At 57.1% G+C, this 57,010-nt stretch carries 52 protein-coding genes, 3 tRNA genes, 2 rRNA genes and 1 riboswitch (2 of these 58 running past the window's edge); of the genes, 36 read left to right on the forward strand and 21 right to left on the reverse strand.

The window, feature by feature from the left end; translation table 11 throughout:
- Positions 1–43, forward strand: partial view of a flagellar hook-length control protein FliK gene (locus DHN10_RS04185; protein WP_159086909.1) — the final stretch only. It extends 1,274 nt beyond the left edge of the window; the window shows 43 of its 1,317 coding nt (coding positions 1,275–1,317); its start codon lies beyond the left edge, outside the window; it ends in the stop codon at positions 41–43.
- A gap of 8 nt (positions 44–51) precedes the next feature.
- Positions 52–714 carry a flagellar hook capping FlgD N-terminal domain-containing protein gene (locus DHN10_RS04190; protein WP_108814009.1) on the forward strand — a complete coding sequence of 221 codons (663 nt, stop codon included), beginning with the start codon at positions 52–54 and terminating at the stop codon, positions 712–714.
- A 7-nt stretch (positions 715–721) separates the two neighbouring features.
- Here DHN10_RS04190 and ubiB read toward each other — a convergent pair whose 3' ends face one another.
- Together ubiB and ubiE are read right to left on the reverse strand one after the other, a co-directional pair.
- Positions 722–2,251, reverse strand: a complete 1,530-nt coding sequence (gene ubiB / locus DHN10_RS04195) for a 2-polyprenylphenol 6-hydroxylase (protein ID WP_108814010.1) — start codon at positions 2,249–2,251, stop codon at positions 722–724.
- Between the two features lies 1 nt (position 2,252).
- Positions 2,253–3,005, reverse strand: coding sequence for a bifunctional demethylmenaquinone methyltransferase/2-methoxy-6-polyprenyl-1,4-benzoquinol methylase UbiE (gene ubiE, locus DHN10_RS04200; RefSeq protein WP_108814011.1), 753 nt, complete (start codon positions 3,003–3,005; stop codon positions 2,253–2,255).
- Positions 3,006–3,232: 227 nt separating this feature from the next.
- Between ubiE and mutM the strand changes: the two genes are divergently transcribed.
- From mutM to gyrB, 10 genes are all read left to right on the forward strand, one after another.
- Positions 3,233–4,084, forward strand: coding sequence for a bifunctional DNA-formamidopyrimidine glycosylase/DNA-(apurinic or apyrimidinic site) lyase (gene mutM / locus DHN10_RS04205; RefSeq protein ID WP_108814012.1), 852 nt, complete (start codon positions 3,233–3,235; stop codon positions 4,082–4,084).
- Between the two features lie 63 nt (positions 4,085–4,147).
- The gene (locus DHN10_RS04210) at positions 4,148–4,924 is read left to right on the forward strand and encodes an enoyl-CoA hydratase (protein WP_108814013.1); all 777 of its coding nucleotides are present in this window, start codon (positions 4,148–4,150) and stop codon (positions 4,922–4,924) included.
- A gap of 159 nt (positions 4,925–5,083) precedes the next feature.
- Positions 5,084–5,347: a 30S ribosomal protein S20 gene (rpsT, locus tag DHN10_RS04215; protein WP_108814014.1), complete on the forward strand. Its 264-nt coding sequence runs from the start codon at positions 5,084–5,086 to the stop codon at positions 5,345–5,347.
- 604 nt (positions 5,348–5,951) lie between these two features.
- Positions 5,952–7,295: a chromosomal replication initiator protein DnaA gene (gene dnaA, locus DHN10_RS04220; protein ID WP_108814015.1), complete on the forward strand. Its 1,344-nt coding sequence runs from the start codon at positions 5,952–5,954 to the stop codon at positions 7,293–7,295.
- 129 nt (positions 7,296–7,424) lie between these two features.
- Positions 7,425–8,543, forward strand: a complete 1,119-nt coding sequence (dnaN, locus tag DHN10_RS04225; RefSeq protein WP_108814016.1) for a DNA polymerase III subunit beta — start codon at positions 7,425–7,427, stop codon at positions 8,541–8,543.
- A gap of 61 nt (positions 8,544–8,604) precedes the next feature.
- Positions 8,605–9,705, forward strand: coding sequence for a DNA replication/repair protein RecF (recF, locus tag DHN10_RS04230; protein ID WP_108814017.1), 1,101 nt, complete (start codon positions 8,605–8,607; stop codon positions 9,703–9,705).
- The gene (locus DHN10_RS04235) at positions 9,702–10,136 is read left to right on the forward strand and encodes a VOC family protein (RefSeq protein WP_108814018.1); all 435 of its coding nucleotides are present in this window, start codon (positions 9,702–9,704) and stop codon (positions 10,134–10,136) included. The genes recF and DHN10_RS04235 overlap by 4 nt, the downstream gene beginning before the upstream one ends.
- Positions 10,126–10,665 carry a GNAT family N-acetyltransferase gene (locus DHN10_RS04240; protein WP_108814019.1) on the forward strand — a complete coding sequence of 180 codons (540 nt, stop codon included), beginning with the start codon at positions 10,126–10,128 and terminating at the stop codon, positions 10,663–10,665. Before DHN10_RS04235 ends, DHN10_RS04240 begins: the two co-directional genes overlap by 11 nt.
- 1 nt (position 10,666) lies before the next feature.
- Positions 10,667–11,287 carry a LysE family translocator gene (locus DHN10_RS04245; RefSeq protein WP_108814020.1) on the forward strand — a complete coding sequence of 207 codons (621 nt, stop codon included), beginning with the start codon at positions 10,667–10,669 and terminating at the stop codon, positions 11,285–11,287.
- A gap of 105 nt (positions 11,288–11,392) precedes the next feature.
- The gene (gyrB, locus tag DHN10_RS04250) at positions 11,393–13,807 is read left to right on the forward strand and encodes a DNA topoisomerase (ATP-hydrolyzing) subunit B (RefSeq protein WP_108814021.1); all 2,415 of its coding nucleotides are present in this window, start codon (positions 11,393–11,395) and stop codon (positions 13,805–13,807) included.
- On the opposite strand, the gene DHN10_RS04255 is transcribed toward gyrB, so the two are convergent.
- The 3 genes from DHN10_RS04255 to DHN10_RS04265 are packed head-to-tail and all read right to left on the reverse strand — an operon-like array spanning position 13,804 to position 17,034.
- On the reverse strand, positions 13,804–14,847 hold the full coding sequence (locus DHN10_RS04255; protein ID WP_234417006.1) for an AbrB family transcriptional regulator: 1,044 nt from the start codon (positions 14,845–14,847) through the stop codon (positions 13,804–13,806). The two genes, gyrB and DHN10_RS04255, sit on opposite strands and share 4 nt — an antisense overlap.
- Positions 14,848–14,857: 10 nt before the next feature.
- Entirely contained in the window at positions 14,858–15,763 is a 906-nt protein-coding gene (gene trhO, locus DHN10_RS04260; RefSeq protein ID WP_108814023.1) for an oxygen-dependent tRNA uridine(34) hydroxylase TrhO, read from the reverse strand.
- A 23-nt stretch (positions 15,764–15,786) separates the two neighbouring features.
- Positions 15,787–17,034, reverse strand: a complete 1,248-nt coding sequence (locus tag DHN10_RS04265; protein ID WP_108814024.1) for an Hsp70 family protein — start codon at positions 17,032–17,034, stop codon at positions 15,787–15,789.
- 115 nt (positions 17,035–17,149) lie between these two features.
- On the opposite strand from DHN10_RS04265, the gene pncA reads away from it, so the two are divergent.
- Positions 17,150–17,743: a bifunctional nicotinamidase/pyrazinamidase gene (pncA, locus tag DHN10_RS04270; protein ID WP_108814501.1), complete on the forward strand. Its 594-nt coding sequence runs from the start codon at positions 17,150–17,152 to the stop codon at positions 17,741–17,743.
- Positions 17,744–17,804: 61 nt separating this feature from the next.
- Here pncA and DHN10_RS04275 read toward each other — a convergent pair whose 3' ends face one another.
- Positions 17,805–18,338 carry a hypothetical protein gene (locus DHN10_RS04275; RefSeq protein WP_108814025.1) on the reverse strand — a complete coding sequence of 178 codons (534 nt, stop codon included), beginning with the start codon at positions 18,336–18,338 and terminating at the stop codon, positions 17,805–17,807.
- 70 nt (positions 18,339–18,408) lie between these two features.
- Here DHN10_RS04275 and pncB point away from each other — a divergent pair, with 70 nt between their 5' ends.
- On the forward strand, positions 18,409–19,701 hold the full coding sequence (gene pncB / locus DHN10_RS04280; protein ID WP_108814026.1) for a nicotinate phosphoribosyltransferase: 1,293 nt from the start codon (positions 18,409–18,411) through the stop codon (positions 19,699–19,701).
- A gap of 35 nt (positions 19,702–19,736) precedes the next feature.
- On the opposite strand, the gene DHN10_RS04285 is transcribed toward pncB, so the two are convergent.
- The 7 genes from DHN10_RS04285 to DHN10_RS04315 form a co-directional block, all read right to left on the reverse strand.
- Complete coding sequence (locus DHN10_RS04285) at positions 19,737–20,792, reverse strand: GGDEF domain-containing protein (protein WP_159086910.1); 1,056 nt, start codon at positions 20,790–20,792, stop codon at positions 19,737–19,739.
- 137 nt (positions 20,793–20,929) lie between these two features.
- Entirely contained in the window at positions 20,930–21,343 is a 414-nt protein-coding gene (arfB, locus tag DHN10_RS04290; protein WP_108814028.1) for an alternative ribosome rescue aminoacyl-tRNA hydrolase ArfB, read from the reverse strand.
- Positions 21,344–21,643: 300 nt separating this feature from the next.
- The gene (locus DHN10_RS04295) at positions 21,644–22,285 is read right to left on the reverse strand and encodes a queuosine precursor transporter (RefSeq protein WP_108814029.1); all 642 of its coding nucleotides are present in this window, start codon (positions 22,283–22,285) and stop codon (positions 21,644–21,646) included.
- A gap of 74 nt (positions 22,286–22,359) precedes the next feature.
- On the reverse strand, positions 22,360–23,217 hold the full coding sequence (locus DHN10_RS04300) for an esterase-like activity of phytase family protein (RefSeq protein WP_108814030.1): 858 nt from the start codon (positions 23,215–23,217) through the stop codon (positions 22,360–22,362).
- On the reverse strand, positions 23,218–24,120 hold the full coding sequence (gene mepA, locus DHN10_RS04305; RefSeq protein ID WP_108814031.1) for a penicillin-insensitive murein endopeptidase: 903 nt from the start codon (positions 24,118–24,120) through the stop codon (positions 23,218–23,220).
- On the reverse strand, positions 24,105–25,481 hold the full coding sequence (locus DHN10_RS04310) for an MFS transporter (protein ID WP_108814032.1): 1,377 nt from the start codon (positions 25,479–25,481) through the stop codon (positions 24,105–24,107). Before DHN10_RS04310 ends, mepA begins: the two co-directional genes overlap by 16 nt.
- 70 nt (positions 25,482–25,551) lie before the next feature.
- Positions 25,552–26,094 carry an acyl-CoA thioesterase gene (locus DHN10_RS04315; protein WP_108814033.1) on the reverse strand — a complete coding sequence of 181 codons (543 nt, stop codon included), beginning with the start codon at positions 26,092–26,094 and terminating at the stop codon, positions 25,552–25,554.
- Positions 26,095–26,232: 138 nt separating this feature from the next.
- Between DHN10_RS04315 and DHN10_RS04320 the strand changes: the two genes are divergently transcribed.
- From DHN10_RS04320 to DHN10_RS04340, 5 genes are all read left to right on the forward strand, one after another.
- Positions 26,233–26,520, forward strand: coding sequence for a YggT family protein (locus DHN10_RS04320; protein WP_108814502.1), 288 nt, complete (start codon positions 26,233–26,235; stop codon positions 26,518–26,520).
- Positions 26,521–26,651: 131 nt separating this feature from the next.
- Positions 26,652–27,053: a PA2779 family protein gene (locus DHN10_RS04325; RefSeq protein WP_108814034.1), complete on the forward strand. Its 402-nt coding sequence runs from the start codon at positions 26,652–26,654 to the stop codon at positions 27,051–27,053.
- A gap of 5 nt (positions 27,054–27,058) precedes the next feature.
- Entirely contained in the window at positions 27,059–27,880 is an 822-nt protein-coding gene (locus DHN10_RS04330; protein ID WP_108814035.1) for a PA2778 family cysteine peptidase, read from the forward strand.
- Between the two features lie 133 nt (positions 27,881–28,013).
- Positions 28,014–30,782, forward strand: a complete 2,769-nt coding sequence (gene fdhF, locus DHN10_RS04335; protein ID WP_108814036.1) for a formate dehydrogenase subunit alpha — start codon at positions 28,014–28,016, stop codon at positions 30,780–30,782.
- 103 nt (positions 30,783–30,885) lie between these two features.
- Positions 30,886–32,355, forward strand: a complete 1,470-nt coding sequence (locus DHN10_RS04340) for a peptidoglycan-binding domain-containing protein (RefSeq protein ID WP_108814037.1) — start codon at positions 30,886–30,888, stop codon at positions 32,353–32,355.
- A 93-nt stretch (positions 32,356–32,448) separates the two neighbouring features.
- On the opposite strand, the gene DHN10_RS04345 is transcribed toward DHN10_RS04340, so the two are convergent.
- From DHN10_RS04345 to DHN10_RS04355, 3 genes are all read right to left on the reverse strand, one after another.
- Positions 32,449–33,651: a DVUA0089 family protein gene (locus tag DHN10_RS04345; RefSeq protein WP_108814038.1), complete on the reverse strand. Its 1,203-nt coding sequence runs from the start codon at positions 33,649–33,651 to the stop codon at positions 32,449–32,451.
- Between the two features lie 182 nt (positions 33,652–33,833).
- Positions 33,834–33,959 (reverse strand): type B 50S ribosomal protein L36, encoded by a 126-nt coding sequence (gene ykgO / locus DHN10_RS04350; protein ID WP_008231708.1) that lies wholly within the window; start codon positions 33,957–33,959, stop codon positions 33,834–33,836.
- A gap of 78 nt (positions 33,960–34,037) precedes the next feature.
- Positions 34,038–34,112 (reverse strand) — tRNA-Val (locus tag DHN10_RS04355).
- Between the two features lie 152 nt (positions 34,113–34,264).
- On the opposite strand from DHN10_RS04355, the gene DHN10_RS04360 reads away from it, so the two are divergent.
- Positions 34,265–35,128 (forward strand): N-formylglutamate amidohydrolase, encoded by an 864-nt coding sequence (locus DHN10_RS04360; RefSeq protein WP_108814039.1) that lies wholly within the window; start codon positions 34,265–34,267, stop codon positions 35,126–35,128.
- 38 nt (positions 35,129–35,166) lie between these two features.
- On the opposite strand, the gene DHN10_RS04365 is transcribed toward DHN10_RS04360, so the two are convergent.
- Complete coding sequence (locus tag DHN10_RS04365; RefSeq protein ID WP_108814503.1) at positions 35,167–36,348, reverse strand: phytanoyl-CoA dioxygenase family protein; 1,182 nt, start codon at positions 36,346–36,348, stop codon at positions 35,167–35,169.
- Between the two features lie 80 nt (positions 36,349–36,428).
- Here DHN10_RS04365 and DHN10_RS04370 point away from each other — a divergent pair, with 80 nt between their 5' ends.
- Positions 36,429–37,463 carry a LacI family DNA-binding transcriptional regulator gene (locus DHN10_RS04370; protein ID WP_108814040.1) on the forward strand — a complete coding sequence of 345 codons (1,035 nt, stop codon included), beginning with the start codon at positions 36,429–36,431 and terminating at the stop codon, positions 37,461–37,463.
- On the opposite strand, the gene DHN10_RS04375 is transcribed toward DHN10_RS04370, so the two are convergent.
- Both DHN10_RS04375 and DHN10_RS04380 read right to left on the reverse strand, forming a co-directional pair.
- The gene (locus DHN10_RS04375) at positions 37,460–38,974 is read right to left on the reverse strand and encodes an ABC-F family ATP-binding cassette domain-containing protein (RefSeq protein ID WP_108814041.1); all 1,515 of its coding nucleotides are present in this window, start codon (positions 38,972–38,974) and stop codon (positions 37,460–37,462) included. The genes DHN10_RS04370 and DHN10_RS04375 overlap by 4 nt on opposite strands.
- 215 nt (positions 38,975–39,189) lie before the next feature.
- Positions 39,190–40,443, reverse strand: coding sequence for a DNA polymerase IV (locus DHN10_RS04380; RefSeq protein WP_108814042.1), 1,254 nt, complete (start codon positions 40,441–40,443; stop codon positions 39,190–39,192).
- 117 nt (positions 40,444–40,560) lie between these two features.
- Between DHN10_RS04380 and DHN10_RS04385 the strand changes: the two genes are divergently transcribed.
- The 4 genes from DHN10_RS04385 to DHN10_RS04400 all read left to right on the forward strand — a co-directional run bounded on the left by DHN10_RS04385 (position 40,561) and on the right by DHN10_RS04400 (position 43,734).
- Positions 40,561–40,992, forward strand: a complete 432-nt coding sequence (locus tag DHN10_RS04385) for an NUDIX hydrolase (RefSeq protein WP_108814043.1) — start codon at positions 40,561–40,563, stop codon at positions 40,990–40,992.
- Positions 40,993–41,087: 95 nt separating this feature from the next.
- A riboswitch (glycine riboswitch) is annotated at positions 41,088–41,175 on the forward strand.
- A gap of 109 nt (positions 41,176–41,284) precedes the next feature.
- On the forward strand, positions 41,285–42,505 hold the full coding sequence (locus DHN10_RS04390) for a D-amino acid dehydrogenase (protein WP_108814044.1): 1,221 nt from the start codon (positions 41,285–41,287) through the stop codon (positions 42,503–42,505).
- Between the two features lie 63 nt (positions 42,506–42,568).
- Complete coding sequence (locus tag DHN10_RS04395; RefSeq protein ID WP_108814045.1) at positions 42,569–43,462, forward strand: SPFH domain-containing protein; 894 nt, start codon at positions 42,569–42,571, stop codon at positions 43,460–43,462.
- Positions 43,462–43,734 (forward strand): NfeD family protein, encoded by a 273-nt coding sequence (locus DHN10_RS04400; protein WP_108814046.1) that lies wholly within the window; start codon positions 43,462–43,464, stop codon positions 43,732–43,734. Before DHN10_RS04395 ends, DHN10_RS04400 begins: the two co-directional genes overlap by 1 nt.
- Positions 43,735–43,771: 37 nt before the next feature.
- Here the strand turns inward: DHN10_RS04400 and pyrF are convergent, their stop codons facing one another.
- Positions 43,772–44,488 (reverse strand): orotidine-5'-phosphate decarboxylase, encoded by a 717-nt coding sequence (pyrF, locus tag DHN10_RS04405; RefSeq protein ID WP_108814047.1) that lies wholly within the window; start codon positions 44,486–44,488, stop codon positions 43,772–43,774.
- A 75-nt stretch (positions 44,489–44,563) separates the two neighbouring features.
- Between pyrF and DHN10_RS04410 the strand changes: the two genes are divergently transcribed.
- The 4 genes from DHN10_RS04410 to DHN10_RS04430 all read left to right on the forward strand — a co-directional run bounded on the left by DHN10_RS04410 (position 44,564) and on the right by DHN10_RS04430 (position 50,094).
- Positions 44,564–45,016, forward strand: a complete 453-nt coding sequence (locus DHN10_RS04410; protein ID WP_108814048.1) for a HEAT repeat domain-containing protein — start codon at positions 44,564–44,566, stop codon at positions 45,014–45,016.
- 298 nt (positions 45,017–45,314) lie between these two features.
- Positions 45,315–47,930, forward strand: coding sequence for an ATP-dependent chaperone ClpB (gene clpB / locus DHN10_RS04420; protein WP_108814050.1), 2,616 nt, complete (start codon positions 45,315–45,317; stop codon positions 47,928–47,930).
- 128 nt (positions 47,931–48,058) lie between these two features.
- Complete coding sequence (locus DHN10_RS04425; protein ID WP_108814504.1) at positions 48,059–49,675, forward strand: glutamate synthase-related protein; 1,617 nt, start codon at positions 48,059–48,061, stop codon at positions 49,673–49,675.
- Positions 49,676–49,767: 92 nt separating this feature from the next.
- The gene (locus tag DHN10_RS04430; RefSeq protein ID WP_108814051.1) at positions 49,768–50,094 is read left to right on the forward strand and encodes a DUF2834 domain-containing protein; all 327 of its coding nucleotides are present in this window, start codon (positions 49,768–49,770) and stop codon (positions 50,092–50,094) included.
- A gap of 67 nt (positions 50,095–50,161) precedes the next feature.
- On the opposite strand, the gene DHN10_RS04435 is transcribed toward DHN10_RS04430, so the two are convergent.
- Positions 50,162–50,638: a fasciclin domain-containing protein gene (locus tag DHN10_RS04435; protein WP_108814052.1), complete on the reverse strand. Its 477-nt coding sequence runs from the start codon at positions 50,636–50,638 to the stop codon at positions 50,162–50,164.
- A 281-nt stretch (positions 50,639–50,919) separates the two neighbouring features.
- On the opposite strand from DHN10_RS04435, the gene msrP reads away from it, so the two are divergent.
- From msrP to DHN10_RS04470, 7 genes are all read left to right on the forward strand, one after another.
- Complete coding sequence (gene msrP, locus DHN10_RS04440; RefSeq protein ID WP_108814053.1) at positions 50,920–51,816, forward strand: protein-methionine-sulfoxide reductase catalytic subunit MsrP; 897 nt, start codon at positions 50,920–50,922, stop codon at positions 51,814–51,816.
- A 1-nt stretch (position 51,817) separates the two neighbouring features.
- Positions 51,818–52,432: a protein-methionine-sulfoxide reductase heme-binding subunit MsrQ gene (msrQ, locus tag DHN10_RS04445; protein ID WP_108814054.1), complete on the forward strand. Its 615-nt coding sequence runs from the start codon at positions 51,818–51,820 to the stop codon at positions 52,430–52,432.
- Positions 52,433–52,468: 36 nt separating this feature from the next.
- Positions 52,469–53,605, forward strand: coding sequence for an MFS transporter (locus DHN10_RS04450; protein WP_108814055.1), 1,137 nt, complete (start codon positions 52,469–52,471; stop codon positions 53,603–53,605).
- 720 nt (positions 53,606–54,325) lie between these two features.
- Positions 54,326–55,789 (forward strand): 16S ribosomal RNA (locus DHN10_RS04455).
- Positions 55,790–55,961: 172 nt separating this feature from the next.
- A tRNA-Ala gene (locus DHN10_RS04460) sits at positions 55,962–56,037 on the forward strand.
- Positions 56,038–56,040: 3 nt separating this feature from the next.
- Positions 56,041–56,117: transfer RNA gene (locus tag DHN10_RS04465), tRNA-Ile, on the forward strand.
- Between the two features lie 329 nt (positions 56,118–56,446).
- A 23S ribosomal RNA gene (locus DHN10_RS04470) occupies positions 56,447–57,010 on the forward strand; it runs 2,267 nt beyond the window's last position.
- The 16S and 23S rRNA genes sit together here with 2 tRNA genes alongside, the layout of an rRNA operon.

Below are 57,010 nucleotides of genomic sequence, written 5' to 3' on the forward strand. Positions count from 1 at the left end.
GCATTCACCGCTGGCCAGCGCTGGCCTTGATCTACGCCTATAGGAGGCACCATGGACATTCCAACGACAACGACGGCATCGTCGGCGCCTACTTCGCCAGCATCTGCTACGGCTACGCAGATCAGTTCCGATTTTGAGATGTTCCTGCAGATGCTGACCGCACAAATGCAGTATCAAGATCCGCTCAATCCGATCGACTCGACCGACTATGCCACACAACTGGCGACATTCTCTGGTGTCGAACAGGCGGTGCAGACGAACGATCTGTTGCGCGCGCTGACCGAACAAATGGGTGTTTCGGGGCTTGCGGAAATGGCCGGGCTTGTGGGCAAGCAAGCGCGCACATCAGCGCCGACCTATTTTGACGGTCAACCACTCACGCTGCATCCGCAACCTTCAACCATTGGTGACAGCCAAGAGATTGTCGTCACCGACGATGCAGGAAACGAAGTGCAGCGATTGCCGGTAAATGCGGGCGAAGACACGATTACATGGGCCGGTGTCGGCCCCGGAGGAGAGCCGATGGCGGCTGGATCCTACACATTCGAGATCGTTACGCTGTCACAAGGGCAAGTGATAGCAGAGGATCCGGTCGAAACCTATGGCCAGATCACCGAAGTGCGCGTTGAAGACGGTGCAAACGTGTTGGTGCTGCAAGGTGGCGCCACAGTGCCCAGCAGTGTGGTGACGGCCGTGCGTGACGGAGCGGTTTAGCCGGGCCCTAGATTAATGTGCTGATCCAGACGGCACCGCCAACCAAGACGCCACCCAGCGCCATCCAGGACAGACGCGCAATGTGGCGCTGCGGTTTGGACGGCGGCGGCGGATTGTTGAGGCGGATCAGCGCGTCTTCGGCCAGACGCGGCAGTTGCGGACCAAAGCGCGCGAGGATCATGGCAGTCTTGCTCAGGTCACGCAGCAAGGCCTTTGGCCCGATGCTCTGCTTGATGTAATCCTCGACCACGGGGCGGGCCACCTGCCAGATGTTCATATGCGGATCAAGCGACCGCGCGACACCTTCGACCACAACCATGGTACGTTGCAGCAGGATCAACTCGGTCCGGGTTTCCATGCCAAAACGTTCGGTCACCTCGAACAGATAGCTGAGCAACCGAGCCATCGAAATGCGGCTGGCGTCCATGCCGAAAATCGGCTCGCCCACGGCACGCAGCGCGCGCGCGAATTCATCGACATCGCGGTCAGCAGGGACATAACCAGCCTCAAAATGCACTTCGGCCACACGCTGGTAATCTTTGCGGATAAACCCAAAGAGGATCTCGGCGTAGACGCGGCGGGTGTATTCATCGATCCGGCCCATGATCCCGAAATCATAGGCAATGATATCGCCATTTGCGGCCACTTTTAGGTTGCCCTGATGCATATCGCCATGGAAATACCCATCGCGCAGCGCGTGGTTAAGGAACAGCTCCATCACCCGCGTGGCCAAGGCGCGCCGATCCTGCCCGGCTGCATCCAAGGCGTCGTTCAGGCCGATATTCGTGCCTTCGGCCCAATCCAATGTCATGACCCGCCGACCGGACAGATGCCAGCGCACCTGCGGGACCTGAAACCCCAAGTCTTTGTCGGTGTTGGCTGCAAATTCCGCGGCGGCCGAGCTTTCCAATCTCAGGTCCAGCTCGCCCATCACTATGCCTTCGAAATGGGTGATCACATCCATCGGGCGCAGGCGGCGCGATGCAGGTGACAGCAACTCAATCGCGCGGGCGGCGAAATAGAAGGCGTCAATGTCCTTGTGAAAGGCTTTTTCGATGCCGGGTCGAAGGATTTTGACGGCGACGGCCTCGCCATCTTCTGCCAGATGGGCCCTGTGAACCTGCGCCAAAGATGCGGCAGCAACGGGTTCTGAGAAAGAGGAAAACAGCGTGTCGAATGACTGGCCCAATTCAGTTTGAATGGCGTCCTTTGCTTCGCGCATTGAAAACGGTGGCAGTTTGTCCTGCAACACCCGCAGTTGCACGGCCAACTCGTCGCCCACCACGTCAGGGCGGGTTGACAGGACTTGTCCGAATTTGATGTATGCCGGGCCCAACGCTGTAAGCGCGCGCACCGCCGGTGGCATCGTCACATCGCCTTTGAAGCCCAGCCATTGGAACGGCCAGACCAGCGTGCGGAAGGTCACGCGCAACAAAGGGCCTGCGTCAAAGGCATCAAGCACCACGTTCATCGCACCCGTGCGTTCCAACGTCGCACCTGTGCGGATCAGGCGGATAATATTGTGTGGGCCCCGCATGTCAGAGCTTCCAACCTGAGTGCAGTGCTGCCACACCCAATGTTAGGTTGCGGTATTTGGCGTTGCCGAAACCGGCATCCTGCACCATGCCAAGGAACGTATCCTGATCGGGGAAATTGCGGATCGATTCCACTAGATATTGATAGCTGTCCCTGTCGCCCGCAATCATCTGGCCCATGCGCGGGATCACGTTGAAGGAATAGGCGTCATAGGCGGCTTGCATCATCGGGTTGGGCAATTGGCTGAATTCCAGCACCATCAGACGGCCGCCGGGACGTAGGACACGGTAGGCCTCAGTCAGCGCATCCTGCGGGCGGGTTACATTTCGGATGCCAAAGCTGATGGTGTAGACGTCAAATGTATTGGCCTCGAACGGCAGGGCCATCGCATCGCCAACCACCCAATCAAGGCTGTCTGACATGCGTTCTGCCTCGGCTCTTTTGCGGCCTTCGACCAGCATCGGCTCGGTCAGATCAAGCACAGTGGCATGGCCATGCCCCGCACGTTTGAGAAAACGAAACGAGATGTCGCCCGTCCCACCGGCCACATCCAGCAGGCGCTGGTTGGGACGCGGGGCCAGCCAATCCATCATGGCGTCTTTCCATACCCGGTGAATGCCGCCGGACATCACGTCGTTCATGATGTCATATTTACTCGCCACGGACGAAAACACGCCCTGCACCCTGCCAGCTTTTTCATCCTCGCGGACGGTTTCAAACCCGAAATGGGTGGTGGTCTCTGGCTTGTCGGTCATGTCATGCTTTCGCCCGAATACTGTCCCGCATCGGGTTATACCCAAGCGGACGGATAGACAAACTGTCAATGTGACACGGGGTGAACCTGGTAGCTCTGGGCATCACCGTCTTTCGATGCTCTGCGCTCCGAGCGCGGGAAAAGAGTTGAACGCAAAAAATATTTGGTGGGTATTTCAGCCTTTCTCGCCTATGCAAAAGACCGAATTGCCCCAGCAACCAGATGTAGATGCCTGAACTGCCCGAAGTCGAAACCGTTAAATCTGGCATCGCCCCCGTCATGGAGGGGCGTGTGATTGCACAGGCCGATGTCAACCGGCCAGATCTACGCTGGCCGTTTCCAGACCGCATGGCTGAACGGCTGACGGGCAAGCGCGTGTTGGGGCTGCGCCGCCGTTCCAAATACATTCTCGTTGATCTGGACAGTGCAGAGACGCTGTTGATCCATCTGGGGATGTCAGGCCGGATGTTGATTTCGGGCCATACTGTGGGTGAATTCCATCACCCGCATCCGGCGCCCGCCAAACATGACCATGTCGTGCTTCACATGGATGATGGTGCGCGGATTACCTTCAATGATGCCCGCCGTTTTGGTGCGATGGACCTGATGGAAACGGCGACGCAGGAGGATCACTGGCTGATCCGCGATCTGGGGCCGGAGCCTTTGGGCAATGCTTTCAACGAAGCCTATCTGATCGCGCGCCTGAAGGGGCGCAATACACCGATCAAATCGGCATTACTGGACCAGCGCATCGTGTCGGGGCTGGGTAATATATATGTCTGTGAAGTGCTGTTTCGTGCGGGCATTCATCCGGCGTGCAAGGCCGGGCAGATCAGTGCGTCACGTATTGCCACGCTGGTGCCGCTGATCCGGGATGTTCTGTCAGAGGCCATCGCCGCAGGCGGGTCATCCTTGCGTGATTATCGCCAAACAGATGGCGAGCTGGGCTATTTTCAGCATGTTTTTCAGGTCTACGATCGCGAAGGTGAACCCTGCGTAACCTCTGGATGTGACAGAACAATTACCCGAATCGTGCAATCGGGACGCTCAAGTTTCTTTTGTCCGCAATGCCAAAGATAGCTTGATCCGCGTGAACGCTTTGCTAAGCACTAGGGCCTGACCAGCGGCAACAGGGACGGCAGCATGGCCTTTGACAACATCATTGTAGATATCAGCGACCACGTCGCGACGATCACACTCAACCGACCGGACGCGATGAATGCGCTCAATAGCGCGCTTCTCAAAGAGCTTTGCACCGCACTAGAGGATGCCGATGCAAGCGACAAAGTGCGCTGCATCATCGTCACCGGGTCCGAAAAGGCATTTGCCGCCGGTGCGGATATCTCTGAGATGGCGGACAAGTCATTCGTCGAGATGTACACCCAGCGGTTCTTTGAAAACGAAACTGACCGTTTCAACCGCACCCGCAAGCCGATCATCGCTGCTGTGGCCGGCTATGCGCTGGGCGGTGGCTGCGAACTGGCGATGATGTGCGATTTCATCATTGCAGCTGAGAACGCCAAATTCGGCCAACCCGAGATAAACCTTGGCGTCATCGCAGGTCTTGGTGGCACCCAGCGTCTGACCCGTTTTGTTGGCAAATCAAAATCAATGGATATGCATCTGACCGGGCGCTTCATGGACGCCGCAGAGGCCGAGCGCAGCGGGCTTGTCAGCCGCGTCGTGCCTGCCAAGAAACTGCTGAGCGAAGCGAAAGTTGCCGCCGACAAAATCACCGAAAAATCACAGATTGCGGCGATTGCCGCCAAAGATGCCGTTGATCGCGCTTATGAAACGACGCTGGCCGAAGGTATCAACTACGAACGCCGCCTGTTTCATTCGCTCTTTGCAACGGATGATCAGGCCGAAGGCATGGCCGCCTTTACCGAAAAGCGCGAGGCGCAGTTCCGCGACAAGTAGGGCTTTCCTTTCGAGGCGGTTTGTCCTATAGGCCCCGTCATACATGCGCGTGAGGCCCGCTTTGGCCAGAATCACCGGTTCGAAAACCCGGGGCTTGGGCTGACTGCGCTAACGAATTTTGATTAGGCTCACCACCGGCCCAGCTTAGGAAACGAACACATGGCAAATTCACCACAGGCAAAAAAACGCGCCCGTCAGAACGAAGCACGTTTTGCGGTCAACAAGATGCGCCGTTCGCGCATCCGCACATATCTGCGCGCTGTTGAAGAGGCGATTGCCTCTGGCGATCAAAAAGCAGCAGCCGAAGCGCTGAAGTCCGCACAGCCAGAACTGATGCGCGGTGTGACCAAAGGTGTGATGCACAAGAACACAGCAGCGCGCAAAATGTCGCGTCTGACATCGCGAGTCAAAGCGATCGGCTAAGCTCCGATTCTACTGCCGCAGGTAGAATTGAAAGAGTGCAAGCGCGTCCTGAACGGGCGCGCTTTTTTCTTTCCGGTGTGACCGTGTTGTGTAGAAGTTGTATCATTTCAACGGACCGATAGATTCTTTTTGACCAATCATTGAGTCAAGTCCGTTGTTGTATTGATACGTCCGCAAACCCCTTGCTACGTTGGCCCTGCGATTCACATCGTTCCGGGGGGACGTGAGGGGGTTTGCAGGTAACTTGACGGGGCGACACTGCGCTGATGCGCGGGTCTGTGGCGTCAAACTGACTGTAGGCATCACGCAATATGGGCGGGAAATGAAGCGGCAAAAGCCGCGCGACCCGAACCATTTGTGTCTGTGAGAAAACCAGAGACTGCTCTCTGGGTTTGTTGCTGTTTCATGACCCCTTTTGCTGCCGTTTGGCGTCTAACTGCATCCGTTTGAGGTGCCGATCTGATGCTAGGCCTTATGTAATGGTGAAGGGCAAGCCACGCGAGAGGGGCATCTCGTGTGTACATGCTTTTTGTGCCGGATGATGGTATTGTGGGCGCCTTTTGGCGCTCGAATGTGGGCACATTGAAATGGGACAAAGGTCAAAATGAGTAAGGCAATTTGGGCAGATGTATTGGCGACACTTAAAGGGGCACTTGGCGCCAACAACTTTTCAAATTGGATTGAACCACTCGAATTGACCCGCCTGTCTGATGGCGTCGCTGTCTTTGACGTGCCGACAAACTTTATTGGCAACTACGTGTCGCAGAATTTTGGTGACCATATCATTCATCAGCTCAACAAGAAGGGCGGTGACGTTCAGCGCCTGCAATTCCGTGTCCCTTCCCAATCCGCCGCCGCCCCCAAGCCCAAAGTCGCAGCCGCTCGCAAAACCAATGGTGTCGATGCCGCCTCCGGCTCTCCGCTGGATGCCCGCTTCACCTTTGACACGTTTGTAGTCGGTAAACCGAATGAGCTGGCCCATGCCGCCGCGCGCCGTGTCGCCGAGGGTGGCCCTGTCACCTTTAACCCGCTGTTTCTTTACGGTGGCGTTGGCCTGGGCAAAACCCACCTGATGCATGCCATCGCCCATGAGCTGAAAGAACGCTCGCCAGAGCTGAACGTGCTGTTCCTCTCGGCTGAACAATTTATGTACCGCTTCATCACTGCACTGCGCGAACGCAAGATGATGGATTTCAAACAGCTGTTCCGCTCGGTAGACGTGCTGATGGTGGATGACGTCCAGTTTATCGGTGGCAAGGACAGTACGCAGGAAGAATTCTTTCACACCTTCAACGCATTGGTTGATGGGCAGAAACAGATCATCATCTCTGCCGACCGCGCACCGGGCGAGATCAAGGACCTTGAAGAGCGGATCAAATCCCGCCTGCAATGCGGTCTGGTCGTAGATCTGCACCCAACCGACTATGAACTGCGCCTTGGCATCCTGCAGTCCAAGGTCGACGTCTATGCCGCACAATACCCAGAACTTGAGATATCTGACGGCGTGCTGGAATTCCTCGCCCATCGGATTTCGACAAACGTACGTGTCCTCGAAGGCGCACTGACCCGTCTGTTTGCCTTCGCGTCGCTTGTTGGCCGCGAAATTACGCTGGAACTGACGCAGGATTGCCTGTCTGACGTCCTCAAAGCCTCGGACCGCAAGGTCACTGTCGAGGAAATTCAGCGCAAAGTGTCCGACCACTACAACATCCGCCTGTCCGACATGATCGGGCCCAAGCGCGTACGTAACTACGCACGCCCCCGTCAGATCGCCATGTATCTGGCTAAGCAAATGACCAGCCGGTCGTTGCCTGAAATCGGGCGTCGCTTTGGTGGTCGTGACCACACCACTGTCATGCACGGGGTCAAGCGGATTGAGGAACTCAAAGCGCTTGATAGCCAGATCGCGGATGATCTGGAACTGTTGCGCCGCGCCTTGCAGGAATAAACCAGCCCCGGCGCTTGACGCGGCCAAACCCATCGTCAACAGTCCAACAAAACGCTTGAGAGTGGCGTGGAATAGGGTACATTCCGCGTCCCGGCCAAGACCGGCAACAAGATATGCGGAGATTGGGATATGAAATTCAGCATTGAACGCGCAGTGCTTCTTAAGGCGGTCGCACAGGCCCAATCCGTGGTTGAACGGCGCAACACGATCCCGATTTTGGCCAATGTTCTGATTGAAGCCGAAGGCGATGATGTGCACTTCCGCGCTACCGATCTGGATATCGAAGTCGTGGACAAGGCTCCTGCCAAAGTGGAACGCGCCGGCGCTACAACTGTGGCCGCCGTGACACTGAACGAGATTGTGCGCAAACTGCCTGACGGTGCGTTGGTCACCCTGACCGAAGAAGGCGCATCGGGCCGGTTGAGCATTGAGGCGGGGCGTTCCAACTTCTCGCTCGCCACATTGCCAAAAGAGGATTTCCCAGTGATGGCGTCCTCTGAATATGCCGCCAATTTCTCGGCCCCAGCACCGGTACTGCGTCGCTTGTTCGACAAGTCCAAATTTGCAATCTCGACCGAGGAAACGCGCTATTACCTGAATGGCGTTTACATGCATGTCTCTGACAGTGATGGCGGCAAAGTGCTGCGTTGTGTGGCCACTGACGGGCACCGCTTGGCCCGTATCGACGCCGACCTGCCCGAAGGCGCCGCTGACATGGCAGGCGTGATCGTGCCCCGCAAGACCGTGGGCGAGCTCCGTAAACTGCTGGACGACGACGACATGCAAATCGCCGTCTCTGTCTCGGAAACCAAGATCCGCTTTGCGACGCCTGACATCACTCTGACCTCGAAGGTCATCGACGGCACCTTCCCCGACTACACCCGCGTGATCCCGCAAGGAAACACCCGCAAATTGGAAGTAGACGCCAGCGAATTCGCCAAAGCCGTGGATCGGGTTGCGACGGTGTCGTCCGAACGATCACGGGCCGTGAAGCTGTCGTTGGACGAGGACAAGCTGGTTCTGTCGGTGAATGCGCCGGATAGCGGTGCGGCCGAAGAAGAGCTGGCCGTAGCTTATGGTGATGAGCGCTTGGAGATTGGTTTTAACGCCAAATACCTGTTGGAAATCGCAAGCCAGGTGGATCGCGAAAACGCGGTCTTTATGTTCAACTCATCGGGCGATCCGACACTGATGCGTGAAGGCAATGACACCTCGGCGGTTTATGTCGTCATGCCGATGCGCGTGTGACGGGACCCAAAGTTCTCGAAGATTTTGAAGGCAGGATTTTTCCGAATCCTGATAGCCGCCCGTGAAAACGCTCGCGCTTAAAGAGCTGACGCTTTCGCATTTCCGCTCGCACAAACGCGTGGCGCTCACGCTTGACGCACGGCCTATGGTGCTCTTTGGGCCGAACGGCGCGGGGAAGACCAACATCGTTGAGGCAATATCCCTGCTGTCCCCCGGCCGCGGCTTGCGTCGTGCTGGCGCTGATGATCTGACGCGTAGGCCAGAGGCGCTGGGTTGGAAGATCACCGCCATCCTGCAATCGCTGCACCAAACGCATGAGCTGGAAACATGGGCCGAGGTGGGTAGCCCGCGTCAGTTACGCATTGATGGGAAAACTGCCCCGCAGGTGGCCCTCGGCCGTGTCGCCCGCATTCTCTGGTTGGTGCCCTCGATGGACAGGCTATGGATCGAAGGGGCAGAGGGGCGCCGGCGTTTTCTCGACCGCGCCACGCTGAGCTTTGAACCCACCCATGCAGAGGCTGTGCTGACCTATGAAAAGGCGATGCGCGAACGGAACCGGCTGCTCAAAGACATGGTCCGCGACCCGCATTGGTACACCGCGATTGAGGCGCAAATGGCTGATTCCGCCACCGCCATTCAACGCAACAGACGACACGCGATCGACGAACTGACGGCGGCGCAAAAGGTTGCCCAAACGGCGTTCCCAACGGCAGCTCTTGCGCTGACTTCAGCCGAACCCATTCCCGATGACCTGCAAACCGCTCTTGCCGACAATCGCTCGCGCGACATGGCCGCCGGGCGCACGCTGATTGGACCGCACCGCGCAGATCTGGATGCGGTGTTTGCCGACAAGGGCGTGCCAGCCAAAGACTGTTCAACTGGCGAACAAAAGGCGCTGCTGATCAGTCTGATCCTTGCCAATGGCCGCGCGCTCGCCAACGATTTCGGCGCGCCACCCCTTCTGCTGCTGGATGAGGTCGCAGCCCACCTTGACGCCACCCGCCGTGCGGCGCTTTATGATGAGATCTGTGCGCTTGGCGCACAGGCCTTTATGACTGGCACCGGGCCGGAACTGTTCACAGAACTTGGCCCGCGCGCCCAATACGCCGAAGTCACCGAAACCGACGGACAATCCGCAGTCACCCAAAAGGACAAGCCATGACCCCGCAGCGCGTTACATTGATCACACTGGGTGTTGCTGACCTTGCGCGCTCAAAAGCGTTTTATGGTGCGATGGGCTGGACCCCGACAGCGGACGAAGGCGAAGTTGTCTTTTACCAGATCAACGGCATGGTGCTGGGGTTCTTCGGGCGAGGGCCGCTCGCCAAGGATCAGGGCCGCCCTGATGCGAAACTTGGTACCGGGGCGATGACGCTGGCGCAGAATTTCACGACAGAGGCAGAGGTTGACGCTGCCTATGCACTGGCCCTCAAATCTGGCGCGACGGCGCTAAAGGTTCCTGAAAAGGTGTTCTGGGGAGGATACTCTGGTTACTACGCCGACCCCGACGGACATGTCTGGGAGGTCGCCCACAACCCGTTTTGGGAACTGAACGCAGATGGTAGCCTGACCTTACCCGCCCATGCAGATTAAAACGATCCATGAAATCCAACTGACAAAAGATGACGATGCCGCCATTGGCGCTTTGCTGTCCCGCGCATTTGGTCAGATCGGTGACGATGATTTTGAAGGGCGGTCGTATTACAAGCAACGCCACCATCTCCGGGTTCTGGGTTGGGAAGGTGACCACCTTATCGGGCATATCGCGCTGAATTTTCGCATGGTCACGCTAGGCGATGAAACCCTGCCCATCATCGGATTGGCCGAGGTTGCCACACATCCCGATCACGGCGGTAAAGGTGTTGCGAGCGCGCTGCTGGAGGAAACGATCAAGCTGGCCTTGGACGCGCAGGCCACGTTTATCCTGCTTTTTGGCGATCACCCGATCTATACGCGGCGTGGTTTCCTGCCCGCACAAAACGAGCTGCGCTATGTTGGCATCGAAGACGGGCATATCAACACTGTGATCACGCAGGTGACAAAACACCTCAAGGTCATGGCGCTGCGCGACCAGTCGTGGGATGACACGGCCAAACTTGACCTTTTGGGGCATATTTTTTGACATGACCATCACCGCCTATGACATGCTGCTGTACGCAGGTGCGCTTGTCATCCTGTTCATGACGCCCGGCCCGGTCTGGGTGGCCTTGCTGGCACGATCGCTTTCTGGAGGGTTTCAGGCGGCGTGGCCGCTTGCCTTGGGGGTGGCCATCGGTGACATCCTGTGGCCGCTTGTGGCCGTTCTAGGGGTCGCTTGGCTGGTGTCTGAATTCGCGGGCTTCATGGAGGTCCTGAAATACGTTGCTGTGCTGGTATTCATGCTGATGGGGGCGGCGCTGATACGCAACGCCGACCATGCGCTGGACGCCAACAGCCGTCTAACGCGCCCGGGCATGTGGGCGGGTTTCCTTGCGGGTGTAGCCGTGATCATCGGCAACCCGAAAGCCGTGCTATTTTACATGGGTGTTCTGCCGGGCTTCTTTGACCTGAGTGCGGTCACAGCACTCGACATGGTCGCCATCTGCACGCTGAGCTTTGTCGTTCCGATGGGCGGCAACCTGATTTTGGCAGCATCCGTAGATCGGGTGCGCGGGGTGCTGAAATCGCCAAAAACAATCCGCCGGATCAACCTCATTTCGGGCTGTCTTTTGATCGGCGTGGGCGTTGTAATCGGACTGACGTAGGCAGCTTTTCGCAGACCGCCAAAAACCACAAAATCTTGTGTCATTTGCGTGACATTACCCCCTAAAACACGTATATTTTGGGCATAAGAATACAGGATTTCCCCGATGGCTGACGAGCAGCAAAAACCCGAAGACTACGGCGCAGATTCCATCAAAGTTCTCAAAGGCTTAGAGGCGGTTAGAAAACGCCCCGGTATGTATATCGGCGACACTGATGACGGGTCCGGTCTGCACCACATGGTGTATGAGGTCGTGGACAACGGCATTGATGAAGCTCTGGCCGGGCACGCTGACCATGTTTACGTGAAAATCAACGGCGACGGGTCGGTCACCGTGGGTGACAATGGGCGTGGGATTCCGGTGGGCATTCACGAGGAAGAAGGCGTTTCCGCGGCCGAGGTCATCATGACCCAGCTGCATGCGGGCGGGAAATTCGACAGCAACTCATACAAGGTCTCTGGCGGTTTGCACGGCGTGGGTGTGTCGGTCGTGAACGCCCTTTCTGATTTCTTGGAACTGCGCATCTGGCGCGATGGCAAAGAACACTATGCCCGGTTCGAGGGCGGGTTCACGACAGAACACTTGCGTGTCGAAGGCGATGCAAACGGTCGTAAAGGGACCGAGGTCACGTTCCTTGCCTCGACAGACACGTTCAGCAACCGTGACTATGAATTCACCACGCTGGAAAAGCGCCTGCGCGAATTGGCGTTCCTGAATTCTGGCGTCAAAATCATCCTCGAAGACCTGCGGCCCGCAGAGCCACTGAAAACCGAGCTTTTCTACGAAGGCGGCGTGAAGGAGTTCGTCAAATACCTCGACCGCTCTAAGACCCCACTGATGGATGCGCCGATTTACGTGCAGGGCGAACGCGACGAGATCGGCGTCGAGGTCGCGATGTGGTGGAACGATAGCTATAACGAGATGGTGCTCCCCTTCACCAATAACATCCCGCAGCGCGATGGCGGCACGCATATGGCGGGCTTTCGTGGCGCGCTGACCCGTGCGATTGCGAAATATGCGACAGAAACCGGGATCACGAAAAAGGAAAAAGTATCGCTTACTGGCGATGACGCGCGCGAAGGGTTGACCTGTGTGCTGTCCGTTAAGGTGCCCGATCCGAAATTCTCCAGCCAGACCAAGGATAAATTGGTCAGCTCTGAGGTGCGTCCGGCGGTCGAAAACCTCATGGGTGAAAAACTGAACGAATGGTTCGAGGAAAACCCGAACGAGGCCAAGATGATCATCACCAAGATCGTCGAAGCTGCCGCCGCCCGCGAGGCTGCGCGCAAGGCCCGTGAAATTCGCCGTAAATCCGCGATGGATGTGAATTTCAACGCCTCCAAGCTGAAAGACTGTTCCGAAAAAGACCCTTCTAAGACCGAAGTCTTCTTGGTGGAGGGTGACTCTGCCGGTGGTTCCGCCCAGACAGGCCGTGACCGTGGTACGCAGGCGATCCTGCCGCTGAAGGGTAAGATCCTGAACGTGGAACGCGCCCGGTTTGACCGGATGCTGTCGTCACAGGAAATCGGTAACCTCGTCATGGCGCTGGGCACCGGGATTGGCCGGGATGAATTCAACATCGACAAGCTGCGTTATCACAAGGTCATTATCATGACCGACGCGGATGTTGACGGCGCGCACATCCGTACCTTGCTGCTGACCTTCTTTTTCCGTCAGATGCCGGAGCTTATCGAAGGCGGTTACCTCTACATCGCGCAGCCACCACTTTACAAAGTGTCGCGCGGCAAATCCGAGGTTTACCTCAAGGATCAGGCCGCGATGGATGAATACCTGATCGAACAGGGCATCGACGGGGCGATGCTGCGGCAGGGCAACGGCGAGGAAATCACCGGTAATGATTTGCGCCGCGTGGTGGATGAAGCGCGCCAGCTCAAGCGCGTGCTTGAAGCTTTCCCAACGCATTATCCACGGCACATTCTGGAACAAGCCGCCATTGCCGGTGCCTTTGTGCCCGGCGTTGTCGACAATGACCTGCAAGGCACGGCTGATCGGGTTGCCCAGCGGCTTGACCTGATTGCACTGGAATGGGAACGCGGCTGGCAAGGCCGGATTACGCAAGACAAAGGTATGCGTTTGGCGCGCATCCTACGCGGTGTCGAAGAAGTGCGCACGTTGGACGGTCCGATGTTGCGCGGTGGCGAGGCCCGACGCACGGGATCGTTCACCCAAGGCTTGCAAGATGTCTACAACCTTCCAGCAACGCTGGTCCGCAAGGATCGCAGCCAGATGATCCATGGTCCACTTGATCTGCTCAAGGCCATCCTCGAAGAAGGCGAAAAAGGGCTGTCACTGCAACGCTACAAGGGCTTGGGCGAAATGAACCCTGATCAGCTGTGGGAAACCACGCTGGATCCGGACGCGCGTACCTTGTTGCAGGTAAAGGTTGAAGATGTGGCAGACGCCGACGACCTTTTCACCAAGCTGATGGGTGATGTCGTCGAACCACGGCGCGAGTTCATCCAAAACAATGCGCTGAACGTCGAGAACCTCGACTTTTAGACGCGGGCCATGCGGAACACAAAAGGCGCAATCGCGATCACCAGCGTGATGCGGATAATATGCATGACCGACACATAGGTCGGGTCCTGATCCATCGCGAGCGCCAGCAATGCCATTTCGGCCAAACCGCCCGGAGAGTAAGCCAGAAAGGCCTGCGTTAAGGGCACATCGCTGACCAGAAAGATCGCTTGGGCAAAGCCAACGGCTGCCAATAGCATCAGCACAGACGCAATTGCCGAAAGGCCCAGATCGCGCCTGATCTCGGTCAGCGTGGCCCCAACAAACCGTGTCCCAATGATGGTGCCCATGGTGATCTGGGCGGCCACGACAAAGAATGTGGGCGGTGCGACAGTGACCCATCCTGCAACATGGGCAATGCCACTCAGAATCATTGGGCCGAATATTGGTGCGGCTGGCAAGCCAAGCCGTTTGCCCAAAACCGCCCCCAACAGCGCACAAAGCCCCAAGACTGCGTAATCCCAAACGGTGATCTCAACCAAGGCAATCCATCGAGCGGCCCCCGCGCCGCCGCTGGACACACCCATCACCAAGCCAAAAATCACGGCAACAAAGACAATGATAATCATCACACGGGCCGCATGGGCCAAAGCAATCCGGCGCTCATTCCCACCTGCTTCGATCCCAAGGATCAGCATTTCGTTCAGCCCGCCGGGCATGGCCGCATAGAAGGCCGTCACCGGGTCATACTGCCCGATCTTGCGGTAAACGGCATAAGAAATGCCGGCGGCACAGGCCAAAAAGAACGGCAGCACCAACAGCGTAAACGCCCACGTCCCAAGTAAACCGAACACCTCTGCTGTGATGCCGGACCCAAGCATCACGCCAAGAACGGGGATCACAAGGGGACGCAGGCGCATCGGGCCCATTATCGGCAAGCGGAGCAGGGCCGCGATGGTATTGGCAATCATTGGCCCCAACATCCAGGGCAGGGGCATGCCCGCCTGAAAGGCCGCAACCCCGCCCGCGATCCCAATCGCAAGCGCCAGCAGTTGCGGCGCGAGGGCGGTGGGTGTGATCAATGCGCCAGCCCTAAATCCCGCCGATGTGATGGGTGCCGCGTTCTTTGGCCAGTACCATCTGCTTTTGGCGTTCTCGGAACCGGGCCTTGTCGGCGTCGTTCGTCTCATCAATGCATTGATGGCAAGACACGCCCTGCTCAAAGGCGGGATGATCACGGTCTTGGGGCAGCAGCGGACGGCGACAGGCGTGACATAGGATATGCGGACCTTCCGCCAGCCCATGTCCGACGCTCACGCGGGCATCAAAAACAAAACAGTCACCGTCCCATTTGCTTTCATCCTGCGGCACCTCTTCGAGGTACTTCAGAATGCCACCCTTGAGATGGTATACGTCCTCCACCCCTTGGCCCATCAGGTAATTCGTTGACTTCTCGCAGCGAATCCCACCGGTGCAGAACATTGCGACGCGCTTGTTGAGAAAGCGGTGCTTGTTCTTTTCCCACCATTCGGGGAATTCGCCAAAGCTCTTGGTTTCGGGATCAACGGCCCCTTCGAAGGTACCAATCGCCACTTCATAATCATTGCGCGTATCAATCACGGCGACATCGGGCGCGCTGATCAGGTCGTTCCAATCGGCAGGGTCAACATACTGACCGACCTTTGCCACCGGATCCACATCCGGCTGTCCCATGGTGACGATTTCCTTTTTCAACCGTACCTTCATACGGTGAAAGGGCGGCGTTGTTGCGGTGCTTTCCTTCCACATCAGATCTGCGCAACCGGGCAGGGCGCGAACATGGGCGAGGACGGCGTCGATCCCCCCGCGATCCCCGGCAATCGTGCCGTTGATGCCTTCTCCTGCCAAAAGCAACGTGCCAGTGATCCCGCGTGATTTGCACAGGTCTAGCAGTGGCCCTTGTAGGGCGGCGGGTTCGTCAAACCGGGTGAAGTGATAAAGTGCTGCAACGGTAAACATATGGGTCAAATACGCCTCTGTGCTCAGCGGGGCAAGCCACGCGCGGCAGCAATTGCCAATCCATCTGCGACGGCAGTGAATGCCTCGGCCCGTTCCAATGCGGCATGCGGGAACATGGCGACCATGACGTCCTCGACAACGTGCAACAGGCTTGAGCCGCCTACGAAGACGATCTTGGTGATCCGCTCTACCGTGACATCCGCCATCGCCAAAGTATCCTCCGCACAGGCTGCAATCTGCGCAGCATGATCTGCCAACACTGCGCGCATCGCTTCCTTGGTGATGTCTGCCGTCAATCGTGTTTCGATCACGTCCAGATCAATCGCCGCAGTCTGCGCATCAGGTTGGTTAATCCTGATCTTGCCCGCCTCTACCGCAAAGGCAATGTCATGGCCCAATTCCATCTCTAGCACCGTCTTGAGCCGCGCAAACAAGGCCGGATCAATCCCCAGTTTGGCAAAATCGGTGGCCATGCGCCGGTTCTCGGGTGTGTAAACAAAAGGGATTTTCTGCCAGGTCGCGAGATCATTGAAGATCGCATTTGGTGCCACATGACGACCAGCGCCCAAGGCGTTACGCACCTCAGCACCGCGGCCTAGCAGTGGCATGACCTCTGCTATGCTGATCGCGCGGTCAAAATCCGTACCACCGACGCGGACACCGTGGCTCGCGATGATCCGGGTTGCATCCCCATCGCGGGCAAAGACCGAGAAATCGGAGGTGCCACCGCCGATATCCACGATCAACCCAAGCTCGTCCTTGGCAAGCGGTCCACTGGCCAAAGCTGCCGCCTCTGGCTCAAACATAAAGGCAACATCGTCGTATCCGGCAATCATATAAGCCTCGCGCAGATCGCGTTCGGCCTGCGCATTGCGCGCCTCATCTGAGGAATGAAACCGTACAGGCCGCCCTGACAGCGCGGTATCAAACCGTGTGCCAGTTTCCGCCTCTGCCCGCTCGCGCAGCATCGCAAGAAACCGGGCGACCACCTCGATCAATGTCAATCGCTCATAAGCGATTTGGCGTTTTTCCCGCATCAACGGCGTGCCCAGAACCGATTTCAACGCCCGCATGAACCGCCCCTCGCGGCCATCAATCAGTGCGGCATTCGCCACCGACCCATAGGTCGTTTCCTTGCGGTCATAGTCAAAGAAAACCGATGTGGGCAGCGTTGTACGTCCCGGCTCCACCGAGATCAGATGTGGCCGGCCATCTTTCATGATGCCCGCTGCCGTGTTGGAGGTGCCAAAGTCGATACCCAGAGTCGCCATTTCGGCCTCCATTTCATGTGTGAAAGACGCGGCCGATATGAAATCTCTGGACGACTTGCAACCCCTTCTGCGTCCCGGCAAACTGCGCGCAACTCAGCCCCGGAAAGAAAATGCCATGACACACGCCTTGCTCGTGATTGACGTCCAGAATGACTTTTGCCCTGGTGGCGCTTTGGCCGTGACAGGCGGGGATGAAATTGTGGAAGGGGTCAACGCCGCAATGGCCGGTTTTGATGCGGTGATCCTGACGCAGGACTGGCATCCGGCGGGGCACTCTTCCTTCGCGTCAACACATGACGCTGCACCGATGAGCATGGTCGACATGCCCTATGGCCCGCAGGTTCTGTGGCCGGATCACTGTATTCAAGCCAGCCAGGGTGCCGCGTTTCACACCGATCTGGCAACGGACCGGGCCGATCTAGTCATCCGCAAAGGCTATAACCCGGCCATCGACAGCTATTCGGCATTCTTCGAGAATGACAAAACGACGCCCACCGGGTTGGAAGGATATCTGCGCACCCGTGGTATCGACAAGTTGACGCTTGTGGGGTTGGCCACGGATTTCTGCGTGAATTACTCGGCTGTGGATGCAACAAATTTGGGGTTCGACGTGTCTGTCAGGATGGATCTGTGCCGGGCAATTGATTTTGACGGATCACTGGCTGCCGCCGCCGAGGGTATGCGCGCAGCAGGGGTCAAATTGATCTAACGCCCGCGTCGGACAAACCACACCGACGACACGCCAGCAGCCATGATGATGGTCAAACCCGTCAGAGCAGCTGACCGGCCACATAAAGCAGCAAGATCAGCCCTAGCAACAACCCCCCAAAGGCCATCATTCGCCGCCCTTGTTTCTGGCGCGAAGCGATGCGCGCGGCGGCCCGTTCCGTGTTCAGGCCAGTGTCGCGCTGTGTTGGTGCCAGCAACTGCTCTTCAATCGGTTTCGCGGCTGAGAGGGACTGCATGAAGGCCGGGAAATCAAAGCCACCCCAGTTCGCCCCCTTGAGGTTATGTGTACCGAGATTCTGTGACAGGCGATCTACCAGCGCCACCCGGTCGCCTTCGTCGCGCATTGGGAATGTGCCGGGTGGGGCGCCACTGTCATGGGTTTTCAGCACGAACCCACTATCGGTGAAAAAGGTTCGTACGGCCTCGTCGGCCTGCCCCAATGCGCCGATCGTCTGTGGATCGCGGAACATAGCTACCTTTTCGGCGCTGACACCGGTCAGATCCAGATCACCGAATTGGCCCGGCAGGCCCTCGGGTGTGATCGCGACCATGTCAAAATCGTAACGCAATGCCATCGCTTTGGCCCCCTTGCCACCCCTGCGCCCACTTGATCTAACACGTAAGCGCCAAGAGGGGGAACTGAATATGGTCGACATCGCCACGCGGGTCTGGAACCACAAATGGAAGATCGATCCGATTGTGCGGTCGCTGATTGATACCGACTTTTATAAACTGCTGATGTGCCAGTCGGTGTTTCGCAATCATCCCGACACCCATGTGCAGTTTTCGCTGATCAACCGAACCAAAAAGATCCGCCTGGCAGAACTGGTGGACGAAGGCGAGCTGCGCGAGCAGCTTGACCATATCCGCTCATTGCGGCTGACGCGGGGCGAAAGCACCTGGCTGCGTGGTAATACGTTTTATGGCAAACGGCAGATGTTCACCTCGGCCTTTATGGAGTGGTTCGAGAACTTGCAGTTACCGCCCTATCATCTGGAAAAGAAAGACGGTCAGTACGAGCTGACTTTTGAGGGGACATGGCCCGAGGTCATGCTGTGGGAAATTCCTGCCCTTGCTGTGATCATGGAACTACGCAGCCGCGCTGTCCTGCGCGATATGGGAAAGTTCGAGCTGCAAGTGCTTTACGCCCGTGCGATGACAAAACTCTGGGGCAAGATCGAGGAGTTGAAACCCATCGATAACCTGCGCGTCGCCGATTTTGGGACGCGGCGGCGGCACAGCTATCTCTGGCAGGATTGGTGTGTGCAAGCGATGATGGAAGGGCTGGGGGCCAACTTTACCGGCACATCAAACTGCCGAATTGCCATGATGCGCGAGATTGAGGCGATCGGCACCAACGCGCATGAGTTGCCGATGGTTTATGCTGCACTGGCGCAGACGGATACTGCGCTGCGCCAATCCCCTTACGATGTGCTTGCCGATTGGCACGAAGAACATGACGGTAATCTGCGGATAATCTTGCCCGATACCTTTGGGACGAAAGGATTTCTGGAGGGCGCGCCAGACTGGCTGGCCGGATGGACGGGGATTCGCGTGGATAGCGGCGACCCGGCGACAGGCGCAGAAACGGCAATAAATTGGTGGATATCGCGGGGGGAAGACCCACGCGAGAAACTGGTCATTTTTTCCGATGGTCTTGATGTGGATAAGATCACAGAACTGCATCAACAGTTCGAGGGGCGTTGCCGGGTCAGTTTTGGGTGGGGCACCATGTTGACCAATGACTTCAAAGGGCTGGTCGCTGATGATGCGCTCGCGCCCTTTTCGCTGGTGTGCAAGGCGATCGCGGCAAACGGACAACCGACAGTCAAATTGAGCGACAACCCAAAGAAGGCAATGGGCCCTGATGATGAAATTGCACGCTACAAGCGTGTTTTTGATGTTGGTGCCCAAGAGGCAGTCGAAGTGCTGGTCTGACCCCACGCAATTGCAGTCAGCAAAGTTGCGCGCTGCTATGCGGCAAGCGCATTGACCCCTTCGGCACTATAGGTAACTTGTGCGCGGTTCTTTCCTTTGTTCTTGGCCATCATCAGTTGAGTATCGGCCTGATTGATCATCTCTTGGAGCGGGCAATGCACGCGCGACCAAAAGACGCCCATGCTGATCGACACGTCAAAAGACGTGCCGCCGCGTTCCACTGGTTTGTCAGACACGAGACCGCACAGCCGTTCTGCAATCCCCTCAACATCAGCGGCATTCACACTTGGGAGGTAGATAGAGAACTCGTCCCCGCCGTGACGGGCAAAGATCGCCTCTTCACGCAGGCTGTTTCTTAGCCGTGCTGCAATGATGGCCAATGTGGCATCGCCAGCATCATGACCATAGCTGTCATTAATGCGTATGAAGTTGTCGATGTCGAAGAAAAAAAACGCATGCCCATTCTGCGCGTCAAAACGACTCTCCCCAACATGGGCGTCAAGCCCACGTCGGTTCAGCAAGTTGGTCAACGGATCCCGACGCGCGTGTTCTTCGAGTGCTTTTGTCGCTTCGAAATAGCGTTTCTCTCGGCGGAAAACCATGCCGATGACAGCTATACCAACCACGTTGCAGATCAACAGCACCGGAGCAATTTCCAGAAATAGACCCAATGCGATGTCAAAAGGGATTAGGAAAATTGCACCAATAGAAAGTGTGATAACCGCGCCCAGTGCTACATCACCAACGGCCGGGTAGGAGATTTTGCTCCGCAAGTATCGCTCAAACGCCAGGGCGAGGCCAAATGCCGTCAACAACCCGACCACCCCTGATGTGACCCCCGCGCCCCCCAGAACCAGCCTGCAAATGACACCAAAGACGAGGGCGACGACGCCTGCAACCGGGCCCGCAAAGGTGGTCGCAGCACCAAGCAACAACGTGCGGGTATCGAAGATTAGCCCTTCCCCAAGAGAGAGCGGATTGATCATCCCCACCACAATGGCGATCCCGAACAGCGTGCCAAAGGCTGGGGCCTCATAGCGCGTGCCGTGAAAGCGGCGTAAGACGACATTGAACAAGAATGCCAAACTCATCAATGCGATGCTTGGTGTGAGTAGGATTTGAAAATGCGACATGGGTAACTAACTCCGCAACGGCCCAGTTGGATGATGTCAGATATCCGTTAAGAACGCGTAATCACCGCTGAAATCATTCTCGATGACGCAGATTGCTATTCATCAACTTTGCCGCGCAGTGCTTTGACTTCACCACGTTCTTTTTTTGCCTGCAATCGCCGCCGGACTGACCCCTTGGTTGGTCGGGTCGCAACCCTCCGTTTTGGTTTTTCGCAGGCTTTTTGGATCAGCTCGGTCAGCCGTTCCCTTGCGATATCGCGGTTGCGCGCCTGACTGCGGGTTTCCTGCACAAAAATCACGATGGCGCCGTCTTGGGTCCAGCGACGCCCAGAAAGCCGCTTTAGCCGGGCCTTGACCGCTGGGGGCAAGTTGGGCGAGCGTTCCGCCTCGAACCGCAACTCGACCGCTGTGGACACTTTGTTGACGTTTTGCCCACCGGGGCCGGACGCGCGTGTGAAACTCTCTGTCAGCTCCCAATCGGCGATTTCGATCTGATCATTGATCCGCATGGCTTGCCCGATGTGTGTACAATCTTTGTGCGCAGAACATACGGCAGTTCTGCCAAAGAAAAAGGGCCAGCCCGACGATGGACTGGCCCTTTCCTGAATTACGGAGGTGGGTCGGTTAGGATCTCCACCTTGGGTTTTCTTCAGCCAAGGGCTGCCCTAGCTGCGATTCCCCCAAGTTGTCCCGACACACTTCTCCAATACCTCATGATGCACTGGATCACCTCCTTTCAAATGTTTCGCCTGAAAAGAGATTCGCACAGATTTAGTATATTTCAAGTAAAAAGATACTTGATGTCGTGTTTATCGCGCACGGAGCAAAAGACGTGTCACAATGATGCGGAATGGGACCAATGCGATCAGGGCAACCGACAGTTTGACCGCCCAATCCGCGACCGCCAACGACACCCAAAGCGGGGCCAATGGGCCGCTGTTCAGGAACGGCACCATGTCCTGCGCCCAGATGACTTCTTCTGCGGCAGGTGCGCTGAAGCCGTTGAAAACGCTGGCAAAAGCGATCGAGAAAAAGATGGCTGTGTCCACGGTTGAACCAACAAGTGTGCTGGCAAGCGGCGCTTTCCACCACGATCCTTGGCGCAGGCGATCAAAGATAGCAATGTCAAGGAGTTGTGCGATCAGGAACGCCGTCGCCGACCCAATGGCGATCCGCAGTGCCACTGCGGGGTATTCGAAACCATCGCCCTGCAGCATGATTTGGCTGCCGATCAGCGAACAGATGATGCCCACGACCAAACCTGCGAACACAACCTTGCGCGCTGCCGCTGTGCCGTAGACACGGTTCATCACGTCTGTCACCAGAAACGCAAACGGGTAGGTGAACGCCCCCCAGGTCAGCAGCCCATCAAGGATGAGGAATTGCACAAGAATATTGGACGCCACAACGATTGTGGCCATGGCGAGAACGCCGGGAAGGATACGTGTCATTTGATTAATCCGTTTTGACAAGGGTGCGGCACTTGGCCCCCGATCATCGGGGACGGAGGCGATCTAACGCCGGGCTACTGGCCCGTCAATCTGTATTCGACAACCTCTGTGCGCTGGAAAGCGCGAAAATTGTCGTCTGACACCATCGTCACGCGCAGCCCTTCGTCGTCTTGCCAGACGCTGATCCCTTCCAGATTGTCATGGGTGCGCAGTCCGGTTTCCAGCATTGTCGCCTCACCGCTGCCATCCAGATCAAAGCGGCGCACCCGATTGCGGAAGCCGATCCCGACAAAATCCCGTTCAAGAATATAGAGCCGCCCGTCTGGCCCAATATCGGCGCCAGCAACAAGGTAGGCGCCACGTCGGGGGATCGCAAAAGGTTGATCCCATTCGCCATCCAAAAGGCGAAAGACGGGAAACGGTCGCGTCGCAAGGCCGGAGCGTTCGGGGATGGTATAAAGCGCCCCATCAGGGCCAATTGCCAATGCTTCAAGCGATGAATTGTCTTGCAGTGCGGTAAATTTATCCGATGCCCACAGCGGCCCGCCTGGTTGATCAATGGCCGCAAAGCTGCGGAGGCCATGGGTCCATTCAAAGGACACGTGCACAGTGCCATCAGGGCCAATCGCCATGCCTTCGCTATCGCTTTGGGCGTGGGGCAAAGGCACGCGACCCGGCCCCCGCAGGCGCAACGGGGCATATGTGTCTAGATGGGTGATCACACCGTTCTCGCGGATCACCTCGGCAAAGAAGAAATGCCCCCGATCGCTCAGCGCGGTCAGTGTTGTGCCATCGTCCGACACCTCAATCCCGGAGAGCCCGCCAAAGCGATCATCATGTGATGTCCAGTGATAGCTGCCGACAAACTGGGCCTCGGCCAGCAGCGGTCCGGCCCAAAGCAGGGCCAACAAGGAAAGTAGGAAATGCTGCACCTAGTTGGCGTTCAATACGTTCAGGCACTGACCTGGAAGGTTCGCCATCGTCAACTCGCGGCGCGGTGTGGGCGGTGGCGCGTCCGGGTCAGGGGGGGGTGGGTTCAGGATACGGTCGACCCAGCCCTGCGCGTCGGCGCAGCCATCGCCCGGTGGTGGCGGTGCCTGATTGGTGCAGCCAGCGGTGCCGGGCGGGCAGCTAAGCCGCACATGGAAATGGTAGTGGTGCCCCCACCAAGGGCGCACTTTGTTCAGCCAGCTACGATCGCCTGTTGCTGAATTACACATGGCAACCTTTGCGCCGGGAAAGACAAAGATTCGGGCCGTGCGCGGATCGGAAGCAGCTGCGCGGATGATCGCCTCATGCTGAGGTGTCCAACGGTCATTGGTAAACGCACCCGCACTGCGGCGCATCGAAATCGACGAGAGGTTCTCGCGCTCTTGCGATGTCAGGTTGAGCCGGTCCGGGGGCAGCATCCAGATATCAACATCAAGCCCGGTTTGGTGGCTGCGGTGCCCGGTCAGCATTGGGCCACCGCGTGGTTGGCTCATATCGCCGATATAAAGCCCCTCCCACCCCGGTTGGGTTGCGGCGAATCGGCTGAGATCACGTACATATTCGATCGTTGTCGGCTGTGCCCAGTTGCGGTTGCGCGACAGGCGCATCGCCTGCCAGGTCGGGCCGGTTTCGGGCAGTTGCTGCGCGCCTGCCTGACAGCCTCGGGCGTATCCGCCAAATGATTGAGGAGGCTGTTCGGAACTGACGGGTTCGGCACCGAACAGGGTTTTGGCAATGCGTGTGTCGCCTGAGTTCTGCGTCGCAAGGCTGACGACGGGTGGGTCGTCAGCCTGACAGGCGGCAAATCCAAAGGCGAGTATTACTGCGGCTAAGAAGCGGACCATTCTGCGCGATCTCCGTCTTTATTGACCCAGCGTAACAAGAAAAGCCCGATCAGGAAAAGGAAGATTACGGGCAAAAACCCTAATTGATTGTTACCGGTCATCAAAGTGAACAGCGTAATCAGGGCGGGGGCCAAAAAGGCGGTCGCTTTGCCGGTCAGCGCAAACAGGCCAAAGGCCTCTGCCGGACGCTCTGGATGCGCGTGGCGCACCATCATCGAACGGGACGAGGCATAGACAGCACCACCCGCACCACCGATGCACACACCGCAAATGTAGAAGATAATATCAGGCAGGCCGGACCCTTCGGCGAGGGGGATGCCAAAGATTGCTTCGCGCGACATGCCAACGATAATGACAGACACAAGGATCAGCACCCAGACGGCAACACGGATCACTGGCTTGGGCCCAAGGCGGGCATCCGCCAGCCCAGACAACCACGTCGTAATTGCCGCCGCGATGGCCGCGATGATGCCGAAGACACCGATCTGAATAATGGTCCAATCCAGCACAAGCGCCGCATAGACGCCGCCAAACGCATAAAGCGCATTCAGCGCGTCACGATAAAACATGGACCCTACCAGAAAGTTCAGCAGGCTTTTGCGATGAAGCACGGACCGTAGCGTCTCTACCAACTCGCACCAGACGGCGCTCAGCTTCGTCGATTTTTTTTCGGCCTTCGGATCGTCACGGACATAAAGGAAAAACGGAATGATAAAGACAATGTACCAGATCGCGATGAACGGCCCCACTGACCGCGTGCCTTCGCGTAGGTCTGGGTCCAGTCCAAACAATGGCGCGTTGCCCAACAGGGTTACGCCCGCATCGTTTTCGGCCAAGAGCAGCAGCATGATAAATAGCGATACAACGCCACCCCAATACCCAAAGGCCGCGCCAGAGCCAGAAATGCGCCCGACCTCTTCATCATTGCCCAAGGATGGCAAGATCGCGTTGACGAAGTTCAGACCGCTTTCGGCGGCAAAGAACCCGACATAAAAGATCACCAACATCAGGATGAGCGCCGACCCGTCCGGTGTCAGCCCCCAAAGCGCGAAGGTCGCGCCGACATAGATGACTGAAAAGAAGAAGATCCACGGCATTTTGCGCCCTGAGTTGTCCGCAAACGCACCCAGAAATGGTGCCGTGAATGCGATCAGAAGACCGGCAACCGTTTGGCCCGCCGACCAGATGCCTTGTGCGCTTGCCTTTGCGGCGGCGCTGTCTTGCCCGCCTGACATGAAATATTCGGTGGCGACGGCCGCAAAATAGGGGCCAAAAATGAAGGTCAGGCCAAGGGTGTAGAACGGTTGGGATGCCCAATCAAAGGCCATCCATCCCCAGATGCGTTTCTTACTCACTGCCATGTCGCTGATCCTGCTCTGCTCTTTCCGGGGATAAGACACAGATAACGTTCGGGCTGGCAAGAAATCTTTCTTAGGACGTTCCGTCGTCTTCTGGTGGCCAGGGGCGGATGTTGTCCGCGTCAATCCAGGCCTGCACCCAGGCAGGCTTCTCTGGTGAGGGGTGATCGACGCCGACGGCGGCAAAAACTTTGGCTGGGTCAACGATACCGTTCTTGTCAGTCACTGCCGAACGGAACAGAGCTTGCACAGCGCATTCATCACCGATCCAAAGCGTATGCTCAATGTAAAAGAAACGATCGCTCCAGCCCACGGCCTTGCTGACAATGCGGAATTTCACAAAAGGGCGGATACGCTTGCGATAGCGGATCGAGGCACCAGCCATTGTCATGCCCCAGCCGTTCTGGCGCAACGCCCGCAAAAGGCCAACGCGCTGGGCGAGCCCGGTGCGCCCCAAATCAAGGATCGACAGAATGCGTCCGTTGTTCATTTCCATGAACTGGTCGATGTCTTGCGGCCAGCACCGATGATAGGACACATGGCTGTCCAAGGGAGGCAGCGGGGGCATGCGGCTGCTTTTGAAGACTTCTTTGAGAAGGCGCACTATCGGGTACATGGGTTTGATCCTTTGCGTTGCTCAAAAGATGTGTTCCCTTGACGTAAACGTCAACTTTGACCTTACGGCAACCAAAGACTTGTCGTGCGGACGGGGAAGGCTTAGGTGCTTGCTGACCAAATGAAAGGCCCTGATCTGATGCTCACAATTCTGCAAGCGCTCCTTTTGATCCTCAGTGTGATTCGGTTTTTTGTGATCGCCCATTTCATCATGAGCTGGCTGATCCGATTTGAGGTGCTCAATATCCGGCAAGAGTTTGTAGGGCAGGTCTGGTATGGCCTCGGACGTATACTAGATCCGATCTACAGCCGTGTGCGTCGTTTCATGCCCGACCTCGGCGGGATCGATCTATCGCCTATCGTCGTTTTGGTTGGGATCGAGATTCTGCGCATCTTCCTGATCAACAACCTTACGGCTTTTGTCTGATCCGTTTCTTGCCGTTGTGATTGGCAAAGCGGCACAAGCGGTTGCGTCGCGCACCAAATTCCTAAAAACTGTCCATGAACAGGGGCTGCGCGGCGCGCTTTGCACGTGCTCGCAAACAAAGGAATTTTAGTATGGGACTTCTCAACATCAGCAAGAAAAGCATGGCAATTGCGCTTTCCGCGCAATTGGTGCTGGCCACGCAAGCGGTGACACTCGCACAAGCCGAGATGCTGGGCACCGATGCCGCGATCAGCAAATACACTGCTTTGGACAACCGCACAGCCTTGATGGATGAACTGCACCGCGGTGACGTGCAGGCCGAGATGGTCGCCATGGGCGTCGATCTCGCAGAGGCAGAGGCGCGTCTGGCCGCCCTATCTGATGCAGAGGTCGCAACGATCCTGACACAGATGGAAAACGACAGCGCCGGTGCTGATATCGTTGGCACGTTGTTCACGGTTTTCGTGATCCTGCTAGTGACCGATCTTTTGTGCTTTACCAGCGTCTTTAGCTGGGTGCGTTGCGTCCGCTAGGGCGGATGTTTGGCCGCATCGCCGCCACGCTGGCACTGTGCTGGCTGGCGGCCTGTGCCGCACCTTTTGACCCTGACACGCAACTTTCGACCGATGTGCCCACGCGGGCGCAGGTTGCAGATGTGCCCCTGATCCAGCAGGCCGACTTTTATTGCGGTCCCACATCCATCGCGATGGTGATGCAATGGGCTGGCGCTGACATTTCGCAAGATGATGTTGCGGGATTGGCCTTTAATCCCGGTGCGGGCGGAACCTATCTGGCTGATATGGTTGGCAGCAGTCGGCGCTTAGGGCAAATAGCCGTCGAAGTGTCGACATTTGATCAACTGCTAAGCGAAGTCTCTGCCGGTCATCCTGTGATCGTATTTCAGAACCTCGGGTTGGGGATCGCGCCTGTGTGGCATTACGGCGTCGTCACCGGGTATGATTTTGCCAAGGATGAGGTGTACCTCAATTCAGGGCAATTGGATCAGATGATCATGCCCTTTGCGGTCTTTGAACGCACATGGCGTAGGGGTGATTTCTGGGGGTTGGTTGTACTGCCCCCGGATCAACTGGCCGTCAGCGTGCCCGAAGCCGAGGTCCTCGCCGCCGGTGCCGCGCTTGAGCGGGTAGAGCAGTTCGATGCTGCTGAGACCCTTTATGAAACGGGGGGGCGACGCTGGCCGGAAAACTGGCTCTGGCAGTTTGGTTTGGGCAATGCCCGATATGCCAAAGGTGACTTGCGCGGAGCGCGGCAAGCGTTGCGGCGCGCTCGCTCGCTTGGGCCAGATATTCCCGAAGTTCGTGCCAATTTAGCTTTTGTTGAGGCCGAACTAGCAGGCTAAAGGCGCAGGCCCGAAACCCAAGTTACTTTCTGGCAAGACGCTATGGCGCAAATGCGCCGCTGGCAGTCGCGCATGGCGTTTCGAAATTGCGGTGTAGATGGTGTAGTCTGCCCAAGAACACTGGAGAATCCCGATGGCAGACCGCATTACCTTCACGCTCGACGGCGAAACCGTGACCGCCGCATCCGGCGAGACGATTTGGGAAGTTGCCAATGGGCGCGGCCTTGTGATCCCGCACCTGTGCCATAAGCCCGCACCGGGCTATCGCTCTGACGGTAACTGCCGCGCATGCATGGTCGCGATTGACGGCGAACGCACCTTGGCCGCCAGCTGTATCCGTGAACCTGCTGAAGGGATGGTTGTGACCACCGATCAGCCGCGCGAGAAACAGGCGCGTCGCATGGTGATGGAGCTGCTGGTTGCGGACCAGCCTGCCCAGGATATGGCCCACGACAAATCCTCCCACCTCTGGGATATGGCCGCCAAGCAAGACGTGAGCGAAAGCCGGTTCTCGCAGAAAGAACCTGACCACATCCCACTGCTTGATGACAGCCACGTTGCGATGTCGGTGAACCTTGATGCTTGCATCCAATGCGGATTATGCGTGCGTGCCTGCCGCGAAGTGCAGGTCAATGATGTGATCGGCATGGCCGGACGCGGTGGCAATGCCTACCCGGTTTTTGACATGGATGACCCGATGGGCGCCTCATCCTGTGTCGCTTGCGGCGAATGTGTGCAGGCTTGTCCAACAGGGGCGCTGCTGCCTGCGTCTGTCACTGATGAAAACCAGATGGGTGACACCCAGGACTACGACAAAGAAGTCGAAAGCGTCTGCCCGTTCTGCGGTGTCGGCTGTCAGATCAGCCTCAAGATCAAGGACAACAAGGTCAAGTTTGTCGAAGGCATCAATGGCCCGGCCAACGAAGGACGGCTTTGCGTCAAGGGGCGCTTTGGCTTTGACTATATCCACCACGATCACCGCGTCACAAAACCGCTGATCCGTCGTGATGATGCCCCCGCCAAGGGCCTGAACGTCGATCCCGGCAATTGGCAAACGCACTTCCGCGAAGCATCTTGGGAAGAGGCGCTGGATGTGGCGGCCAAGGGCCTCAAGGACATTGGCGGCAAGGGCGTGGCTGGTTTCGGTTCTGCCAAATGCACCAATGAAGAGGCGTATTTGTTCCAGAAACTGATCCGTCAGGGATTTGGCCACAACAACGTCGACCACTGCACGCGCCTGTGCCACGCATCATCCGTTGCGGCGTTAATGGAGAACGTAGGCTCCGGCGCTGTAACCGCGACCTTCAACGAAATTGAAAATGCGGATGTCGCCATCGTCATCGGTGCCAATCCGGTTGAAAACCACCCTGTTGCGGCCACCTATTTCAAGCAATTCACCAAACGCGGCGGCAAGCTGATCGTGATGGACCCGCGCGGCGTCGGCCTGCGCCGGTTTGCATCCCACATGCTGCAGTTCCGCCCCGGTGCAGACGTGTCGATGTTGAACGCGATCATGCACACGATCGTCGAGGAAAAGCTCTACGATCAGCAATACATCGAGGCCTACACAGAAAACTGGGAAGCCGAGAAGGCACATCTGGCCGATTTCAGCCCAGAGAAAATGCAGGACATCTGCGGGATTGATGCCGAGACGCTGCGCGATGTTGCCCGCACCTTTGCGGGTGCCAAGGCTGGAATGATCTTCTGGGGCATGGGTATCAGCCAGCACATCCATGGCACCGACAATTCTCGCTGTCTGATCAGCCTCGCGCTGATGACGGGTCAGGTGGGTCGCCCCGGCGCGGGCTTGCATCCGCTGCGGGGACAAAACAACGTGCAGGGTGCGTCTGATGCAGGTTTGATTCCGATGTTCCTGCCCGATTATCAGCCTGTGGGCGATGATGGCGTGCGGTCGGCGTTTCAGGAAATCTGGAAAGAGGGGTCAATTGATTCCAACAAGGGCCTGACCGTGACCGAGATTCTGGATGCGGTCCACGCTGGTGATATTCACGGCATGTATATTCTGGGCGAAAACCCGGCAATGTCGGACCCCGATGTCGAACATGCACGCGACGCTCTGGCCAAGCTCGATCATTTGGTCGTGCAGGACATTTTCATCACCGAGACGGCAAACTATGCCGATGTGATCCTGCCCGCCTCTGCTTTTGCAGAGAAGTCAGGCACTGTGACAAACACCAACCGTCAGGTCCAGATGGGTCGCCCGGCTGTACCGCCGCCAGGTGATGCGAAAGAGGATTGGTGGATCACTGTTGAACTGGCCAAGCGCCTTGGGCTGTCGTGGACCTATACGCATCCATCAGAGGTCTTCGCGGAAATGGCGTTGTCGATGAAGTCGCTGTCCAACATCACGTGGGACCGTCTGGAAGATCAAAACGCAGTGACGTACCCGTCGCTATCCCCCGAAGATCCCGGTCAGCCGATTGTGTTCGGCGATGGTTTCCCACGCGAAAACGGGCGGGCAAAATTTACCCCCGCCAGTGTGATTGCACCGGATGAGGCGCCCGATGATGACTACCCAATGATCATGACGACAGGACGGCAGTTAGAGCACTGGCACACCGGGTCCATGACGCGGCGGTCCAAGGTTCTGGACGCGGTCGAGCCTGAGGCGAACTGTTCCTTGCACCCGTCCACCTTGCGCAAGCTCGGCGTCGAACCGGGCGGGATGGTCACTGTGTCCAGCCGTCGTGGCAGCATCACGATCATGGCACGGGCAGATCGGGCGGTGTCGCCGGATATGGTCTTTGTGCCCTTTGCCTATGTCGAAGCGGCGGCCAACGTCCTGACCAACCCGGCGGTTGATCCCTACGGCAAAATCCCGGAGTTTAAATTCTCTGCGGTGAAGGTCGAAAAGGCGCAATCCAGCGTAGCAGCCGAGTAATCAGCATCGCTATTGAATAGCAACGGCCCGCTGGCCTAGCTTCCTTGGTGGAAACCGTGCGTTATGCCGGGCGGTTTGCGGTGAACAACCAAGGAGATGCGCAATGCGCAAACTGACCCTGATTGCGGCTCTGTCCGCGCTTGCCATGCCAGCCATGGCCGACGATGCCGCCCTGTTGATGGGGGTGTCGCGTTATGATGAATTTCGCCGGGTCAGCAATGGTCTTGATGTGCTCAACTCTGCCGAAAGCCTGCGTGACGCAGGCTATACCGTTGGCACGCTGGCCAATGGGTCAGCCGACGCGATGGAGCGCCTGCTGGCTCGCTTTGCAAATCAGGCGGCGGGTGCCGAACGTCTGGTGGTGGGTCTGGCGGGGCGCTTTGTAACCGACGGCACGCGCAGTTGGCTGCTGGCCGAAGATGCAGATCGCCCGACGCCCTTTGGGCTGGATGACGCCGTGTCGGTCGAGATGATCATGAACGTTATGGCTCAGGCGCCGGGACAATCGGTGCTGATCCTTGGCTATAATCAGGGTGATGACGATGCGATTGGTAGCTACTTGCGTCAGGGCATCGGCGCGTTGGACGTCCCGCAGGGTGTGACGGTCTTGCTGGCTGATCCGTCTTCGACCGATGGGGTGGTGATGGACGCACTGACCGAACCGGGCGGCGATGTGATGGCGTTTGTGCGGGATAGTCGGCGTGTGCGTGCGGTCGGCTATGTGCCCCGCACGCTGGTGATGGAGCCTGAATTTACTGAAACCGCACGCCCGCTGCCTACCATAGACCCCAGCCTGCGCGCTTGGAATGACGCGCAAGAGGCAAACGCCGCGGATGCCTATCGGGAATTCATCTTTGACCACCCGCGCAGCGAATATGCGGCCGAGGCGCGCCGCCGTCTGGACGAGATCGAGAGCGATCCAATCCGCATGGCCGAGATCGAGGAAGACGGGCTGAACCTGACCCGAAACGAACGCCGGGCGATTCAGCGCAATCTGACCTTGCTTGAGTTCAGCACGCGCGGTGTTGATGGCATCTTTGGCCCAGGCAGCCGGGGCGCGATCCGCAACTGGCAGCAAAGCAACGGTTTTGCCCAGACGTCCTATCTGACAACCGAACAGATCAACCGGATTGACGCGCAGGCCAGCCGCCGCGCTGCTGAAATTGAAGCTGAAGAAGAACGCGCCCGCGAAGAGGCCTTGCGTCTGGACCGTGACTATTGGGAAGAAACCGGCGCGCGCGGTTCCGAGGCCGGGTACCGCGCTTATCTGGACCGTTACCCCGAGGGTATTTTTGCCAATGAGGCGCGTCAGAAGTTGGGTGCTCTTGACACCAGCAACAACGAAGAAGCCCGCGAACGCGAACGCGCGCTGGGCGTAAACCCGGTGCTGCGGCGTTTGATCGAAAGCCGTCTGGCGCAACTGGGCTACAACCCCGGTCAGGTCGATGGACGGTTTGACCGCGATACACGCGGTGCGATTGGCCGCTATCAGTCACGCTATAACCTGCCTGCGACGGGTTATCTTGATCAGGGCACACTGGCGCGGTTGCTGGCGGATACCATCGGGCGGTAACGGCTGCTGCGCCCACATGGGCAGGCACGTGACATGAAAAAAGGGGCGCGCCTGACAGCAGGCACGCCCCTTTCGCAATTCTTAGCGGATATCTTATTGGGCGCGCACGTAGCGTTCCAACAGCAGACGGATCAGACCTTGGCCGCTGTCATACTGGCGCACCCCGATGACATAGATCCCCGGCTGCAAGCGCGCCATCACGAGGCTGTCCAGCCCATCGCCATAGTCGTCGTTCTGGCCAACTTGACGGCCAAAATCGTCAAAGACGACCAACCACGGATCACTGCCGCCGCCGCCAATTGCCTCGGTGACCAAAAGGCCGGGCTCTGTCAGTTCGACACTGAACCACTGCACATCAGACGTGGCCTGCACATCCTGACGCAGCCGCGATTGTAACACGCCCAAGTCAGTCACCGGTACTGTGCCGTCCAATGGTGGGGCCGCTTCACCACGCGCATAGAGCGAGCGCAGGGCCTCTTCGGCATCATAAGCGCTTATGCTGACCGTAATCGGCGCGCCTTCATCGCTAAGAGCCTCCATCGCAAGGCAGTAAGTGCCCGGTGCAAGCTGGTCGGTCACATCGATACGAGAATTGAGCCCGTCATAGTCGTCGTTGTCGTTGATATAGACTTCACCTGGTCCATAAAGCGTGATCACGGGATCTGCCGTCTCATTCTCGGCGGTGATGGTAACGGCGGTTGGGGCATCAAGGGTGAAGCTCCAATAAGGGGTTTCGCTGACTGATGCTGTGGCGAGGCCGCCGATATCACCAAAGGGTGTCGCTGTATCACAGCTGCCAAAGGCATTTTCGCTGCCGCCGCCGGCATCGATGCCTGCGGTCAGGGGGTCCTGCTCTTGACGGCCTACGCGTACAAAGGCGGTCATCGGGCTGCCGTCATAGCTGCGCATGGACATGCAATAGGTGCCCGCATCAAGGTTTGTTTCCGCGCGTGATGCACCGTTGCCACCGCTGTCATCATCCGACAGGATCACACCGCCGTTGGCGTCCAGCAAATCAATGATCGGATCACCGGCGCCACGGCCTGCGGCCTCGACCCGGACATCAGTGGGTGCGGACAGGGTGAAAAGCGAAACATATTCGTTGCCCCCCAGAACCAGCGCCATCTGTTCCTGATAGGTGTCGGCTGTGGTGATGTCTGATGTGGCCTCGTCCCCGCCGATCCAGATGCCACTATCACCAAAGCCCCCGCAGATATTGGCCTGCGCTAGCGCAGGCGACGCGGCACCAAGCAAAAGCGCTGCCAGAGTTGTTGATTTCAAATTGAGTGAGGTCATAAAAAGGTATCCTTTGCCTTTGCGGATCAAGATCTGGCGTAAGCGTAACGCGGCGGTGGCCTGGTTGGCTAGCCCAGATGCGTCAAACTACTGAAAACCTGACCTGATCCTAACGCGCACCGAAACGAAAAAGGCCGCGCCCAATGCTGGGTCGCGGCCTTTTCAAATTGCTGTCGCTTGGTTTAGCCTTGGCGGGCTTTGAACCGGCGTTGCGTCTTGTTGATCACATAGACGCGGCCCTTACGGCGCACGATGCGGCAATCGCGGTGGCGCTGCTTGAGCGAGCGGAGGGAGTTACGTACCTTCATGGGTTCGTTTCCTATCTGTCGCGGCGCGCGAATTGCGCCTTGGGGTTGCTGTTCAGGCCCGAAAGCCCGGTGAATTCATGGTGGACGATACTGGGATCGAACCAGTGACCCCTTCGATGTCAACGAAGTGCTCTACCGCTGAGCTAATCATCCATGTCGTCTGCGCCCGCCTGCATCCCATAACGAAATAGGACGCGGGGCGAACCGCGTCAGTCGTGCGGTCTATAAAAGGAGTCGGGAGAGGGATCAAGGGCTTTTGGTAATTTCACAAAACACGCTATCTAGGGGATAGAAAGGACGTCATTTTGCACTCCAGCGCCTATCATCTGACACGCCCGACAGAGCGCACGACAAGCGTTGTCTTTGCCTCACCCCACAGCGGGCGGCACTATCCAGAGGCGTTCTTACGCAAGGCCGTGCTCAATGCAAGTCAGATCCGTTCATCCGAGGATGCCTATGTTGACCAGCTCTTTTCTGCCGTGCCAGAGCATGGCGCGCCGCTTTTGACGGCCCGCGCACCGCGCGCCTATCTTGACTTGAACCGCGGCCCGGATGAGTTGGATTCAGCCCTGATCGAGGGCGTGCGCCGCAGTGCTCACAACCCGCGCATTGCCAGTGGTCTGGGTGTGATCCCCCGCGTCGTGGCCAATGGCCGCCAGATTTATCGAGGCAAGTTGAGCCTGACCGAGGCGCACCAGCGCATCGCGCGATATTGGCGCCCCTATCATGACCAACTGCAAACACTGCTGGATGAAAGCAACAACGCCTTTGGTGAGGCGATCCTGATTGACTGTCATTCAATGCCCCATGAAGCGCTTGAGAATGTCGGCCCACCCGGTGCGGCCCGCCCTGACGTTGTCTTGGGTGATCGTTTCGGGGCAACGGCAGCGGGATCAATCGTCGAACAGGTCGAGGCTGCTTTTGCCAGTGCCGGGCTGCGGGTCGCCCGCAACATGCCCTTCGCCGGTGCCTTTATCACGCAACATTATGGGCGGCCCTCGCGCGGTCAGCACGCCATTCAGGTCGAGATTGACCGCGCACTTTATATGAACGAACGGACCCTTGAACTGAGCAGTGACTTTGATGCCTTCAAATCTGCCCTCACAAGCGTGATTGCCGAAATCGCCCAAATCGGTGCTGCAAGCGATCAAAAGATGGCAGCGGAATAGCGACCGTCGGCTGGGGTTCTTCCCGGCGCTCGCGCGCCTCAGGACAAGCGTCGTCCCTTCATCTGGTCAAGCTGTTCCCCAAAGCCGTCTGCATCCATTCCTTCAGACAACGCGCGCCGGAACAATGCAGCAGGCGTTTCCGGTGCAAGCCCATTTGTTGGCGGGTCACGATCCAGATTGGTCGGGAAGGAATACCCCTCTGCGGTGGCCGCAATCGCGGCGGAAAGCTCGGCTGTGCTCAATCTGCCTGCCTTTTTGGCACTCATAGCGTGGGGCAGCAGCAGTTTGCACATTTTGTCCCGGTCAATCGTTTCCATGGCGCGGCCGAATGCCGACGACACCTGTAGCAGATTGGCAAATCGGTGAATGTCCGTGCTCGTGTTTGCACCTGCGGCATGAAACAGGGCTGGATTGAAAAATACGGTGTCGCCTTTGGCGAGGGGCAGTTGCACATAGCGGTCCTCGAATACCGCGCGGAAGTCATCCCTGCGCCATGCGGCATAGCCGGGGCGATAGGCCTGCGAGAATGGCAGCAATTTTGTCGGCCCACTGTCCAAAGGCATGTCGCAATGCGCAACCGCACCCTGCAACGTCAGAATAGGTGACACATCATGCACATGGGCCGGATAGGACGCGCTGATGGCAGCCGTTTGAAAGCCCAGATGGTAGTCGCGATGCGCCTGTTGGGCCGCCCCGCCGGGATGCACAAGGTTTACCTGCGCTGTCATCTGGTAGTTCGGGCCAAGCCATGCTTCGCAGATCGCCGCGATGGCGGTGTTGGCGAAGTAGTTCAGAAACACCTCGGGCGATGCTTCACAAAGTTTTTGCAACGCGTTCCAGACCCGATCATTGGCCCCGGACGCCGCAAAATGATCTGCTCCGCCTGCTGCACCTGCCTTTTCATCTGCAATAATGTCTTCATAAACACGCGTCGCAGCATCCAACACGGTCGTGTCAGTGTAGGTATTCTTGAGCGCCAGAACCCCGGCGCCGCTATGCAGCACACGCGTCCATTCCGCCATGATCTCGCGGCGGGTCCCGTCCTCTTCCAGCGCAGGGCGCAGTGTGGACATGTCGTAGACCGGGATGTTTTGCTCGATTGCTGCTGCGTATGGCACCTGTTCGGCACCCGTGGTCTGGTCGATCAATGCTGTGAACGCCTGCAGGTCGCAGCTGTCCGGGTCATAGTAGCCGTGAGTGCTTTCAGCGCTGTCTTTCATATCCATTCCTCCTGTTCTGAAAACCAGCATAGCGGAGCCAAGATTGCATTGTGGTATGAAACCCATCAAAAACACATCAAATGACACATCGCTTTCCAATCAAAGAGATTGCCCGGCAAGCGGGATTGGGCACGGCCACAGTTGATCGAGTTCTCAATGGTCGGGCTCATGTGAGCCCGCAAACAAAGTTACGTGTGACGGCCGCGATTGAGGAACTGACCGCACAAGAGGCCCAGCTTGCGGCACGCGGCAGGCGTTTGTTCTTTGATTTTGTGGTGGAAGCGCCAAACCGTTTCAGCCGCGAAGTCAAAGCAGCGGCTGAGGCCGTTTTGCCTCAGATAGGAAAGGCCGTCTGTCGCCCGCGATTTGTACAGCAGGAGATCATGCATGACGACGAGGTTGTGAGCACCCTCGCGCGGATCATGAAGCGCGGCAGTCATGGAGTGTGCCTGAAAGCGCGCGACACGTCCAAAATCAGAGAGGCCGTGAACACGCTGACCGCAGCCAAAATACCCGTCGTGACGCTTGTCACAGATATCGGTGGAACTGATCACCTAACCTATGTGGGCATGGACAACGCCAGTGCAGGGCGCACGGCGGCCTACCTGATCAGCAAAACGGTCAGCAACACCCCCGGAGCGGTCTTGGCGACGCGCAGCCAAGAAGGCTTTCTGGGCGAAAAAGAGCGCGAGACCGCTTTTGTTTCAGCATTGCGAAGCCAATGCCCACAGCTGCATGTCGTGGCCGTACAGGGTGGCGGGGGAATTGATCATGATACATCGCGCCTATTGTCACATGCGTTGAAGGGCATAAGTGATCTGTGCGCTGTCTATTCGATGGGCGGCGGCAATCGGTCGATCCTGAATGCGCTTGCGGATCAGGGCCTGAAACCAGAAATATTTGTGGCCCATGATCTGGATTGGGAAAACCGACAACTGATCCTTGAAGGACGGCTGGATTTCATTCTGCATCATGATTTGCAGATGAACATCCGCAATGCCTTTGGCGCGTTCCTATCGTACCACGGGCTGTCAAACGATCAGGCCGAAACGCCACTCTCCACAGCGCAGGTGCTGACGCCGGAGAATGTTCCGGCGTTCAGACGGCACGTCTAACTTGTCATCTCAGAGGCCAGGAACGCCTCGGGATCATCCACTTCAACCAGCCGTTTGCGTTCGATATGCCAGAACCGGTTGCCCACGTTGCGCAGGAAGCTCCGGTCGTGGCTGACCAGCAGGCAGGTAGCGCCGTGGTTGATCAACTCATCCTCTAGCGCTTCCTGGCCTTCGATATCCAAATGGTTCGTCGGTTCGTCCAACAGGTAGAAATTTGGCTGTTGCAGTCGCAGGATCAGCATCGCCAGCCGGGCCTTCTGCCCGCCCGACAGCGCCCCGATCCGGGTGTCCTGCATCTGGATATTGACGCCAGCGCCCGCCAGCAACCCACGCGCGCGTTGATCGCCCATGTCATGCTGGCCTGCAACAGCCGTCATAGGCGTATCTGCATCATCCAATTGACTGAGGTGTTGATCGGAATAGCCCATTGCGACCGTCGGTGCGGTCTTGATCCCGATGGCCTCACTGGTGACAGCCCGGTGGATCATCTTGACCAAACGGGTTTTGCCAGTGCCATTGGTGCCCAGCAAAACAACCCGATCCCCCTGACCGATCCATTTTTTGCCGGTGGTATACAGCAACCGACCGTCCGGTGTTTCAACCCCCACATCATCCAGCGCGATCAGTGCCTTGGCATGGGTGCCGCTGTTGGTCAGCCTGATGTCGCCTGCGCCGCGTTCACTATGGGCCGGCTTGGCCGCGGCCTCGATCTTGGCGGCGCGTTCGCTTAGCTGTTTGGTTTTGTTGATCAACAGATCAGAGCCAGAGTTGATCCCGATGTTCTTGAGCTTTGCAGCTTGTTTGCGCAACTGTTGCGCTTTGTTGAGGTCATTGGCGAAACGGCGTTCGTCGGCGGCGTCTGCTTCCGCCAATGACGCGCGGGCCTTGGTAAAGGGCAGTTGGAACACGCGTGATCGTTCTGCGCGCAGGAAAAGCGTGCGATTGGTGGTGGCGTCCAGAAATGCACGGTCATGGCTGGTGATGATCACAGGTGTGTCGCGGGGCAGGGCGCCTAGCCAATCTTGCAATAGCCCTATGCGGTGCAGATCAAGGTGGTTGGTTGGCTCATCCAGCAGAAGGATGTCGGGTTCGTTGATCCACGCCGCTGCCAGAAGTGCTGTGCGTTGCCAGCCGCCGCTCAGTTCATTCAACGGCTTTTGTTGCAATTCATATGGTACCTTAAGGTCGTCCAGCACGACATCGACCCGCCAGCTTTCATAGTCGACCTGTTCTTGCGGGAGGGCGGCAAGCACCATGTCATAAAGGGTTTGGCCCAGCGCTGTGTCCGTCACATATTGTTCCACATATCCAACGCGCAAACCCCGCGCGCGGGTGATGTCGCCGGTGGTATGTTCAAACGTGTCGGCGATGCAGCCCATCAACGTGGATTTGCCCCGCCCGTTGGCAGCGACAAGCCCGATGCGGTCGCCCTTGGAAATGGTGAGATTGAGGTCGGTAAAAAGCGGATCGCCCAGCGTCACGCCAAGGGCATTAATATTGATGATGGTCATAAGAGGTCTCAGTCAAACAGAGATGGTGCCGCAAAGGCGGCGTTTGGGCAGATCGTGGACTGATCAGCCCTGCAAACGGATTTACAGGGCGGAACGGGGACCATGCTGAAGGCGACGGGTGATGCGCATGCTCAGCACTGTCCTCCTATTGTTGTGTGTGACCATGAATGAACCGTAAGGGCCGCATGTAAGGTGGGTCAAGACCCACCTTACCCTTATCGCAGGGCCCGCCCTTTGATGATTGCATCTTTGCCAAACTTCGCGCGGATCTTGTCGGCGGCCTGTTCAGCCTTGGCCCGCTTTTGTGCGCCTGGATCCAGCAGGTCACCCTCGCGGTCGGCGTTTGCGTCCGATGAGATGTCAGACAGGCCGACGCCCAAAAGTCGGAAAGGCCCGCGCCCACTGACCTGATCAAACAATCCGCGCGCTGTCCGATAAACTGTGTCAGCGATCTGGGTCGGGTGATGCAGGCTTTGCCGTTTTGAAATCAGTTTGAAGTCAGACGTCTTCAGTTTCAGCGTCACCACCCGCCCTGCTTTATCCTTGGCCTTAGCGCGCGCACTGACCTTTTCGGCCATGCGCCACAGGTGACCATCAAGGATGTCCACATCGCCGGTATCTTCGTTGAACGTCGTTTCGTTTGACAGGGTCTTCACCGGGTCATGCGGCGTAATACGGCGCCCGTCTTCGCCACGCGCCAGACTGTACAATCGCTCGCCCATACCGCCAAAACGGTCGTGCAGGTCGCGCCTGTCCCAACGCAGAAGGTCATCAAAGGTGCGAATGCCTGCACTATTAAGGCTGTTTTGTGCGGCTGGGCCTATCCCCCAGATTAACCGCACGGGTTTGGGGCGTAGGAAAGCGGTCGTTTCTCCCTTTCCGATGATAGAAAAGCCGCGTGGTTTGTCGAGATCCGAGGCGACTTTGGCGAGGAACTTGTTGTGCGACAGCCCGATAGAGCCAGTGAGCCCCAATTCATCCTTCATCCTTTTGATGAGCCGTGCCAGCATCACCGCAGGTGGAGCGTGGTGCAGACGTTCTGTTCCAGTGAGGTCCATGAACGCCTCGTCCAGTGACAGCGGTTCGACGATGGGTGTGAGCTCATCCATCATCGCGCGAATTGCTTTGGAGGCCTCCACATAGGCATCGAAATCTGGGCGCACAACAACGGCGTCCGGGCAAAGCTTGAGTGCTTTGAACATCGGCATTGCTGATTTCACACCCTTGATCCGCGCCACATAACATGCCGTGGACACTACACCGCGCCTACCGCCCCCGATAATCACGGGTTTATCCGCCAGATCTGGATTGTCGCGCTTGGCCACGGAGGCATAGAAAGCATCGCAATCCATATAGGCGATGCTAAGGTCAAAGAGTTCAGGATGCCGGGTTACGCGCGGGCTACGACATTTGGGACAGCGGGTTTCGCTGTCAAAGGTGGTGAGGCAATCGCGGCAGATGGCTGGCATGGCACTAAGATATGTGTCGCTGGCCGGGGGCACAACTGACAAGCGTCTGAGTGACGTAGCTGGGGCAGGATCATCTGGCGAGGTTTGCTTGGGCAAGATGATGAGGGGTTGTCAGGTATGGAAGGGCCGCATGATGGCGCAAAGGTCGCGTTGTTTTTGGGCGATCAAATGCTGAGTATTCTGCGCGATGATTTCGACCACATCCCCTATCCCAATTTATGGGACCTGCCCGGCGGCGCGCGTGACACCGGTGAAACTCCGTTTGAAACGGTGGCCCGCGAGGTCGAAGAGGAAATTGGGCTGATCCTGCCAGCGTCCGCCGTACATTGGCAAAGTGCGTTTCCTGCCAATTTTGCGCCGGGCAAGTGGGTGGCGTTCTTTGTGGCGCGATTGCCCACAGAGGCCGCGCAGGATGTCGTGTTTGGCGATGAAGGCCAGCGTTGGGCGCTTTTCGATCTGGATGCCTTTTTGGCTCTACCCAATCGTGTGCCGTCCTATGGGAAGCGTTTGCACGTTTGGCAAAGCGAAACAGGCGGGTTTGCGTTCTAAATCACTCGGATTTTGCGTGTTCTTACGTGACATACACATCCCCGAGAATTTAGTTGCTTTGTCTCGCAATCTGTCTATGAAGTTTCCAATAGGAAACACACCGACCGGGAGAGAACGGTCAGGTCCGTCGCCGAAGGAGCAACCGCCCCGGTCACTCTCAGGCAAAAGGACCGGTTGGGGTGCAACACGCCGAAGAGTGACCTTTGATGGTCCGCCGAAGGAGCAAGCCTGCTTAACCGGGCGAATCTCTCAGGTACAACAGACGGTGGGGGCATATGGTAGGAGACTTACCATGCCTACAATTGCTGTTCTTGGTGCCGGGATCACCGGTGTGACCACCGCTTATTCACTCTACGTTCGCGGCTTTGACGTGACGGTTTATGACCGGCAGCGTTATGCCGGAATGGAAACCAGTTTCGCCAACGGTGGCCAGTTGAGCGCGTCCAACGCTGAGGTGTGGAACCAATGGTCAACTGTCCTGAAGGGCATCAAGTGGATGTTCGAGGGCGAAGCGCCCTTGTTCGTGAACCCGCGTCCGGGCTGGCACAAGGTCAGTTGGATGACAGAGTTTCTGGCCAATATTCCCCGCTACAAGACCAACACCACCAAAACTGCCGCTATGGCCGTTGCCGCCCGTGCCGGTCTGGCCGAGATGGCGGAAAAGTCAGGCGTTGATTTTGATTTCAGCCCGGCCGGTATCCTGCATTTCTACAAGTCCGAGAAGGACCTCAAGCACGCGCGCATGGTTAACGGCTTACTTGCCGAAGGCGGGCTGGAGCGGCGCGAGCTGTCGGTTGAAGAAGTAATGGAGCGCGAACCAACGTTGCACGGCGATATCATTGGTGGCTTCTGGACTGAAAGTGACAGCACCGGCGACATTCACAAGTTTACCATCGGTTTGGCCGATTGGCTGAAGAAACAGGGTGTTGCGTTCAAACTGGGCGCCCCTGTCACCGATTTGCATGTGCGTGATGATGGTGTTCACGTCGAATGTGGTCAGGAAGAGCGCTATGACGGCATTGTGGTCTCTGCCGGTGTAGCCAGCCGCAAGTTTGCGCAGATGCTGGGCGACAGGGTGAATGTCTATCCTGTCAAAGGTTATTCTATCACTGTGAACCTTGATGATGAGGTCAGTCAGGCTGCTGCACCAACAACCTCATTGCTGGACGACAAGGCCAAGATCGTTTCGTCCCGTTTGGGCAAGAATCGGTTTCGGATTGCGGGCACGGCGGAATTCAACGGAGAAAACCGCGATATCCTTGAACGCCGAGTGCGTCCGCTGATCGGCTGGTGCGAAGAGCACTTCCCCGATGTCTCTACGGAAAACTGCGTGCCATGGGCCGGATTGCGCCCGATGATGCCGAATATGATGCCACGTGTGGGGCCGGGCAAAAATGATCGGGTCTTCTACAATACAGGCCACGGGCACCTTGGTTGGACGCTCAGCCCGGCTACGGCAGATACAATCGGCGCGGTTGTCACAGCACGCTACAAATCGAATGGTATACAGTAGCATACATTGAAATCGAACCGAATCGTGCCTATCTGTCCGTCATAACAAAAGAGGGATAGATATATGCCAATTGAAGAAATGTTTTCCGAATTCCTTGGCCAGAATGTGCTTTATCTGCTGCTGGCGGTGTTCATCGTCGTCTGTATTCTGGCCGGTGTTCGGATCGTGCCGCAGTCTGAAAAATTCGTCGTGGAACGCCTTGGGCGTTTGCGGTCGGTGCTTGGGCCGGGGATCAACTTTATCGTGCCATTTCTGGACCGTGTCCGGCACAAAGTTTCGATCCTTGAGCGTCAGTTGCCGTCGATGAATCAGGACGCGATTACATCGGACAACGTGCTGGTGCAAGTCGAAACATCCGTATTTTACCGGATTATCGAGCCTGAAAAGACCGTTTACCGTATCCGCGACGTCGACGGTGCGATCTCAACCACAGTTGCCGGTATTGTCCGTTCCGAAATTGGCCGGATGGAGCTGGATCAGGTGCAGGCGAACCGCTCGAACCTGATTGAGGCTGTGCGTACGCAAGTCGCCCAGCAAGTCGACGACTGGGGTATCGAAGTGACGCGCGCCGAGATTTTGGACGTGAACCTGGACCAAGCCACACGTGAGGCCATGCTACAGCAACTGAACGCGGAACGTGCGCGTCGTGCGCAAGTGACCGAGGCCGAAGGTCAAAAACGGGCCGTTGAGCTGCAATCAGATGCAGAGCTTTATGCCGCTGAGCAGGACGCCAAGGCCCGTCGTGTGCTGGCTGATGCTGAAGCCTACGCGACCCAGGTGGTTGCCGTGGCGATTGCCGAAAACGGCCTTGAGGCTGCGCAGTATCAGGTCGCGCTCAAGCAGGTTGAGGCGCTCAATAAGCTGGGCGAAGGTCAAGGCAGCCAGACGGTTGTGCTGCCCGCGAATGCGGTTGATGCCTTTGCCAATGCATTCACAATGCTGAAAGGACGTGGATAATGCCACTTTGGACCGAATGGTGGGTTTGGATGTCCGGGGCGCTGATCCTCGCAACGCTTGAGGTGTTGGTCCCCGGCTATATCTTCCTTGGCTTTGCCATTGGTGCTGCCATGGTTGGATTTCTGACCCTCTTTGGGATCTCGGCCAGTGGTCTGGCGCTGACCCTCGTGATCTTCGCGATCTTCTCGCTGATCTCATATCTGGTGATGCGAAAGGTCTTTGGCCTGCGCACTGGGCAGGTCAAGATTTGGGACACGGATGTAAACGACTAAGCGCCATCCCACCGGGAAAGTTAAAGAGCCCCCAGCCCTAGCGGTTGGGGGTTTTTGCTTGTGGAGAGGCCAGTTCAGCCTGAATTTCCAAAGCCGCCTTACGCGGGTCGGGGGACTTCCAAATCGGGCGGCCCACGACCACATGATCGGCCCCGTTTGCGATGGCCTGTGCCGGTGTCATCACCCGTTTCTGATCACCCAAATCGGCCCCTGCCGGGCGCACACCGGGTGTAACAATCAGCTTGCCGTCAGCTTCGGGCAATGCGCGGATCAAGGCGGCCTCTTGCGGTGAGGCGATCACCCCGTCAGCCCCATTGGACAAGGCGATGCCTGCGCGTTCCTGCACAAGGTTGGCCACGTCACCTGCTTTGATACACGACGCATCCAGATCATCCCGATCCAGCGATGTCAGGATCGTCACAGCAAGGATTTTCATGTCGGACCCGCCAGCCCCTTCACGGGCGGCGCGCACCACATGCGGGTCGCCATGGACTGTCAGAAAATCCAGATCAAACTGCGCCACACCGCGCACGGCTGCCTCGACCGTTGCACCGATATCAAAGAACTTCATATCAAGGAAAATGCGTTTGCCGTGTTCCTGCTTCAGCTCATTGGCCAGCGCCAGACCACCCCCTGTCAGCATGCCCAGACCGATCTTGTAGAAACTGACCGTTTCGCCAAGCGTCTTTGCCAATTCCAGCCCGTCAAGGACATTGGGCACATCCATGGCCACGATCAAACGGTCATCAGACATGGGGAAGCTCCTTATTGTGATTGGACGCGGTCTAGCGACTGGCCGGGTGTTGTGCAATCACGCTATGCTGAAGCGATGGATATGATGGCCGTGTTTCAGAACTGGGATGGGAAAACCGTGGCCGACCTGCGCGGCATTGCGGATCAGCTTGCCCCAAACGATTATCCCGCGTTGCTCTGTGCTTGTCGAAGCGCTGATCCGGTCATTGCCCGTGCTGCAAGCTGGGTGCTGAAAGCAGCCTATGAGGATGGGGCCGAAGTCGCCTTTCCCGCCGATGTGCTGGCTGGAAAGCCCCATTGGGAAATTGCACTACATCTACTGCAATCCATTCAGCACTGCGCGGTTGATATGCCACCCGAGATTGTTCGGCCCTATCTGACGCATCAAAAGCCAATGATCCGCGCTTGGGCGTTAGATGCTGCTGTGCGACTTGGCGCACCTGATGCGCTGGTGCTCTTGCGGGTCGCTGCTGATGATCCGGCAGCGTCGGTCCGTGCCCGCGCGCGCAACCTGCTCAAAAAGCAATGACGCACCTCTCCCGGGGATGCGCCATTGCGCCGACGATCATTGTAACCAAAGATGACCATCGGGTCTCGTGAGCGGAGGTAAGGCCCCGCTGGAGGAAGGGCCACTCTCCGCCATAAACTTGGCAGAGCCAGCGTTTTGATGCGCGGGGAAAGAACACACCGCTCTCCCCCCAAAGTAAAAGTCGCAAACCAAGACTTGCGAGACCTGCCTCGCGTTCCCATCTATATGCCAAGGCCCAAACAGGGTGTGCTGCATAGCGGGCACCACAAAATCCGGGCGCTTAACAAAGGAGAGACCCATGAACTTAGACAAGTTCACAGAGCGGTCGCGCGGTTTCGTACAAGCCGCCCAAACGATCGCCATGCGCGAAAGCCACCAGCGGCTCGCGCCCGAACACCTGCTCAAAGCACTGTTGGATGATGACGAGGGGTTGGCCTCCAACCTGATCACCCGTGCGGGCGGGAACGCAGGGGCTGTGTTGGCCGCTGTTGATGCAAGCCTTGCCAAGATACCGCAGGTGTCGGGCGAGGGCGCTCAGGTATACCTTGATAACGTCACGGCCAAAGTTGTGGACGAGGCTGAAAAGATTGCCAAGAAAGCAGGCGACAGTTTTGTGCCGGTCGAGCGTTTGCTAACAGCGCTGGCATTGGTGAAATCCAAGGCAAAGGACGCCTTGGATGCAGGGGGCGTCAAGCCGCAGGCTTTGAATGCCGCGATCAATGACATCCGCAAAGGCCGTACTGCTGATAGTGCATCCGCCGAGGATAGTTTCGAGGCGCTGGCCAAATACGCCCGCGACCTGACCGAAGCTGCCGAGCAAGGCAAGATCGACCCGATCATCGGCCGCGACGAAGAGATTCGTCGCGCAATGCAGGTGTTGTCGCGTCGGACCAAGAACAACCCCGTTCTGATCGGTGAACCGGGCGTGGGTAAGACAGCGATAGCGGAGGGTTTGGCCCTGCGCATCATAGACGGCGATGTGCCTGAGAGTTTGCGCAACAAGAAGTTGATGGCGCTCGATATGGGTGCACTGATCGCTGGCGCAAAGTATCGCGGTGAGTTTGAGGAACGCCTGAAAGCGGTCCTGAAAGAGATAGAGGCCGCTGCTGGCGAAATAATCTTGTTCATTGATGAAATGCATACCCTTGTGGGTGCCGGTAAGGCCGATGGTGCGATGGATGCGGCCAACTTGATTAAACCAGCACTTGCACGGGGCGAGTTGCACTGTGTGGGTGCCACGACGCTTGATGAATACCGCAAGTATGTTGAAAAAGATGCGGCTTTGGCCCGCCGCTTCCAGCCATTGATGGTTGAGGAACCAACAGTCACCGATACGGTCAGCATCTTGCGCGGCATCAAAGAGAAGTACGAGCTTCACCACGGTGTGCGTATTTCCGACAACGCGCTGGTCTCTGCAGCGACACTTTCGCACCGCTACATCACAGACCGTTTTCTGCCTGACAAAGCCATCGACCTGATGGACGAGGCGGCGAGTCGCCTGCGCATGGAAGTGGACAGCAAGCCGGAAGAGCTCGATGCGTTGGATCGTCAAATCCTGCAACTGCAGATCGAATCCGAGGCGTTGAAGAAAGAAGACGACAAGGCCTCCAAGGATCGTTTGGAGAAGTTGGAGAAAGAGCTCGCCGACCTGCAAGATCGCGCGTCCGAGATGACCGCGAAATGGCAGGCCGAACGGGACAAGCTGGAATGCACGCGCGACGTGAAGGAACGGCTGGACCGTGCTCGGGCCGAATTGGACATCGCCAAGCGTGAAGGCAATCTCGCGAAAGCGGGAGAACTATCTTACGGTGTGATCCCGGAGTTGGAGCGTCTGGTTGCGCAAGTCGAAGAAGGCGACGGCGACCTGATGGTCGAAGAGGCCGTGCGGCCAGAGCAGATCGCCGAAGTCGTCGAGCGGTGGACGGGTATCCCGACCTCCAAAATGCTCGAAGGCGAACGCGACAAGCTGCTGCGTATGGAAGAAGAACTGGGCAAGCGTGTTATAGGTCAAAAGCCCGCTGTGCGGTCTGTCGCCAACGCCGTACGCCGTGCGCGCGCTGGGCTGAATGATGAGAACCGGCCTTTGGGCTCGTTCCTGTTCCTCGGCCCAACCGGCGTGGGTAAGACCGAGCTGACGAAAGCGGTCGCCGACTATCTCTTTGACGACGACGCAGCAATGGTCCGCATCGACATGTCCGAGTTCATGGAGAAACACGCCGTTGCCCGGCTGATCGGCGCACCTCCGGGTTATGTTGGTTATGATGAGGGCGGTGTGTTGACCGAAGCGGTGCGCCGTCGTCCTTATCAGGTGGTGCTTTTCGACGAAGTTGAAAAGGCGCATCCGGATGTGTTCAACGTTTTGCTGCAGGTACTTGATGATGGTGTGCTGACCGATGGTCAGGGCCGCACAGTGGACTTCAAGCAAACGCTGATCATCCTGACGTCAAACCTTGGCGCGCAGGCGCTGAGCCAACTGCCTGATGGTGCCGATGCGAACGAGGCCAAGCGCGATGTGATGGACGCTGTCCGTGCGCACTTCCGGCCAGAGTTCCTGAACCGTCTGGATGAAACTGTCATCTTCGACCGTCTGGCACGCGAAGACATGGCCGGGATCGTGACGATCCAGCTGGGGCTGCTTGCAAAACGGCTGGCAGGCCGGAACATCCAGCTTGATCTGGATGATGCTGCGCTCAAATGGTTGGCCGATGAAGGCTATGATCCGGTGTTTGGTGCAAGGCCGCTCAAGCGGGTGATCCAACGCGCGCTGCAAGATCAGCTCGCCGAGATGATCCTCGCTGGTGACGTCATGGACGGCGACACGATTAACGTGAGTGCCGGCGTTGATGGGCTGTTGGTGGGTGACAGGGTGTCGTCCAGCAATAGACAACCGCCAGAGGACGCGGTGGTTCATTAGAATGGAATGGGGCGCTTTTGGGCGCCCCTTTTCTTATCACCTTCCAGTTTCTCATGTGCGAAACTGCGGACTATGCCTGTGTGGCGCCTTTGTGCTTTGATCTGATCAAAGCAGTGAAAGGAAGCCATATGACACCGTCCAAAGTCGCCAGCCTCAGCCAACTTCCTGATCGCAATCCACAATACGCGTTGGTTGGCGAGGTCGATCTGGTTGTCGTGCGTTTCGATGATGAGATTTCTGTCTTCTATGGGCGATGCCTGCACCGGGGCGCGCTGATGTCGGACGGGTTTGTGCGAGGCAAGGATCTGATTTGCGGGGTGCATAACTGGGACTACCGGCTTGATACCGGGGTGTCGGCCTATAACAATGAAGAGGTCTTGCCCAAGTTCAAGTCATGGGTCGAGGGCGACGATATTCTTGTCGACGCCAAAGAAGTTGCCGCCTGGGCAGAAGACAATCCACAGCCTTACAATCGCGATGCTTACATGGGCCTTTACGCCGACCATTCCGGCGGGGCGGCCGAGGAACCTTATACCAAGCTGATCCAGCAATACGCCCGTGATGGTCTGTCCAAAACCGGACATCACGGCAAGGTGGATGCAATGGGTGTACCGCGTGATGAGTTGCCGGATTGGGATGATATTCAGCTGCTGACGGCGCAACTGCACAAAGCACCGTTACTGGATGGCGATCCAGTGGGAACGGATGTTGTGATCGGGCCGAATGCGCAGAAACCGCTGCGCCTCGAAATCCCGCTTTTTGTGTCGGACATGTCGTTTGGTGCACTATCAGAACCGGCTAAAGTTGCCCTCGCCATGGGGGCCGAGATGGCGGGCACAGGCATTTGTTCCGGCGAAGGCGGGATGCTGCCAGAAGAGCAGGCGGCCAACAGTCGCTATTTCTATGAGCTGGCGTCAGGCCGATTTGGGTTCGATTGGGAAAAGCTGGATAAGGTTCAAGCGTTCCATTTCAAAGGTGGGCAAGGCGCCAAGACCGGCACTGGCGGGCATTTGCCGGGGCATAAGGTGAAAGGCAAGATTGCCGAAGTGCGTGGCCTTGATGAAGGGCAGGACGCGATCTCGCCCCCACGTTTCCCAGAGTGGACCAAACCCGATCAGATCAAAGCATTTGCTGATGAGGTGCGCAACCGGACCGGCGGCATTCCCATCGGTTACAAACTCTCAGCCCAGCATATCGAAAAGGACATTGATGCTGCCCTCGCTGTCGGCGTCGATTATGTGATCCTTGATGGGCGCGGTGGCGGCACCGGTGCTGCGCCGATCATCTTCCGCGACAATATCTCGGTCCCCACGATCCCAGCGCTGGCACGGGCGCGGCGGCATCTCGATACATTGGGGCGGCAGGACGTGTCACTGGTGATCACGGGCGGGCTGCGCAAGCCGGCTGACTTTATCAAGGCGCTGGCGATGGGGGCGGATGCGATTGCGGTGTCGAATGCCGCGATGCAGGCGATTGGTTGTATCGCGATGCGGGCCTGCCATACAAACAACTGCCCTGTCGGGATTGCCTCGCAACGGCCGGAACTGGCGAGCCGGGTCATTGTTGAAAACTCAGCCAAGCAACTCGCAAATTTCTTTGAGGCGAGCGTAGAGTTGATGCAGGTGATGGCGCGCGCTTGTGGACACGATCATCTGTCCCAATTCAATGCCGCAGACCTGACCACATGGAAACGCGACATGGCGGACCTGTCTGGGGTGCAGTTCGGCGGGCTTGCCCCCGTTTAGGGTTCGTCTTGCGCCGGGCAGTTGCCGTTTGACTTGGCACCGGGCGCCCCCGAAACTTGCCAGACATAACCGCAAGGCAAAGAGGTTCACCGATGTCAGACACCGTTTTCAAAATCCTCGTCGGTACCTTGGGGGCTGTCTTCGCTTTGGTCTTCTGCATTGTTGTGGTGCCTGCGCTGTTGCAGAGCAGGGATATCGTCGGTGCCATTGCAGCGGGTTTCGTCAATCCGTTCTCAACCGGGTATTCGCTTGATGCCATCATATGTGCGGCCATTCTGATCGTCTGGATCATTTACGAAAAGAGTGCGCTGAACATCCGTCATGGGTGGATCGCGATCACGCTCTGCGCGGTTCCCGGTGTAGCAACCGCATTTGCGGTCTATCTTCTGATACGGTTCAAGCAGGTTGCATCCAGGTAGCGGCCAGGCCATGCAAGAAAACCCCGGCGCTGGGCCGGGGCTTTCGGATCAAACCTGATGCAAAGGTTTAGCTAGACGGCAGGATCACAGCGTCGATGACGTGGATCACGCCGTTGGATGCTTCGATGTCGGCAGCCACGACGTTTGCACCATCAACCATCACACCACCTTCGGTCATGATTGTGACGTCAGCACCGTTCACGGTTGTAGCCATCATTTCATTGCTCAGATCCGTGGACATCACTTTGCCCGGCACGACATGGTAAGTCAGAATCGCAGCTAGCGCTTCTGGATCGGCCAAAAGCCCCTCAACAGTGCCCGCGGGCAGTGCGGCAAAGGCGTCATCTGTTGGGGCGAACACTGTGAAAGGACCGTCGCCTTTCAGCGTGTCAACAAGACCGGCGGCTTCAACAGCGGCCACCAGCGTTGTGAATGTGCCTGCTTCAACGGCTGTATCCACGATATCTTTGGAGTGGCCACCCGCAAATGTGGATGTTGTAAGTGCGGCGGTTGTTGCGAGTGCGACAAAAGTTCTGCGTAGCATTGGTAGTCTCCCAGATTTTGAATGTGCCATCATGTTTGGCAATGTGATTTCTACGAAGGGGCTGGCGTGTGGATCACCGGGAGAATCCGCCGACGCAACTTGACGGTCTTGCAATCACGCCTAAGCCACGAGGATTTCGCGTTTCCAGTCACAGCTGCGTGAGTCTTCGTGATTGATCCGCCCTATTTTTGGAACATTTCAATGTTCTGGCGGCATCGTGAGACATCTTTCAGGCGTTCTCACCTATATGATTTTCAGAATCGAAAAGAACGGAGACCCAAATGGCATATCGCTGGACCAACGACCTGACACAGGCCGACATCACGCCCAAGGCGGCCTACCTGAACCGCCGCCAGATATTGGCAGGCACTATTGGTCTTGGCGCCATTGGTCTGGCAGGGCGTGCGAATGCGCAGGAGCTTGAAGCGAACACGCTGGAAGAGATCACCAGCTATAACAACTTCTACGAGTTCGGCACCGGCAAGAGTGATCCCGCACAAAACGCGCATCAACTGGTGACATCGCCGTGGTCCATCAAAGTGGACGGTATGGTGGATAACCCCGGTGATTATGCCTTGGACGATCTCTTGGCGGGATTGTCCGTCGAAGATCGCCTTTATCGTTTCCGTTGTGTCGAAGCCTGGTCGATGGTCATTCCGTGGAACGGGATTGAGCTAGCCGATATCCTCAACAAGGTTGGCGTGCAGTCGGGTGCTAAATATGTAGCCTTCGAAACTGTTGTGCAGCCAGAGAACATGATCGGCGTGCAGCGCCGCGTGCTGGACTTCCCTTATGTCGAAGGTCTGCGTCTGGACGAGGCGATGCATCCGCTGACCATCATGGCGACTGGCCTCTATGATGAACCGCTGGCCAATCAGAACGGCGCACCCATCCGTTTGGTGGTGCCGTGGAAGTATGGCTTTAAATCGATCAAATCGATTGTCCGTATCACCCTGACCGACAAGGAGCCGCCGATCAGCTGGAACGTCGCCAATCCGCGCGAATATGGCTTCTATAGTAATGTGAACCCAGAAGTGGATCACCCACGTTGGAGCCAGGCATCCGAGCGTCGCATCGGTGGCGGCCTGTTTGCAGCACGCCAGGACACGCTGATGTTCAACGGCTACCCCGAAGTGGCCAGCCTATATGACGGCATGGATTTGTCGGTGGAGTTCTAAGATGGCCGTTTCCCAAACCATCAACCGTGCCCTGCGCACTCTCCCAGCGTGGACTATATATATAGTAGGGGCGCTTTATGCGGTTTGGCAGTTCTGGCTCGCCCTCAATCAGGTCGGTCCCTATCTGGTGGAACCGATCAATGTGCTAGAGCGTGCCTATGGTGAGGTCGGCCTAATCCTGATGGTCGTTGGCCTGATGGTCACGCCACTGCGGCAATGGGCGGGTGTGAACCTGATCAAGTTTCGCCGCGCTATTGGTGTCACGGCGTTCTTCTTTGTACTGGCCCACTTCCTTGTCTTCGCCATTCTTGATGTCCAAAGCCTTGAACGCGTCTGGACCGAGATCGTCAAACGGCCTTATGTCACCGTTGGTATGGCATCGTTCCTAATGCTGATCCCTTTAGCCGTCACTTCGAACAATCTGTCGGTCCGAAAGATGGGTGCTGCAAGTTGGCGTAAGATGCACAAGCTGACCTATCCGGCGGCTGTTTTGGGCGCGATCCATTATCTGTGGCTGGTCAAAGGCTTTCAGTTAGAGCCGATCATCTATCTGGTGGTCATTCTGGGCCTGCTTTCGCTGCGCATGAAATGGAACCGAGCCCGCGTCGCGGCCTGACCTTTCCATCTGACGCTATGCCGCTAAGGTCGCGGCATGACAGGCACAGGCAAGACCGTTCTGCTGACTATGGCAGTCTTCGCGCTGGAGCCGCTCCCGTTTGGGGCGTGGCTCGCGCTGATCCCATTTGTGAAAGAGCAGCTGGCCCTGAATAAGGCGCAGTTGGCGATTGCATTGCTGGGGATGCCCATTGGGGTCATCCCCAGTTTGCAGGTCGCAGGCTGGCTGATGACACGGGTGGGGCCACGCCGCGTTCTGGCGGTCGCCTTTCCGGTTCAAGTGCTGGTCCTGTGTTTGCCGCTGTTGGCAACCGGGTTGTTCAGCCTTTTTCTGGCGTTGATCTGCTTTGGCTGCGTTGTCGCGATGCTACAGGTCAGTCTGAACGTCTATGCTGGCCGACTGGAGAAACAGCGCAGTATTACCGTGATGAGCAGGTGTCACGGATTTTGGGCGCTGGGCGTTATGGTGGGTTCCTTGCTGATCTCGCTGATGCCGGGCGTCACACCTTTGCTTGCTGTGGCTTATATAAGTGTACCCTCTGCGATTATGGGCATCTGGGCGGCGCTGTCGCTGGAACGACTGGCAGGGCAAGAGGGCGGTCCGGCGCCACCGCGCCGCGCATTGCGCAGTCTGCCACCGCGCCTTGCCTTGATTGCGCTTTGCACCCTTGCGGTGTCGATGGCCGAAGGGGCGATGTCGGATTGGGCCGCTATCTATCTTGCCGAACGCCTGCCCGAAGGAGCGACGCACGCCGGGATCGCAGTTTCGATTTTTGCGGGCTGTCTGGCGGCGGGCCGGTTCCTTGGCGATTGGGGCAAGGTCCGGTTGGGAGTGGTCGTGCTGGCCAGGTCCGCTTTGGGCTTGGCCGTGGTCGGGTTGCTACTGCTGATCGTGCCACTGCCGCTTTGGACATCCTATCTAGGATTCTCTCTGGTCGGTTTGGGTGTGTCGGTTGGGTTCCCGCTGGGTGTCTCAGCCGCGGCGGGTCTTGATGATACCCATGAAGGACCGAACATTGCGATTGTTTCGACGGTCACAATGCTCGGGTTTCTGGTCGGTCCACCTCTGATCGGTACGCTGGCCGAAGCATTTACCCTCAGAACAGGGCTAGCTGCGCTTTTGCCGGGGCTTTTTGCGGGCATATTCCTCGCCGGCGGACTGAAACCGAGGTGAATCGGTCCGATTCACCGCCGCGAGTCGGTAGTGAATCGATTCAGAAAGGGTGAATCACCGCGATTCAGGGTGATTTGCGGCCTTGTGCCCCCCTGAGTCTCAGAGAGTCTTGTGGGAGTCCCTGTGGATAACCCAAAATCTGGTATGTCCCCCTCCCACTCTGCCTAAGAAAATTGCGATTTGACCTAGGGTCGGCGCAATGAAAATGCCGTAACCCCCTCAAAACATGCATAAAACAGGGGTTGTCATAAAAAATGCATCTTTACCGAAAAAAGGGGTTGCGGCCCCCACCCACTAACCTTAGAACCCCCCTTACCGGACGAGCTGAGACGCTCCAACGGGGCGCCAAACGGGCCACACGGAAGCGGAAACGCAGACAGACGGCAACGAGACGCGAGACTAAAAACAGAGATAATACAGGCGAGGCGCGCCACGAAGTTAGGGCGCATCTGGTTCCTTTTTGTCTCTACGCTGTTTGAAATTGATATATCTGAAGAGATATGTGGGCGGTTTGGTTCAGTTCGATGGATCAGACGTCTGTATATCAACGCTCTTAGAACTTCGGTTCGATCATAGAGTGTCAGCTTCACTGTTTGGACGGCTTCCAGTTATCTTTGATAACTGAAGCACGATAAACAGAGAAACGCCATTTGGTTTCAGTAAGGCCAAGTGGTGATGTGCAGAGGTTCGAACGTCAAGGACAGCATCGTAAGATGCTTTCAACTTGAGAGTTTGATCCTGGCTCAGAACGAACGCTGGCGGCAGGCCTAACACATGCAAGTCGAGCGCACTCTTCGGAGTGAGCGGCGGACGGGTTAGTAACGCGTGGGAACATACCCTTCTCTACGGAATAGCCTCGGGAAACTGAGAGTAATACCGTATACGCCCTTCGGGGGAAAGATTTATCGGAGATGGATTGGCCCGCGTTAGATTAGATAGTTGGTGGGGTAATGGCCTACCAAGTCTACGATCTATAGCTGGTTTGAGAGGATGATCAGCAACACTGGGACTGAGACACGGCCCAGACTCCTACGGGAGGCAGCAGTGGGGAATCTTAGACAATGGGCGAAAGCCTGATCTAGCCATGCCGCGTGAGTGACGAAGGCCTTAGGGTCGTAAAGCTCTTTCGCCAGAGATGATAATGACAGTATCTGGTAAAGAAACCCCGGCTAACTCCGTGCCAGCAGCCGCGGTAATACGGAGGGGGTTAGCGTTGTTCGGAATTACTGGGCGTAAAGCGTACGTAGGCGGATTGGAAAGTAGGGGGTGAAATCCCAGGGCTCAACCCTGGAACTGCCTCCTAAACTATCAGTCTAGAGTTCGAGAGAGGTGAGTGGAATTCCAAGTGTAGAGGTGAAATTCGTAGATATTTGGAGGAACACCAGTGGCGAAGGCGGCTCACTGGCTCGATACTGACGCTGAGGTACGAAAGTGTGGGGAGCAAACAGGATTAGATACCCTGGTAGTCCACACCGTAAACGATGAATGCCAGACGTCGGGGGGCTTGCCCTTCGGTGTCACACCTAACGGATTAAGCATTCCGCCTGGGGAGTACGGTCGCAAGATTAAAACTCAAAGGAATTGACGGGGGCCCGCACAAGCGGTGGAGCATGTGGTTTAATTCGAAGCAACGCGCAGAACCTTACCAACCCTTGACATCCTAGGACCGCCAGAGAGATCTGGTTTTCACTTCGGTGACCTAGTGACAGGTGCTGCATGGCTGTCGTCAGCTCGTGTCGTGAGATGTTCGGTTAAGTCCGGCAACGAGCGCAACCCACATCCTTAGTTGCCAGCAGTTCGGCTGGGCACTCTAGGGAAACTGCCCGTGATAAGCGGGAGGAAGGTGTGGATGACGTCAAGTCCTCATGGCCCTTACGGGTTGGGCTACACACGTGCTACAATGGCATCTACAGTGAGTTAATCTCCAAAAGATGTCTCAGTTCGGATTGGGGTCTGCAACTCGACCCCATGAAGTCGGAATCGCTAGTAATCGCGTAACAGCATGACGCGGTGAATACGTTCCCGGGCCTTGTACACACCGCCCGTCACACCATGGGAGTTGGTTCTACCCGACGACGCTGCGCTAACCCTTCGGGGAGGCAGGCGGCCACGGTAGGATCAGCGACTGGGGTGAAGTCGTAACAAGGTAGCCGTAGGGGAACCTGCGGCTGGATCACCTCCTTTCTAAGGATGTTTCTAGTCAAGATTGTTCGCAATCTTCGTGAAACACTTAGCAAGATCGGCATTCAAAGCCGGTCAATTCAGGCACGTTCTTGTATTCCTTGGACGTGACCTAGAGCCAAGCCGTCCTCATATCTCTTCAGTTCAGTTCCACCCAGAGTGGGACGCACCTAATGGGGCGTTAGCTCAGCTGGGAGAGCACCTGCTTTGCAAGCAGGGGGTCATCGGTTCGATCCCGATACGCTCCACCAGATGGGTCGGTAGCTCAGGTGGTTAGAGCGCACGCCTGATAAGCGTGAGGTCGGAGGTTCAAGTCCTCCTCGACCCACCATCAACATCAAACATACGATTTGACCGTTAAGCAGTTCGCTGCTTTGCCGTCCAATCGGACGACTTGATCTTCGGATCATTTGACATCGTTTAGAGAGATACAAAACATCAGAATAGATGGTAGTCCGCGTAAGGATCTACCAGTTGCTTCGTGCAACAAATCTATTTTGTTCCAAGTCAAGTACACTAACCGGAACAGAAGTAATTCTGTTCGAACAGTGTTTGTTGCGAACCAGCGGCAAGCACTGCAATGTATGCATTTTGATTAAGGGCCCTTTTGATTTTACAAAAGGGAGGGCCCACAGAAGTAGTCTGACTATTTCTGGATCAAATCAAGCGCGAAAAGGGCGTTTGGTGGATGCCTTGGCAGTAAGAGGCGATGAAAGACGTGATACTCTGCGATAAGTCATGGGGAGCTGAGAATAAGCTTTGATCCATGAATTTCTGAATGGGGCAACCCACCTGATACTTTGTTATTATTATCCTTCGGGATGATTAATAATAAGGTAAACCAGGTATTTTTAACCTGAATACATAGGGTTAAAAAAGCAAACCCGGGGAACTGAAACATCTAAGTACCCGGAGGAAAGGAAATCAATAGATACTCCCCTAGTAGCGGCGAGCGAACGGGGACCAGCCGAGCTGTAAGTGTGATTAGAATGGTCTGGAATGGCCAACCATAGTGGGTGACAGTCCCGTATAAGAAGCATGATCAGACGTATTAAGTAGGGCGGAACACGTGAAATTCTGTCTGAACATCGGAGGACCACCTTCGAAGGCTAAGTACTCCTTACTGACCGATAGCGAACCAGTACCGTGAGGGAAAGGTGAAAAGCACCCCGACGAGGGGAGTGAAACAGTACCTGAAACCGAACGCCTACAATCAGTTGGAGG

The organism is Loktanella sp. Alg231-35, from assembly GCF_900143545.1.
Classification (GTDB): Bacteria; Pseudomonadota; Alphaproteobacteria; order Rhodobacterales; family Rhodobacteraceae; genus Yoonia.

Bases quoted from the DNA above. Each gene is read 5' to 3' on its own strand.
- DHN10_RS04190 (WP_108814009.1), top strand. From the start codon at position 52: ATGGACATTCCAACGACAACGACGGCATCGTCGGCGCCTACTTCGCCA.
- ubiB (WP_108814010.1), bottom strand. From the start codon at position 2,251: ATGCGGGGCCCACACAATATTATCCGCCTGATCCGCACAGGTGCGACG.
- ubiE (WP_108814011.1), bottom strand. From the start codon at position 3,005: ATGACCGACAAGCCAGAGACCACCACCCATTTCGGGTTTGAAACCGTC.
- mutM (WP_108814012.1), top strand. From the start codon at position 3,233: ATGCCTGAACTGCCCGAAGTCGAAACCGTTAAATCTGGCATCGCCCCC.
- DHN10_RS04210 (WP_108814013.1), top strand. From the start codon at position 4,148: ATGGCCTTTGACAACATCATTGTAGATATCAGCGACCACGTCGCGACG.
- rpsT (WP_108814014.1), top strand. From the start codon at position 5,084: ATGGCAAATTCACCACAGGCAAAAAAACGCGCCCGTCAGAACGAAGCA.
- dnaA (WP_108814015.1), top strand. From the start codon at position 5,952: ATGAGTAAGGCAATTTGGGCAGATGTATTGGCGACACTTAAAGGGGCA.
- dnaN (WP_108814016.1), top strand. From the start codon at position 7,425: ATGAAATTCAGCATTGAACGCGCAGTGCTTCTTAAGGCGGTCGCACAG.
- DHN10_RS04235 (WP_108814018.1), top strand. From the start codon at position 9,702: ATGACCCCGCAGCGCGTTACATTGATCACACTGGGTGTTGCTGACCTT.
- DHN10_RS04240 (WP_108814019.1), top strand. From the start codon at position 10,126: ATGCAGATTAAAACGATCCATGAAATCCAACTGACAAAAGATGACGAT.
- DHN10_RS04245 (WP_108814020.1), top strand. From the start codon at position 10,667: ATGACCATCACCGCCTATGACATGCTGCTGTACGCAGGTGCGCTTGTC.
- gyrB (WP_108814021.1), top strand. From the start codon at position 11,393: ATGGCTGACGAGCAGCAAAAACCCGAAGACTACGGCGCAGATTCCATC.
- trhO (WP_108814023.1), bottom strand. From the start codon at position 15,763: ATGTTTACCGTTGCAGCACTTTATCACTTCACCCGGTTTGACGAACCC.
- DHN10_RS04265 (WP_108814024.1), bottom strand. From the start codon at position 17,034: ATGGCGACTCTGGGTATCGACTTTGGCACCTCCAACACGGCAGCGGGC.
- pncA (WP_108814501.1), top strand. From the start codon at position 17,150: ATGACACACGCCTTGCTCGTGATTGACGTCCAGAATGACTTTTGCCCT.
- DHN10_RS04275 (WP_108814025.1), bottom strand. From the start codon at position 18,338: ATGGCATTGCGTTACGATTTTGACATGGTCGCGATCACACCCGAGGGC.
- pncB (WP_108814026.1), top strand. From the start codon at position 18,409: ATGGTCGACATCGCCACGCGGGTCTGGAACCACAAATGGAAGATCGAT.
- DHN10_RS04285 (WP_159086910.1), bottom strand. From the start codon at position 20,792: ATGAGTTTGGCATTCTTGTTCAATGTCGTCTTACGCCGCTTTCACGGC.
- arfB (WP_108814028.1), bottom strand. From the start codon at position 21,343: ATGCGGATCAATGATCAGATCGAAATCGCCGATTGGGAGCTGACAGAG.
- DHN10_RS04295 (WP_108814029.1), bottom strand. From the start codon at position 22,285: ATGACACGTATCCTTCCCGGCGTTCTCGCCATGGCCACAATCGTTGTG.
- mepA (WP_108814031.1), bottom strand. From the start codon at position 24,120: ATGGTCCGCTTCTTAGCCGCAGTAATACTCGCCTTTGGATTTGCCGCC.
- DHN10_RS04310 (WP_108814032.1), bottom strand. From the start codon at position 25,481: ATGGCAGTGAGTAAGAAACGCATCTGGGGATGGATGGCCTTTGATTGG.
- DHN10_RS04315 (WP_108814033.1), bottom strand. From the start codon at position 26,094: ATGTACCCGATAGTGCGCCTTCTCAAAGAAGTCTTCAAAAGCAGCCGC.
- DHN10_RS04320 (WP_108814502.1), top strand. From the start codon at position 26,233: ATGCTCACAATTCTGCAAGCGCTCCTTTTGATCCTCAGTGTGATTCGG.
- DHN10_RS04325 (WP_108814034.1), top strand. From the start codon at position 26,652: ATGGGACTTCTCAACATCAGCAAGAAAAGCATGGCAATTGCGCTTTCC.
- DHN10_RS04330 (WP_108814035.1), top strand. From the start codon at position 27,059: ATGTTTGGCCGCATCGCCGCCACGCTGGCACTGTGCTGGCTGGCGGCC.
- fdhF (WP_108814036.1), top strand. From the start codon at position 28,014: ATGGCAGACCGCATTACCTTCACGCTCGACGGCGAAACCGTGACCGCC.
- DHN10_RS04340 (WP_108814037.1), top strand. From the start codon at position 30,886: ATGCGCAAACTGACCCTGATTGCGGCTCTGTCCGCGCTTGCCATGCCA.
- DHN10_RS04345 (WP_108814038.1), bottom strand. From the start codon at position 33,651: ATGACCTCACTCAATTTGAAATCAACAACTCTGGCAGCGCTTTTGCTT.
- ykgO (WP_008231708.1), bottom strand. From the start codon at position 33,959: ATGAAGGTACGTAACTCCCTCCGCTCGCTCAAGCAGCGCCACCGCGAT.
- DHN10_RS04365 (WP_108814503.1), bottom strand. From the start codon at position 36,348: ATGAAAGACAGCGCTGAAAGCACTCACGGCTACTATGACCCGGACAGC.
- DHN10_RS04370 (WP_108814040.1), top strand. From the start codon at position 36,429: ATGACACATCGCTTTCCAATCAAAGAGATTGCCCGGCAAGCGGGATTG.
- DHN10_RS04375 (WP_108814041.1), bottom strand. From the start codon at position 38,974: ATGACCATCATCAATATTAATGCCCTTGGCGTGACGCTGGGCGATCCG.
- DHN10_RS04380 (WP_108814042.1), bottom strand. From the start codon at position 40,443: ATGCCAGCCATCTGCCGCGATTGCCTCACCACCTTTGACAGCGAAACC.
- DHN10_RS04385 (WP_108814043.1), top strand. From the start codon at position 40,561: ATGGAAGGGCCGCATGATGGCGCAAAGGTCGCGTTGTTTTTGGGCGAT.
- DHN10_RS04390 (WP_108814044.1), top strand. From the start codon at position 41,285: ATGCCTACAATTGCTGTTCTTGGTGCCGGGATCACCGGTGTGACCACC.
- DHN10_RS04395 (WP_108814045.1), top strand. From the start codon at position 42,569: ATGCCAATTGAAGAAATGTTTTCCGAATTCCTTGGCCAGAATGTGCTT.
- DHN10_RS04400 (WP_108814046.1), top strand. From the start codon at position 43,462: ATGCCACTTTGGACCGAATGGTGGGTTTGGATGTCCGGGGCGCTGATC.
- pyrF (WP_108814047.1), bottom strand. From the start codon at position 44,488: ATGTCTGATGACCGTTTGATCGTGGCCATGGATGTGCCCAATGTCCTT.
- DHN10_RS04410 (WP_108814048.1), top strand. From the start codon at position 44,564: ATGGATATGATGGCCGTGTTTCAGAACTGGGATGGGAAAACCGTGGCC.
- clpB (WP_108814050.1), top strand. From the start codon at position 45,315: ATGAACTTAGACAAGTTCACAGAGCGGTCGCGCGGTTTCGTACAAGCC.
- DHN10_RS04425 (WP_108814504.1), top strand. From the start codon at position 48,059: ATGACACCGTCCAAAGTCGCCAGCCTCAGCCAACTTCCTGATCGCAAT.
- DHN10_RS04430 (WP_108814051.1), top strand. From the start codon at position 49,768: ATGTCAGACACCGTTTTCAAAATCCTCGTCGGTACCTTGGGGGCTGTC.
- DHN10_RS04435 (WP_108814052.1), bottom strand. From the start codon at position 50,638: ATGCTACGCAGAACTTTTGTCGCACTCGCAACAACCGCCGCACTTACA.
- msrP (WP_108814053.1), top strand. From the start codon at position 50,920: ATGGCATATCGCTGGACCAACGACCTGACACAGGCCGACATCACGCCC.
- msrQ (WP_108814054.1), top strand. From the start codon at position 51,818: ATGGCCGTTTCCCAAACCATCAACCGTGCCCTGCGCACTCTCCCAGCG.
- DHN10_RS04450 (WP_108814055.1), top strand. From the start codon at position 52,469: ATGACAGGCACAGGCAAGACCGTTCTGCTGACTATGGCAGTCTTCGCG.